The organism is Streptomyces sp. Ru73, assembly GCF_002920575.1.
GTDB lineage: Bacteria > Actinomycetota > Actinomycetes > Streptomycetales > Streptomycetaceae > Streptomyces.
The window spans coordinates 1-57671 of the sequence record NZ_PQSQ01000031.1; the positions used below are offsets into that span (position 1 = coordinate 1).

At 71.7% G+C, this 57671-nt stretch carries 52 protein-coding genes and 1 pseudogene (1 of these 53 running past the window's edge); 37 read left to right on the forward strand and 16 right to left on the reverse strand.

Annotated elements, in window-relative coordinates:
- From C3486_RS15945 to C3486_RS16010, 14 genes and pseudogenes are all read left to right on the forward strand, one after another.
- On the forward strand, window positions 1-1897 hold a 1897-nt coding region (locus tag C3486_RS15945), incomplete at its 5' end, for a penicillin-binding protein 2 (RefSeq protein ID WP_103833372.1).
- Complete coding sequence (locus C3486_RS15950) at window positions 1894-3606, forward strand: UDP-N-acetylmuramoyl-L-alanyl-D-glutamate--2,6-diaminopimelate ligase (protein ID WP_181138569.1); 1713 nt, start codon at window positions 1894-1896, stop codon at window positions 3604-3606. The genes C3486_RS15945 and C3486_RS15950, both read left to right, overlap by 4 nt.
- 62 nt (window positions 3607-3668) lie before the next feature.
- On the forward strand, window positions 3669-5090 hold the full coding sequence (murF, locus tag C3486_RS15955; protein ID WP_103833374.1) for a UDP-N-acetylmuramoyl-tripeptide--D-alanyl-D-alanine ligase: 1422 nt from the start codon (window positions 3669-3671) through the stop codon (window positions 5088-5090).
- A 5-nt stretch (window positions 5091-5095) separates the two neighbouring features.
- A complete protein-coding gene (gene mraY, locus C3486_RS15960) occupies window positions 5096-6160 on the forward strand; it encodes a phospho-N-acetylmuramoyl-pentapeptide-transferase (protein ID WP_030616760.1) in 1065 nt (354 codons plus the stop codon).
- A complete protein-coding gene (gene murD, locus C3486_RS15965) occupies window positions 6157-7572 on the forward strand; it encodes a UDP-N-acetylmuramoyl-L-alanine--D-glutamate ligase (RefSeq protein WP_103833375.1) in 1416 nt (471 codons plus the stop codon). The genes mraY and murD overlap by 4 nt, the downstream gene beginning before the upstream one ends.
- 64 nt (window positions 7573-7636) lie before the next feature.
- Complete coding sequence (gene ftsW / locus C3486_RS15970) at window positions 7637-8977, forward strand: putative lipid II flippase FtsW (RefSeq protein WP_103833376.1); 1341 nt, start codon at window positions 7637-7639, stop codon at window positions 8975-8977.
- Between the two features lie 6 nt (window positions 8978-8983).
- On the forward strand, window positions 8984-10075 hold the full coding sequence (gene murG, locus C3486_RS15975; RefSeq protein ID WP_103833377.1) for an undecaprenyldiphospho-muramoylpentapeptide beta-N-acetylglucosaminyltransferase: 1092 nt from the start codon (window positions 8984-8986) through the stop codon (window positions 10073-10075).
- A gap of 25 nt (window positions 10076-10100) precedes the next feature.
- Window positions 10101-10949, forward strand: coding sequence for a cell division protein FtsQ/DivIB (locus C3486_RS15980; RefSeq protein ID WP_103833378.1), 849 nt, complete (start codon window positions 10101-10103; stop codon window positions 10947-10949).
- 275 nt (window positions 10950-11224) lie between these two features.
- Window positions 11225-12448, forward strand: coding sequence for a cell division protein FtsZ (gene ftsZ, locus C3486_RS15985; RefSeq protein WP_030616773.1), 1224 nt, complete (start codon window positions 11225-11227; stop codon window positions 12446-12448).
- A 14-nt stretch (window positions 12449-12462) separates the two neighbouring features.
- Window positions 12463-13212, forward strand: coding sequence for a peptidoglycan editing factor PgeF (pgeF, locus tag C3486_RS15990; RefSeq protein WP_374936877.1), 750 nt, complete (start codon window positions 12463-12465; stop codon window positions 13210-13212).
- A gap of 3 nt (window positions 13213-13215) precedes the next feature.
- Entirely contained in the window at window positions 13216-13935 is a 720-nt protein-coding gene (locus C3486_RS15995; protein WP_103833380.1) for a YggS family pyridoxal phosphate-dependent enzyme, read from the forward strand.
- A 124-nt stretch (window positions 13936-14059) separates the two neighbouring features.
- Window positions 14060-14680 (forward strand): cell division protein SepF, encoded by a 621-nt coding sequence (locus C3486_RS16000; protein WP_103833381.1) that lies wholly within the window; start codon window positions 14060-14062, stop codon window positions 14678-14680.
- Window positions 14681-14742: 62 nt separating this feature from the next.
- A pseudogene (locus C3486_RS16005) lies at window positions 14743-15026 on the forward strand (YggT family protein).
- 49 nt (window positions 15027-15075) lie between these two features.
- A complete protein-coding gene (locus C3486_RS16010; RefSeq protein ID WP_103833382.1) occupies window positions 15076-16182 on the forward strand; it encodes a DivIVA domain-containing protein in 1107 nt (368 codons plus the stop codon).
- 347 nt (window positions 16183-16529) lie between these two features.
- On the opposite strand, the gene ileS is transcribed toward C3486_RS16010, so the two are convergent.
- The gene (gene ileS, locus C3486_RS16015) at window positions 16530-19673 is read right to left on the reverse strand and encodes an isoleucine--tRNA ligase (RefSeq protein ID WP_103833383.1); all 3144 of its coding nucleotides are present in this window, start codon (window positions 19671-19673) and stop codon (window positions 16530-16532) included.
- Window positions 19674-20257: 584 nt separating this feature from the next.
- The gene (locus C3486_RS38540; protein ID WP_308461244.1) at window positions 20258-20839 is read right to left on the reverse strand and encodes a hypothetical protein; all 582 of its coding nucleotides are present in this window, start codon (window positions 20837-20839) and stop codon (window positions 20258-20260) included.
- Between the two features lie 4 nt (window positions 20840-20843).
- On the opposite strand from C3486_RS38540, the gene C3486_RS38545 reads away from it, so the two are divergent.
- The 4 genes from C3486_RS38545 (at window position 20844) to C3486_RS16035 (ending at window position 24860) form a co-directional block, all read left to right on the forward strand.
- A complete protein-coding gene (locus C3486_RS38545; protein ID WP_308461245.1) occupies window positions 20844-21341 on the forward strand; it encodes a TraR/DksA C4-type zinc finger protein in 498 nt (165 codons plus the stop codon).
- Window positions 21342-21488: 147 nt separating this feature from the next.
- Window positions 21489-22091 (forward strand): signal peptidase II, encoded by a 603-nt coding sequence (gene lspA / locus C3486_RS16025; RefSeq protein WP_103833385.1) that lies wholly within the window; start codon window positions 21489-21491, stop codon window positions 22089-22091.
- Window positions 22092-22205: 114 nt separating this feature from the next.
- Entirely contained in the window at window positions 22206-23147 is a 942-nt protein-coding gene (locus tag C3486_RS16030; RefSeq protein ID WP_103833386.1) for an RluA family pseudouridine synthase, read from the forward strand.
- Between the two features lie 138 nt (window positions 23148-23285).
- Window positions 23286-24860: a Na+/H+ antiporter gene (locus tag C3486_RS16035; RefSeq protein WP_374936879.1), complete on the forward strand. Its 1575-nt coding sequence runs from the start codon at window positions 23286-23288 to the stop codon at window positions 24858-24860.
- A gap of 14 nt (window positions 24861-24874) precedes the next feature.
- On the opposite strand, the gene C3486_RS16040 is transcribed toward C3486_RS16035, so the two are convergent.
- Window positions 24875-25957: a mechanosensitive ion channel family protein gene (locus C3486_RS16040; RefSeq protein WP_103833388.1), complete on the reverse strand. Its 1083-nt coding sequence runs from the start codon at window positions 25955-25957 to the stop codon at window positions 24875-24877.
- A 54-nt stretch (window positions 25958-26011) separates the two neighbouring features.
- Here C3486_RS16040 and C3486_RS16045 point away from each other — a divergent pair, with 54 nt between their 5' ends.
- Window positions 26012-26641: a dienelactone hydrolase family protein gene (locus tag C3486_RS16045; protein WP_103833389.1), complete on the forward strand. Its 630-nt coding sequence runs from the start codon at window positions 26012-26014 to the stop codon at window positions 26639-26641.
- A gap of 46 nt (window positions 26642-26687) precedes the next feature.
- Here C3486_RS16045 and C3486_RS16050 read toward each other — a convergent pair whose 3' ends face one another.
- The 5 genes from C3486_RS16050 to C3486_RS16070 all read right to left on the reverse strand — a co-directional run bounded on the left by C3486_RS16050 (window position 26688) and on the right by C3486_RS16070 (window position 32410).
- Entirely contained in the window at window positions 26688-28328 is a 1641-nt protein-coding gene (locus C3486_RS16050) for an alkaline phosphatase (RefSeq protein ID WP_103833390.1), read from the reverse strand.
- A gap of 92 nt (window positions 28329-28420) precedes the next feature.
- Complete coding sequence (locus C3486_RS16055) at window positions 28421-29266, reverse strand: thioredoxin domain-containing protein (protein WP_103833391.1); 846 nt, start codon at window positions 29264-29266, stop codon at window positions 28421-28423.
- A 128-nt stretch (window positions 29267-29394) separates the two neighbouring features.
- Window positions 29395-30228: a thioredoxin domain-containing protein gene (locus C3486_RS16060; protein WP_103833392.1), complete on the reverse strand. Its 834-nt coding sequence runs from the start codon at window positions 30226-30228 to the stop codon at window positions 29395-29397.
- Window positions 30229-30322: 94 nt separating this feature from the next.
- Window positions 30323-30982, reverse strand: coding sequence for a hypothetical protein (locus C3486_RS16065; RefSeq protein ID WP_103833393.1), 660 nt, complete (start codon window positions 30980-30982; stop codon window positions 30323-30325).
- Between the two features lie 93 nt (window positions 30983-31075).
- A complete protein-coding gene (locus C3486_RS16070; RefSeq protein ID WP_103833394.1) occupies window positions 31076-32410 on the reverse strand; it encodes a DUF2252 domain-containing protein in 1335 nt (444 codons plus the stop codon).
- A 228-nt stretch (window positions 32411-32638) separates the two neighbouring features.
- Between C3486_RS16070 and dnaE the strand changes: the two genes are divergently transcribed.
- A complete protein-coding gene (gene dnaE, locus C3486_RS16075) occupies window positions 32639-36181 on the forward strand; it encodes a DNA polymerase III subunit alpha (RefSeq protein WP_103833395.1) in 3543 nt (1180 codons plus the stop codon).
- Between the two features lie 98 nt (window positions 36182-36279).
- Here dnaE and C3486_RS37285 read toward each other — a convergent pair whose 3' ends face one another.
- Window positions 36280-36453 carry a hypothetical protein gene (locus C3486_RS37285; RefSeq protein WP_181138570.1) on the reverse strand — a complete coding sequence of 58 codons (174 nt, stop codon included), beginning with the start codon at window positions 36451-36453 and terminating at the stop codon, window positions 36280-36282.
- A gap of 274 nt (window positions 36454-36727) precedes the next feature.
- On the opposite strand from C3486_RS37285, the gene C3486_RS16080 reads away from it, so the two are divergent.
- The 4 genes from C3486_RS16080 to C3486_RS16095 all read left to right on the forward strand — a co-directional run bounded on the left by C3486_RS16080 (window position 36728) and on the right by C3486_RS16095 (window position 40780).
- Window positions 36728-38059, forward strand: a complete 1332-nt coding sequence (locus tag C3486_RS16080) for an NYN domain-containing protein (protein WP_103833396.1) — start codon at window positions 36728-36730, stop codon at window positions 38057-38059.
- A gap of 114 nt (window positions 38060-38173) precedes the next feature.
- On the forward strand, window positions 38174-39148 hold the full coding sequence (locus tag C3486_RS16085) for an ABC transporter ATP-binding protein (protein WP_258052811.1): 975 nt from the start codon (window positions 38174-38176) through the stop codon (window positions 39146-39148).
- A gap of 151 nt (window positions 39149-39299) precedes the next feature.
- Window positions 39300-40007 (forward strand): ABC transporter permease, encoded by a 708-nt coding sequence (locus C3486_RS16090; protein ID WP_103833430.1) that lies wholly within the window; start codon window positions 39300-39302, stop codon window positions 40005-40007.
- A 77-nt stretch (window positions 40008-40084) separates the two neighbouring features.
- Window positions 40085-40780 carry a DUF2567 domain-containing protein gene (locus C3486_RS16095; protein WP_103833398.1) on the forward strand — a complete coding sequence of 232 codons (696 nt, stop codon included), beginning with the start codon at window positions 40085-40087 and terminating at the stop codon, window positions 40778-40780.
- A 200-nt stretch (window positions 40781-40980) separates the two neighbouring features.
- Here the strand turns inward: C3486_RS16095 and ybaK are convergent, their stop codons facing one another.
- The 3 genes from ybaK to C3486_RS16110 form a co-directional block, all read right to left on the reverse strand.
- The gene (gene ybaK / locus C3486_RS16100; RefSeq protein ID WP_103833399.1) at window positions 40981-41481 is read right to left on the reverse strand and encodes a Cys-tRNA(Pro) deacylase; all 501 of its coding nucleotides are present in this window, start codon (window positions 41479-41481) and stop codon (window positions 40981-40983) included.
- A 15-nt stretch (window positions 41482-41496) separates the two neighbouring features.
- On the reverse strand, window positions 41497-42270 hold the full coding sequence (locus tag C3486_RS16105; RefSeq protein ID WP_103833400.1) for an LON peptidase substrate-binding domain-containing protein: 774 nt from the start codon (window positions 42268-42270) through the stop codon (window positions 41497-41499).
- Window positions 42271-42345: 75 nt separating this feature from the next.
- Window positions 42346-43944 carry an oxidoreductase gene (locus C3486_RS16110; protein ID WP_103833401.1) on the reverse strand — a complete coding sequence of 533 codons (1599 nt, stop codon included), beginning with the start codon at window positions 43942-43944 and terminating at the stop codon, window positions 42346-42348.
- 214 nt (window positions 43945-44158) lie between these two features.
- Here C3486_RS16110 and hisD point away from each other — a divergent pair, with 214 nt between their 5' ends.
- The 11 genes from hisD to C3486_RS16160 are packed head-to-tail and all read left to right on the forward strand — an operon-like array spanning window position 44159 to window position 51115.
- Complete coding sequence (gene hisD / locus C3486_RS16115) at window positions 44159-45484, forward strand: histidinol dehydrogenase (protein WP_103833402.1); 1326 nt, start codon at window positions 44159-44161, stop codon at window positions 45482-45484.
- Window positions 45481-46587 carry a histidinol-phosphate transaminase gene (locus C3486_RS16120; protein ID WP_103833403.1) on the forward strand — a complete coding sequence of 369 codons (1107 nt, stop codon included), beginning with the start codon at window positions 45481-45483 and terminating at the stop codon, window positions 46585-46587. Before hisD ends, C3486_RS16120 begins: the two co-directional genes overlap by 4 nt.
- The gene (hisB, locus tag C3486_RS16125) at window positions 46584-47186 is read left to right on the forward strand and encodes an imidazoleglycerol-phosphate dehydratase HisB (protein WP_103833404.1); all 603 of its coding nucleotides are present in this window, start codon (window positions 46584-46586) and stop codon (window positions 47184-47186) included. The genes C3486_RS16120 and hisB overlap by 4 nt, the downstream gene beginning before the upstream one ends.
- Entirely contained in the window at window positions 47183-47347 is a 165-nt protein-coding gene (locus tag C3486_RS37290) for a hypothetical protein (RefSeq protein WP_181138571.1), read from the forward strand. Before hisB ends, C3486_RS37290 begins: the two co-directional genes overlap by 4 nt.
- A complete protein-coding gene (gene hisH / locus C3486_RS16130) occupies window positions 47338-47988 on the forward strand; it encodes an imidazole glycerol phosphate synthase subunit HisH (RefSeq protein ID WP_103833405.1) in 651 nt (216 codons plus the stop codon). Before C3486_RS37290 ends, hisH begins: the two co-directional genes overlap by 10 nt.
- Window positions 47989-48020: 32 nt before the next feature.
- Entirely contained in the window at window positions 48021-48743 is a 723-nt protein-coding gene (priA, locus tag C3486_RS16135) for a bifunctional 1-(5-phosphoribosyl)-5-((5-phosphoribosylamino)methylideneamino)imidazole-4-carboxamide isomerase/phosphoribosylanthranilate isomerase PriA (protein ID WP_103833431.1), read from the forward strand.
- A 13-nt stretch (window positions 48744-48756) separates the two neighbouring features.
- Window positions 48757-49167, forward strand: coding sequence for a Rid family hydrolase (locus C3486_RS16140; RefSeq protein ID WP_103833406.1), 411 nt, complete (start codon window positions 48757-48759; stop codon window positions 49165-49167).
- Complete coding sequence (hisF, locus tag C3486_RS16145; protein ID WP_103833407.1) at window positions 49164-49934, forward strand: imidazole glycerol phosphate synthase subunit HisF; 771 nt, start codon at window positions 49164-49166, stop codon at window positions 49932-49934. The genes C3486_RS16140 and hisF overlap by 4 nt, the downstream gene beginning before the upstream one ends.
- Before the next feature lie 50 nt (window positions 49935-49984).
- A complete protein-coding gene (locus C3486_RS38775) occupies window positions 49985-50254 on the forward strand; it encodes an SH3-like domain-containing protein (RefSeq protein WP_103833408.1) in 270 nt (89 codons plus the stop codon).
- On the forward strand, window positions 50247-50528 hold the full coding sequence (locus C3486_RS38780) for an SH3-like domain-containing protein (protein WP_103833409.1): 282 nt from the start codon (window positions 50247-50249) through the stop codon (window positions 50526-50528). The genes C3486_RS38775 and C3486_RS38780 overlap by 8 nt, the downstream gene beginning before the upstream one ends.
- Window positions 50525-51115, forward strand: coding sequence for a nitrile hydratase subunit alpha (locus C3486_RS16160; protein ID WP_103833410.1), 591 nt, complete (start codon window positions 50525-50527; stop codon window positions 51113-51115). The genes C3486_RS38780 and C3486_RS16160 overlap by 4 nt, the downstream gene beginning before the upstream one ends.
- A 186-nt stretch (window positions 51116-51301) precedes the next feature.
- Here C3486_RS16160 and C3486_RS16165 read toward each other — a convergent pair whose 3' ends face one another.
- Genes C3486_RS16165 through C3486_RS16175 form a run of 3 tightly spaced genes read right to left on the reverse strand, consistent with a single transcriptional unit; the run spans window position 51302 to window position 54694 of the window.
- Window positions 51302-52042: a succinate dehydrogenase/fumarate reductase iron-sulfur subunit gene (locus C3486_RS16165; RefSeq protein ID WP_103833411.1), complete on the reverse strand. Its 741-nt coding sequence runs from the start codon at window positions 52040-52042 to the stop codon at window positions 51302-51304.
- Window positions 52039-53985, reverse strand: a complete 1947-nt coding sequence (locus C3486_RS16170; protein ID WP_103833412.1) for a fumarate reductase/succinate dehydrogenase flavoprotein subunit — start codon at window positions 53983-53985, stop codon at window positions 52039-52041. The genes C3486_RS16165 and C3486_RS16170 overlap by 4 nt, the downstream gene beginning before the upstream one ends.
- Before the next feature lies 1 nt (window position 53986).
- The gene (locus tag C3486_RS16175; RefSeq protein WP_103833413.1) at window positions 53987-54694 is read right to left on the reverse strand and encodes a succinate dehydrogenase cytochrome b subunit; all 708 of its coding nucleotides are present in this window, start codon (window positions 54692-54694) and stop codon (window positions 53987-53989) included.
- A gap of 94 nt (window positions 54695-54788) precedes the next feature.
- On the opposite strand from C3486_RS16175, the gene C3486_RS16180 reads away from it, so the two are divergent.
- Both C3486_RS16180 and C3486_RS16185 read left to right on the forward strand, forming a co-directional pair.
- A complete protein-coding gene (locus C3486_RS16180) occupies window positions 54789-55688 on the forward strand; it encodes a LysR family transcriptional regulator (RefSeq protein WP_103833414.1) in 900 nt (299 codons plus the stop codon).
- A gap of 877 nt (window positions 55689-56565) precedes the next feature.
- Entirely contained in the window at window positions 56566-57513 is a 948-nt protein-coding gene (locus C3486_RS16185; RefSeq protein ID WP_258052807.1) for a YggS family pyridoxal phosphate-dependent enzyme, read from the forward strand.
- Here the strand turns inward: C3486_RS16185 and C3486_RS16190 are convergent, their stop codons facing one another.
- Window positions 57514-57671: the 3' portion of a TIGR03085 family metal-binding protein gene (locus C3486_RS16190; RefSeq protein WP_103833415.1), read on the reverse strand. The gene runs 475 nt beyond the window's last position; the window shows 158 of its 633 coding nt (coding positions 476-633); the start codon falls outside the window, past its right edge; the stop codon is at window positions 57514-57516.

Here is a 57671-nt window from a genome sequence, read left to right on the forward strand (position 1 = left end):
CCCCGCCGCCAAGAAGCGCGCGACCCCGCCCCGGCCGCCCCGCCCCCGTACGGCCGCGCCCGCGGCGCTCCGGCTCGGCAGCCCGCGCCCCCGGCTCCGCCTGGTGGCCGTGGCGCTGACGCTGGTCATGCTGGTCTTCGCGGTACGGCTCTTCCAGGTGCAGGCGGTGAACGCCGACGCGTACGCGGCCAAGGCCAACGTCAACCGCTACGTGCCGGTCACGCTCGCCGCCGAGCGCGGCGCGATCACCGACCGGGACGGCGTCGACCTGGCCACCAGCGTGGACGCGTACGACATCACCGCCGACCCCAGCCTGCTGGCGCCCGACAAGATCAAGATCGATGACGCGCCGCAGAAGGCGGCCGCGCTGCTCGCACCGATCCTCGGCGAGCCCCAGAAGGAACTGGCCGAAAAGCTCTCCAAGTCCCGGTCCCGGTACGTCCTCCTCGCGCGCCGCCAGAGCCCCCAGGTCTGGAAGCAGATCAAGGACCTGCGGACCGCGCTGGACGCCAAGGCGCAGGCCGCGCCCAAGAGCCGGCCGCGGCCCAACGTCCTGCTCGGGATCTTCGCCGACGAGCACAGCAAGCGGGTCTACCCGAACAAGGACCTGGCCTCCGGGGTGCTCGGCTTCATGAACTCCGACGGCAAGGGCGCCGGCGGCCTCGAAGCCATGCTGGACAAGAAGCTGGCGGGCAAGAACGGCAAGCTCGTCTACGCCCAGTCCGGCGGCCGCCGGGTGCCCACCGCCGACACCCAGGAGCACCCCGCTGTGCCCGGTACGGACGTCGAGCTCACCCTGGACCGGGACATCCAGTGGGCCGCGCAGCAGGCCATCAGCAAGCAGGTCGAGAAGTCCAAGGCGGACCGGGGCTACGTCGTCGTCCAGGACACGAAGACCGGCGAGATCCTGGCACTGGCCAACGCCCCCGCCTTCGACCCGAACGACATCACCCGGTCCGACGCCGACGCGCTCGGGAACGCCGCGCTGAGCGATGCTTTCGAGCCAGGTTCGACCAGCAAGCTGATGTCGCTGGCGGCCGTCCTGGAGGAGGGCGCGGCGACCCCCGCCACGCACGTCACCGTGCCGAACCGGCTGCACCGCGGCGACCGGCTCTTCGCCGACGACATCGACCACCCGACCTGGCACCTCACGCTCAACGGCGTGCTCGCCAAGTCCAGCAACATCGGCACCATCCTGTCGGTCGAACAGCTCGGCAAGACCCAGCGCCAGGCCAACCAGGTGCTCTACTCCTACCTGCGGAAGTTCGGCATCGGGCAGCCGACCGGGCTGGGCTTCCCCGGCGAGACGCCGGGCATCCTCGCCAAGCCGCAGGACTGGAGCACCTCGCAGCAGTACACGATCCCCTTCGGGCAGGGCCTCTCGCTCAACGCCGTGCAGGCCGCCTCCGTGTACTCCACCATCGCCAACGACGGCGAACGGATCGCCCCCACGCTCGTCCGCGGCACGAAGGGCCCCGACGGCCGGTACGTCGCCGCGCCCGAGCCGAAGAAGACCCGCGTGGTGAGCCCGAAGACCGCGAAGACGCTCGCCCGGATGCTCGAATCGGTGGTCGACGACCAGGAGGGCACCGGCACCGCCGCGAAGATCCCCGGCTACCGGGTCGGCGGCAAGACCGGCACCTCCAACCGGGTGGATCCGAAGACCGGCCGGTACCACGGGTACACGGCCTCCTTCGCCGGTTTCGCACCCGCCGACAAGCCCCGCATCACCGTCTACTGCGCCGTACAGAACCCGACCAGGGGCAGCTACTTCGGCGGCCAGGTCTGCGGCCCGATCTACAAGCAGGTCATGCAGTTCGCGCTGAAGTCGCTCCAGGTGCCGCCGACCGGTGCCGAGGCGCCGCGGCTGCCGGTCACCTTCAAGCCGGGCGAATGAGGCGGGGCGTGATGACGATCACTCCGGACGGGGGCAACCACGCACGGCCGCGTCCCTCGCTTCGCCCCGAGGCCCATGGGCCCGGTACGCTCACCGCCGTGTCACATGCTGATCAGTCCCCCAATGCCCAGCAGGACGGCCCCGGCAAACACCCCGGCCCGCCCCGCCCCGAGCGCGTCCGCCCGATTCCGCTGGCGGACCTGGCACACCAGCTGGGCACGGCCGTGCCGGCGGCGGAGGCCGCGGTCACCGGCATCACGCACGACTCCCGCGCGGTGCGTCCCGGTGACATCTACGCCGCGCTGCCCGGTGCCCGCTTCCACGGCGCCGACTTCGCCGCACAGGCCGTCGAGCTGGGCGCCGCCGCGATCCTGACCGACCCCGCGGGCACCGAGCGGGCCGCCGCGACGGGGCTGCCGGTCCTCACCGTCGACAACCCGCGGGGCCGCATGGGCGCCCTGGCGGTGTCGATCTACGGTGACCCGGGCGCCGAGCTGCTGCAGATCGGCATCACCGGCACCTCCGGCAAGACCACCACCGCGTACCTCATCGACGGCGGCCTGCGGGCCGCGGCGCAGAAGTCCGGCGGCGGGCTGACGGGCCTGATCGGCACGGTCGAGTCGCGCATCGGCGACGAGCGGCTGAAGTCGGAGCGCACCACGCCCGAGGCCACCGACCTGCAGGCGCTCTTCGCGGTGATGCGCGAGCGCGGCGTGAAGTCCGTGGCCATGGAGGTCTCCAGCCACGCCCTCGTGCTCGGCCGGGTCGACGGCTGCGTGTTCGACGTGGCGGTCTTCAACAACCTCAGCCCGGAACACATGGAGTTCCACACGGGCATGGAGGACTACTTCCAGGCCAAGGCGAAGCTGTTCACCAAGGCCCGGTCCCGGCTCGGCGTGGTGAACTTCGACGACGAGTACGGCCGCCGGCTCATCGAGGGCGAGTCCGAGGTGCCGGTCACCACGTTCTCCGCCGAGGGTCACCCGGACGCCGACTGGCGCGCCGCCGACGTCGAGGTCGGCACGCTGGGCTCGACGTTCACCGTGCACGGCCCGGACGGCGTGGTCGTGCAGGCCGCGTCCCCGATCCCGGGTCCGTTCAACGTCGCCAACTCGCTGGCCGCCATCACGGCCCTCGTGGTGGCCGGCGTCGACCCGCAGACCGCCGCCGACGGCGTGGCCGCCGTGCCCGGCGTCCCCGGCCGCCTGGAGCGGGTGGACGCGGGCCAGGGCTACCTCGCGGTGGTCGACTACGCGCACAAGACGGACGCTGTCGAATCGGTCCTGCGCGCACTGCGCAAGGTCACCGACGGCCGCCTGCACGCCGTGCTGGGCTGCGGCGGCGACCGCGACCGCAGCAAGCGCATGCCGATGGGCGCCGCGGTCGCCCGGCTCGCCGACACCGCGGTGCTCACCAGTGACAACCCCCGTTCCGAGGACCCGCTCGCGATCCTCGCCACCATGCTTGCGGGCGCCGCCGAGGTGCCGTCCCACGAGCGCGGCACCGTCCTGGTCGAGGAGGACCGGGCCGCAGCCATCGCCGCCGCGGTCGCCCGCGCTGAGCCCGGCGACACCGTCATCGTCGCCGGCAAGGGCCACGAGCAGGGCCAGGACATCGCCGGAGTGGTACGCCCCTTCGACGACCGCCAGGTGCTGCGCGAGGCCATCGAGAACTCACTGAAATCGCAGCACCACGATCACCAGGGATGACACACCGCCATGCGCGCACAACCCCCACTTCGGCATCTCCTGCCCCCGGCCGGAGGTGACCTGTGATCTCCCTGTCCGTCGCCGAGATCGCCGGCATCGTCGGCGGGCGGCCGCACGACATACCGGATGACTCGGCCCAGGTCACCGGGCCCGTCGTCATCGACTCGCGTGCCGTGACCGACGGCGCGCTGTTCGCCGCGTTCGCCGGCGAGCGCGTCGACGGGCACGACTTCGCGGCCAAGGCGGTGGAGGCAGGCGCGGCGGCCGTGCTGGCCGCCCGCCCCGTCGGCGTACCCGCGATCGTCGTCGACGACGTCGTGGCGGCGCTCGGCGCGCTGGCCCGCGAGGTCGTCCGGCGGCTGGGCGTGGACGTCGTGGCCCTCACGGGCTCGGCGGGCAAGACCAGCACCAAGGACCTCATCGCGCAGCTGCTGCAGCGCAGCGGCCCGACGGTGTGGCCCGAGGGCAACCTCAACAACGAGATCGGCCTGCCGCTGACCGCGCTGCGGGCCGAGCCCGGCACCCGGCACCTCGTCCTGGAGATGGGGGCACGCGGCGTCGGCCACATCCGCTACCTCACCCGGCTCACCCCGCCGCGCATCGGGCTCGTCCTGAACGTCGGCAGCGCGCACATCGGCGAGTTCGGCGGCCGCGAGAAGATCGCGGAGGCCAAGGGCGAGATGGTCGAGTCGCTGCCCGACGCGAGCGAGGGCGGCATCGCGATCCTCAACGCCGATGACTCGTACGTACGTGCGATGGAGTCGCGTACCAAGGCCCGTGTGGTCTTCTTCGGCGAGTCCGCCGAGGCGGACATCCGTGCCGAGAACGTCCGGCTCACCGACGACGGTCGCCCCGCCTTCACCCTTCGCACACCCTCCGGGTGCAGCGACGTGATCCTGCGGCTGTACGGTGAGCACCACGTGTCGAACGCGCTCGCCGCGGCCGCCGTCGCCCATGAGTCGGGCATGCCCGCAGACGAGATCGCGTCCGCGCTCTCCGAGGCAGGCACGCTCTCCCGCTGGCGCATGGAGGTCACCGAGCGCGCGGACGGCGTGACGGTCGTCAACGACGCCTACAACGCGAACCCCGAGTCCATGCGGGCTGCGCTGCGCGCACTCGTGGCGATGGGCAAGGGGCGGCGTACGTGGGCGGTGCTCGGGCAGATGGCCGAGCTCGGCGAGGAGTCACTCGCCGAGCACGACGCGGTCGGGCGGCTCGCCGTCCGGCTCAACGTCAGCAAGCTCGTGGCAGTAGGGGGGCGGGAAGCCGCCTGGCTGCAAATGGGCGCTTATAACGAGGGTTCGTGGGGTGAGGAGTCGGTGCACGTGTCCGACGCGCGGGCAGCGGTCGACCTGCTGCGCAGTGAACTGCAGCCGGGAGACGTCGTGCTGGTGAAGGCGTCCAGGTCGGAGGGGCTGGAGCGGGTCGCGTCCGCATTGCTGGACGAGAGCGGCGCTGCTGAGGGCGGGGCCGGCGCCCGATGAACACGATGAAGCAGATCCTCTTCTCCGGAATGATCGGGCTCTTCCTGACCCTGATCGGCACCCCGCTGCTGATCAAGCTGCTGGCCCGCAAGGGCTACGGGCAGTTCATCCGCGACGACGGACCGCGGGACCACCACAGCAAGCGCGGTACGCCCACCATGGGCGGCATCGCCTTCATCCTGGCCACGATCATCGCGTACGCGCTGACCAAGGTGATCACGAGCAGCGACCCCACCTTCTCGGGTGTGCTGGTGCTGTTCCTGATGGCCGGCATGGGCCTGGTCGGCTTCCTCGACGACTACATCAAGATCGTCAAGCAGCGTTCGCTGGGCCTGCGGGCCAAGGCCAAGATGGCCGGACAGCTGATCGTCGGCATCGCCTTCGCCGTGCTGTCCCTGCAGTTCGCCGACCTGCGGGGACAGACCCCGGCCTCGGACCGGCTCTCCTTCACCCAGGACTTCGGCTGGCAGATCGGCCCCGTGATCTTCGTGATCTGGGCGCTGTTCATGATCCTGGCGATGTCCAACGGCGTGAACCTCACCGACGGCCTCGACGGCCTGGCCACCGGCGCCTCGGTGATGGTCTTCGGCGCGTACACCTTCATCGGCATCTGGCAGTACCAGGAGTCGTGCGCCAACCAGATCACCGCGGGCCCCGGCTGCTACGAGGTACGTGACCCGCTCGACCTCGCGGTCGTGGCCTCGGCCCTGATGGGTGCCTGCTTCGGCTTCCTGTGGTGGAACACCTCGCCCGCCAAGATCTTCATGGGTGACACCGGCTCGCTCGCGCTCGGCGGCGCGCTCGCCGGCCTGGCGATCTGCTCCCGCACCGAGCTGCTGCTGGCCATCCTCGGCGGCCTCTTCGTCCTGATCACCATGTCGGTGGTCATCCAGGTCGGCTCCTTCCGGCTCACCGGCAAGCGGGTCTTCCGGATGGCGCCACTCCAGCACCACTTCGAATTGAAGGGGTGGTCCGAAGTCCTTGTCGTGGTCCGGTTCTGGATCATCCAGGGCATGTGCGTGATCGTCGGCCTCGGCATCTTCTACGGCGGCTGGCAGGCGGCCAAGTGACCGGGCAGGAGTTCGCCGGACAGCGGATCACCGTCGCCGGCCTGGGCGTGAGCGGCATCAGCGCCGCGCGCGCCCTGGCCGGGCTCGGCGCCCACGTCACCGTCGTGGACGGCGGCGACGGCGAGAAGCAGCGGGCCACGGCCGCCGAGCTGCGGACCGCGGGGATCGAGGTACGCCTCGGTGACGGCGAGACGCTGCCCGAGGGCACCGGCCTCGTCGTCACCTCGCCCGGCTGGAAGCCCACCAGCCCGCTCTTCGCGGCCGCCGCCGAAGCCGGCGTGGACGTCATCGGGGACGTGGAGGTCGCCTGGCGGCTCCGCGGCCCCGGCGCCGCGCCCTGGCTCGCCATCACCGGCACCAACGGCAAGACGACCACCACCCAGATGCTGGCGTCGATCCTGGCCGCCGAGGGGCTGCGCACCGCGGCCGTCGGCAACATCGGGACGCCGATCATCGACGTGGTCCTCCAGGGTGAGTACGACGTGCTCGCCGTCGAGCTCTCCAGCTACCAGCTGCACTGGGCGCCCTCGCTGCGCGCCCACTCGGCCGCGGTGCTGAACCTCGCGCCCGACCACCTCGACTGGCACGGCTCCATGGAGGCGTACGCCGCCGACAAGGGCCGGATCTACGAGGGCAACACCGTCGCCTGCGTCTACAACGTCGCCGACAAGGCCACCGAGGACCTGGTCCGGGAGGCCGACGTCGAGGAGGGCTGCCGGGCGATCGGCTTCACCCTCGGCACGCCGGGCCCCGGCCAGGTGGGCGTCGTGGACGACATCCTGGTGGACCGCGCGTTCGTCGAGAACCGGCAGAAGCAGGCCCAGGAGCTGGCCCAGGTCTCCGACGTGAACCCGCCGGCCCCGCACAACATCGCCAACGCGCTCGCCGCCGCCGCGCTCGCACGCGCGTTCGGTGTCCAGCCCGCCTCGGTACGCGAGGGCCTGCGCAATTTCCACCCCGACGCGCACCGCATCCAGCACGTCGCCGACATCGACGGCGTCGCGTACGTGGACGACTCCAAGGCCACCAACACCCACGCCACCGAGGCGTCGTTGGCCGCCTACGAGCACATCGTGTGGATCGCCGGCGGGCTCGCCAAGGGCGCGACCTTCGACGAGCTGGTGCAGAAGTCGGCGGAGCGGCTGCGCGGCGCCGTCCTCATCGGCCGGGACCGTGCGCTGATCCGCGAAGCGCTGGCGCGACACGCCCCGGATGTGCCGGTCGTCGACCTCGACCGGACCGACACTGGGGCGATGTCCGAGGCCGTCCGGGAGGCCACCCGGCTCGCCCGGCCGGGCGATACGGTCCTGTTGGCACCGGCCTGCGCCTCGATGGACATGTACCTGAACTACAACAAGCGGGGCGACGCCTTCGCCGACGCGGTCCGCGAGCTGGCCGCGCGGGACCAGTAGACCCCGTACGTCCCCGCCTCGCGCCGCGGGCGTACGGCGCAGCGCAGCAGTGGAGGGGACGAGCATGACGGCCCGACCGGCGAAGGAGGCACCGCCGCGCCCGGCGCGGCGGACGCCGCCGGTTCCCCGGCTGCCGCGGCCCGGCGGTCCGGCCGGTCCGCGCGGCCTGTACACCCGTCTGAAGCGGGCCTGGGACCGGCCGCTGACGGCGTACTACCTCGTCCTCGGCGGCAGCCTGCTGATCACCGTCCTGGGCCTGGTCATGGTCTACTCGGCCTCCCAGATCAAGGCCCTGCAGTCCGGGCTGGCCCCGACGTACTTCTTCCGCAAGCAGCTGCTCGCTGCGGTGCTCGGCGGCGGCCTGATGGTGCTGGCGACCCGGCTGCCCGTGCGCGCGCACCGGGCGCTGGCCTACCCGCTGCTGGCCGGCTCGGTGTTCCTGATGTGCCTGGTGCAGGTGCCGGGGATAGGCGTCGCGGTCAACGGCAACCAGAACTGGATCTCGCTGGGCGGCCCCTTCCAGCTCCAGCCCAGCGAGTTCGGCAAGCTGGCCCTGGTCCTGTGGGGCGCCGACCTGCTCGCGCGCAAGCAGGAGCGGCGGCTGCTGACGCAGTGGAAGCACCTGCTGGTGCCGCTGATCCCGGCCGCCTTCCTGCTGCTCGGGCTCATCATGCTCGGCGGCGACATGGGTACCGCGATCATTCTCACGGCGATCCTTTTCGGACTGCTCTGGCTCGCGGGGGCGCCGACGAGGCTCTTCGTCGGCGTGCTGGCCGCGGCCGGCGCGATCGGGGCGCTGCTCATCAAGACGAGCGCCAACCGGATGTCCCGGCTCGCGTGCATCGGCGCGACCGACCCGGGCCCCGGCGACCAGTGCTGGCAGGCCGTGCACGGGATATACGCGCTGGCCTCCGGCGGATTCTTCGGATCCGGCCTCGGCGCGAGTATGGAAAAATGGGGTGAACTCCCTGAACCGCACACCGACTTCATCTTCGCCATCACCGGGGAGGAACTGGGACTGGCGGGGACGCTGTCGGTGCTCGCCCTCTTCGCGGCTCTAGGCTATGCGGGTATCCGCGTGGCCGGACGCACGGAGGATCCCTTCGTACGGTACGCCGCGGGTGGCGTGACCACCTGGATCACGGCCCAGGCCGTGGTCAACATCGGTGCGGTGCTCGGCCTGCTGCCGATCGCCGGTGTCCCGCTCCCGCTGTTCTCCTACGGAGGCTCCGCCCTGCTGCCGACGATGTTCGCCGTCGGACTCCTGATCGCCTTCGCGCGTGACGAGCCCGCGGCGCGGGCGGCGCTGGCCATGCGGCAGTCGGTATTCGCGAGAATGCCGGCTGGGGTGAGACGGAAGACGATGAGACGGCGCGTCAAGAAGCGGCCGTCCGGAGAGCGGTGAATTTCGGTGCATGTCGTACTCGCCGGTGGGGGGACCGCCGGCCACATCGAGCCCGCGCTCGCCCTCGCGGATGCCCTGCGCAGGCAGGACCCGACCGTGGGGATCACGGCACTGGGCACGGAGCGCGGACTTGAGACCCGGCTGGTACCGGAGCGCGGCTACGAACTGGGGCTGATCCCGGCCGTTCCGCTGCCGCGCAAGCCCACCCCCGAGCTGATCACCGTCCCCGGGCGGCTGCGCGGCACCATCAAGGCCGCCGAGCAGATCCTGGAGCGCACGAAGGCGGACTGCGTCGTGGGCTTCGGCGGCTACGTCGCGCTGCCCGGCTACCTGGCCGCCAAGCGGCTCGGCGTGCCGATCGTGGTGCACGAGGCCAACGCGCGTCCGGGTCTGGCCAACAAGATCGGCTCGCGGTACGCGAAGTTCGTCGCCGTCTCCACTCCGGACAGCAAGCTGCGCGAGGCCCGCTACGTGGGCATCCCGCTGCGCCGTTCGATCGCGACCCTGGACCGGGCCGCGGTCCGGCCCGAGGCGCGCGCCGCCTTCGGCCTGGACCCGAACCTCCCCACGCTGCTGGTCTCCGGCGGCTCGCAGGGCGCCCGCCGGCTGAACGAGGTCATCCAGGCCGCCGTGCCCGCCTTCCAGCGCGCCGGCATCCAGGTCCTGCACGCGGTCGGCCCGAAGAACGAACTGCCGCAGGTCGACAACATGCCCGGGATGCCGCCGTACGTCCCGGTACCGTACGTGGACCGGATGGACCTCGCGTACGCGGCGGCCGACATGATGCTCTGCCGCGCGGGCGCGATGACCGTCGCGGAGCTGTCCGCCGTCGGGCTGCCCGCCGCGTACGTGCCGCTGCCCATCGGCAACGGCGAGCAGCGGCTGAACGCCCAGCCGGTGGTCAACGCCGGCGGCGGTCTGCTGGTCGACGACGCCCAGCTGACCCCCGAGTGGGTGCAGGGCAACGTCCTGCCGGTGCTCTCGGACCCGCACCGGCTGTACGAGATGTCCCGCGCGGCCTCCGAATTCGGCCGCAGAGACGCCGACGAACTGCTGGTCGGCATGGTCTACGAAGCGGTTGCCTCCCGCCGTAGCTGAGGCGGCCGGAAGGAGAGGAAGCGTGGTGGCCGGACCGAGCACCGCTCGTCGTGGTGAGCAGCATCGAGCGCCGGCCGGCCCGCCTGCCGACTCCGAGGAGCAGGGCGAGGGGCGCGGCTCCCGGCTGCGGTGGCTGCGGCTGCCGCGGCCGGGGGCGCGCCGCCCCGGCCCGCCGCGCCGCCGCACGCTCATCGCCGGCACGGTCCTGATAGCGCTGCTGGGCGGCTTCGGCACCTGGGCGCTGTACGGATCGGACTGGCTCCGCGCCGAGCACGTGCAGGTGCACGGCACCGACGTCCTGACGGCGCGTGAGGTGCGGGCGGCGGCGGACGTGCCGATGGGCGCGCCGCTGGCCTCCGTCGACACCGACGGCATCGCCGCCCGTCTGGCGGACCGGCTCGGCCGCATCAAGTCGGCCGAAGTGACGCGCTCCTGGCCCGCCACCGTTTCCGTCGGCGTGACGGAGCGCCAGCCGGTCCTGGTCGTCCAAAAGGGCCGAAAGTTCATTGAAGTGGACGACGAAGGCGTACGTTTCGCCACGGTCGGTGCCGCGCCCCGCGATGTGCCCCGGCTGGAAATGGACGCGGCCGATTCGCCGAGCCTGCGCCGTTTCGGTATCCCTGCACTGAACCGCGCGGCGGTGAAGGTTGCCACCGCGCTTCCCGATACGGTCGGCAAGGACGTGCGCGTCATCCGCGTACGTTCGTACGACTCGATCACCCTGGAGCTGACCCGGGGACGCCGGGTCGAGTGGGGCAGCGAGGAACACGGCAAGGAAAAGGCCAAAGTACTCGGCGCGCTGCTGAAAGCGGCGCGTGATGCGCACCACTTCGACGTGAGCGTCCCCAGCGCACCCGCCGCGTCCGGGAGTTGACGTACGTACGCGCAGGCCAGCACCCTGGATGGCTACCACGACGGGTGATCACATAGGGTGAAAAGAAAAACGGGAGGTTCGGCGTGTTCGTTGAACGTGCGCCGCTTGTCGACTTAGTGTCTCGTTCCAAAGAACCCAGGGAACACAGGCACTGGTAACCCTAAACTTCAACGTTAGGGTTCGGGTCGGCAATACGGACCGTCCCATCGGCATCAGTCGTTGCCCGCAGCACATGTGAGGCACCGACACGTAACTCGAGGCGAGAGGCCTTCGACGTGGCAGCACCGCAGAACTACCTCGCAGTCATCAAGGTCGTCGGCATCGGCGGCGGTGGCGTGAACGCCATCAACCGGATGATCGAGGTCGGGCTCAAGGGCGTCGAGTTCATCGCGATCAACACCGATGCGCAGGCGTTGCTGATGAGCGACGCCGACGTCAAGCTCGACGTCGGCCGTGAGATGACGCGTGGCCTCGGCGCCGGCGCCAACCCGGACGTGGGCCGCAAGGCGGCCGAAGACCACCGCGAGGAGATCGAGGAGGTCCTCAAGGGGGCCGACATGGTCTTCGTGACCGCGGGCGAGGGCGGCGGCACCGGCACGGGCGGCGCGCCCGTGGTCGCCAACATCGCGCGCTCCCTGGGCGCCCTGACGATCGGTGTGGTCACCCGGCCGTTCACCTTCGAGGGCCGCCGTCGCGCCAACCAGGCCGAGGACGGCATCGCGCAGCTGCGCGAAGAGGTCGACACGCTCATCGTGATTCCGAACGACCGCCTGCTGTCCATCTCGGACCGCCAGGTGAGCGTTCTCGACGCATTCAAGTCGGCCGACCAGGTGCTGCTCTCCGGTGTCCAGGGCATCACCGACCTGATCACCACCCCGGGCCTGATCAACCTCGACTTCGCCGATGTGAAGTCCGTGATGTCCGAGGCCGGCTCGGCCCTGATGGGCATCGGCTCGGCCCGCGGCGACGACCGCGCGGTGGCGGCGGCCGAAATGGCCATCTCCTCGCCGCTGCTGGAGGCGTCCATCGACGGCGCCCGCGGTGTCCTGCTCTCCATCTCCGGCGGCTCCGACCTCGGTCTCTTCGAGATCAACGAGGCGGCCCAGCTGGTCAGCGAGGCGGCCCACCCCGAGGCCAACATCATCTTCGGCGCGGTCATCGACGACGCGCTCGGCGACGAGGTCCGCGTGACGGTCATCGCCGCGGGCTTCGACGGCGGTCAGCCGCCGGCCCGCCGCGAGAACGTGATCAGCTCGTCCTCCTCCGGCAAGCGCGAGGAGCCGGCCGCGCCGGCGAGCCGTCCGGCCGCGCCCCCGGAGCCCCGCCCCGCCTTCGGCGGCCTCGGCTCCGTCCCGGTGCGCGAGGAGGAGCCGGCTCCGGCCGAGCCGGCGCCGGTCAGCGAGGCCCCGGCCCCGCCGGTCGCCCCGCAGGTCCCCCCGGCCCGTCCGTACACGGACACCACGGCCGAGGAGCTGGACGTCCCGGACTTCCTGAAGTAGCCGAAGATCCAGCAGTGATAGGACAGCAGCACTCTGTGCTGACGGACGATGCGAGCGGCGCGCGCTTCGCCTTCACCGACCGGTGGGGCGGGGTGAGCGCCGCTCCGTATGCCGAGCTCAATCTCGGCGGCGCCGTGGGCGACGACCCACAGGCGGTACGGACCAATCGTGAGCTGGCGGCCAAGGCCCTCGGGCTGGACCCGGCCGATGTGGTCTGGATGAACCAGGTGCACGGACGTGACGTGGCGGTCGTCGACGGACCGTGGCGGGGCGGGGCCGAGCCGCCCTGTGTCGACGCGGTCGTGACGGGCCGTCGGGGCCTCGCCCTCGCCGTCCTCACCGCCGACTGCACCCCCGTCCTCCTCGCCGACCCGGTCGCCGGGGTCGCGGGCGCCGCGCACGCGGGCCGCCCTGGCCTGGTCGCCGGAGTCGTCCCGGCCACCGTCGAGGCGATGGTCCGGCTGGGGGCCGACCCCGGGCGGATCACCGCCCGCACCGGCCCCGCGGTCTGCGGCCGGTGCTACGAAGTGCCGGAGGCGATGCGCGCCGACGTGGCCGCCGTGGTGCCCGAGGCGTACGCGACCACCGGCTGGGGGACCCCGGCGGTCGACGTGGTGGCCGGGGTGGCCGCCCAACTCGCCCGGTGCGGCGTGCGGACGCGTGAACATTCCCACATCTGCACGCTGGAGTCGGCGGATCATTTCTCCTACCGGCGCGACCGCACAACGGGGCGGCTCGCGAGTTATGTATGGCTGGACGGCTGAGCTGTGACGGACCGTAGAACGGAACTGGCCGGCAACCTGGCCCGGGTGGAGGACCGCATCTCCACCGCTTGTGCCAAAGCCGGTCGCAATCGTGACGATGTGACCCTGATTGTGGTCACAAAGACCTACCCTGCGAGCGATGTCCGTATCCTTGCAGAATTGGGTATTCGGCACGTCGCGGAGAACCGGGACCAGGACGCCGCTCCCAAGGCGGCCGAGTGTGCTGATTTGCCCCTGACTTGGCATTTCGTCGGTCAATTGCAGACAAATAAAGTCCGGTCTGTAACGAGCTACGCCGATATCGTGCAGTCTGTGGACCGGACCAAGCTCGTCACCGCCCTGTCGAAGGAAGCGGTGCGCGCCGGCCGCGAGCTGGACTGCCTGATCCAGGTGGCACTTGACGCCGAGTCGGACGCGCGCGGCGACCGTGGCGGCGTGGGTCCCGGCGGGGTCGAGGCCCTGGCCGACGCGGTGGCGGCGGCCGACGGGCTGCGGCTGCGCGGACTGATGACGGTCGCCCCGCTGGCCGGGGTGTACGCGGGCCGGCAACGTGCGGCTTTCGACCGGCTGATGGAAATCTCGTCCGGCCTGCGCGCGGCTCATCCTGCTGCGAATATGGTCTCAGCGGGAATGAGTTCGGATCTCGAGGACGCGGTGGCCGCCGGTGCGACACATGTACGCGTCGGCACTGCGGTACTCGGAGTCCGACCACGGCTCGGGTAACGTCGCGAAGCAAGTCGGACCACAGCACAAAATATGGTCATTACCGTCAAAAGACGGGCAGGCCGAGTGGATCCAAGGCGACCGGTGACGGAGCCGATCCACCACAGAGCGGAGGACGCAGAGAATGGCCGGCGCGATGCGCAAGATGGCGGTCTACCTCGGCCTCGTGGAGGACGATGGGTACGACGGCCGGGGCTTCGACCCCGACGACGACTTCGAGCCCGAACTCGACCCGGAGCCCGAGCCGGAGAGGCGGCAGCAGCACCAGCCGCCCACCGAGGCACGCCCCGAACGGGACGAACCGGCACGAGTCGTCCAGCCGCCGGCGCAGCGCGAGTCGCCGCCCTCGGGTACGGAAAACGGACGACCCGCCCGAATCGCCCCCGTGGCGTCCATCACACCCGAACGCCCGAATCTGGAGAAGAACGCACCGGTGATCATGCCCAAGGTTGTGTCCGAGCGGGAGCCCTACCGCATCACCACGCTGCACCCCCGGACCTACAACGAAGCCCGTACCATCGGGGAACACTTCCGTGAGGGCACTCCGGTGATCATGAATCTGACGGAGATGGACGACACGGACGCGAAGCGACTTGTGGACTTCGCGGCCGGGTTGGTGTTCGGTCTGCACGGCAGTATCGAGCGGGTGACACAGAAGGTGTTCCTGCTGTCTCCTGCTAACGTCGATGTCACGGCGGAGGACAAGGCCCGCATCGCAGAGGGCGGGTTCTTCAACCAGAGCTGAGACGCAACACCGGGCACACCGGGCCGTAGGGCCGCACAGGCAAGGGGAGAGGGAAGCGCGAGATGGACATCGCACTGCAGGTGATCTATATCGCGCTGTACTGCTTCCTCATTGTGCTGATCTTCCGGCTGGTGATGGACTACGTCTTCCAGTTCGCCCGTTCATGGCAACCCGGCAAGGCGATGGTGGTCGTACTGGAGGCCACTTACACTGTTACCGATCCGCCACTCAAGCTTCTGCGGCGAGTCATACCGCCGCTGCGTCTCGGGGGCTGGCGCTCGACCTGTCCTTCTTCGTACTGATGATCATCGTCTACATCCTGATCACCGTCGTGAGCCGGCTGTGAACGATACGGTCTTGCCGATTGCCGACGACTACGTTGAGGTGAAGAAGAGATGCCGTTGACCCCCGAGGACGTGCGGAACAAGCAGTTCACGACCGTCCGCCTCCGAGAAGGCTATGACGAGGACGAGGTCGATGCCTTCCTCGATGAGGTCGAAGCAGAACTGACCCGTCTGCTCCGGGAGAACGAGGACCTGCGCGCCAAGCTGGCCGCGGCCACCCGTGCCGCCGCGCAGAACCAGCAGCAGCGCAAGCAGCAGGAACAGGACGGCCCGCCGCAGCAGCAGCAGCGGCCCGGTGCCCCCGTGCCCGCCGCCATATCAGGGCCGCAGCCGGTCCCGCCCGGCCAGCAGCAGGGGATGGGCGGACCGCCCCAGCTGCCCGGCGGTGCACCGCAGCTGCCCGCAGGTCCCGGGGGCCACGGCCCCGGTCCGCAGGGTCCGCACGGTGGCCAGATGGGCCCCGGCGGTCCCATGGGCGGCCCGATGGGCGGCCCCGGCGGTGGCCCGCAGCTGCCGCAGCCGGGCCAGGGCGGCCCGGGCGGTGACAGCGCCGCTCGCGTGCTGTCGCTGGCGCAGCAGACCGCCGACCAGGCGATCGCGGAGGCCCGTTCCGAGGCCAACAAGATCGTCGGCGAGGCGCGCAGCCGCGCCGAGGGCCTGGAGCGGGACGCCCGCGCCAAGGCCGACGCGCTGGAGCGGGACGCGCAGGAGAAGCACCGTGTCGCGATGGGCTCCCTGGAGTCCGCCCGCGCCACGCTGGAGCGCAAGGTCGAGGACCTGCGCGGCTTCGAGCGCGAGTACCGCACGCGTCTGAAGTCGTACCTGGAGAGCCAGCTGCGCCAGCTGGAGAACCAGTCCGACGACTCGCTCGCCCCGCCGCGTACCCCGGCGACGGCCTCGCTGCCGGCGTCCCCGTCGATGGCCTCGGCCGGTGCCGGCTCCATGGGCGGCGGCTCCAGCCACACCATGGGCGGCAACCAGTCCATGGGCGGCCACGGCGGCTCCAACGGCAGCAACGCCCCGTCGTACGGCGGTCAGCAGCAGATGTCGCCCGCCATGACGCAGCCGATGGCACCGGTGCGGCCGCAGGGCCAGCAGCAGATGCAGCAGGCGCCTTCGCCGATGCGTGGGTTCCTCATCGACGAGGACGACAACTAAGCGCTGTCGCGCGGGTGGCCGACCCACGCGGTGGGTTGCGCCTCGGCGCGGTGGGCGTAGTCGGCAATCAGGGCCGGGCCCCTGGGGACTTTCCCCGGGGGCCCGGCCCTTTCGCCGTTCGGAGTGGGCCGACGGGTTCGCCTTCGGTGGGGGCCGATGTGCGCCGTGGGCGGGACGGTCGTCGGCGGGCTGCGGCGCCGTGGTGGTTGCTCACGCCCGCGCGGCGGAGCCGCATATCGAAACGCCCCGCGCCCCTTACGGGGCGCATGCCGAGGCCCCCGGTACGGGACTCACTCGTACCGGGGGCCTCGGTGTGTCGTTCGTAGGGGCCGGGGCGGCCCGTACGGTTACGCCTTGCGCAGGCGGAAGGTGAGCGCCAGGGCCTCGTCGGTGAACGGTTCGCCGTACGCCTCGTCCGCGTCACCCGTGGCGAAGTCCGTCGCCAGGACCTCGTCGGCGATCAGGGCCGCGTGGTCGGCGAGGGCCGTGCGGACCTCCTCGTCGGTGGACTGCCAGCGCAGGGCGATCCGGTCCGCGACGTCCAGGCCGCTGTTCTTGCGGGCCTCCTGGATGAGGCGGATGGCGTCGCGGGCCAGGCCGGCGCGGCGCAGCTCCGGGGTGATCTCCAGGTCCAGGGCGACCGTGGCACCCGAGTCGGACGCCACGGACCAGCCCTCGCGCGGGGTCTCGGTGATGATCACCTCGTCCGGGGCCAGGGTGACGGTCTCGCCCTCGACCTCGACCGAGGCCGTGCCCTCGCGCAGTGCCAGCGACAGGGCCGCGGCGTCGGCGTTCGCGATGGCCTTGGCGACCGCCTGGACGCCCTTGCCGAACCGCTTGCCCAGGGCACGGAAGTTGGCCTTGGCCGTGGTGTCGACCAGCGAGCCGCCCACCTCGGACAGCGAGGCCAGCGAGCTGACGTTCAGCTCCTCGGTGATCTGCGTCCGCAGGTCGTCGGAGAGGTTCTCGAAGCCGGCGGCGGCGACCAGCGCGCGGGACAGCGGCTGGCGGGTCTTCACGCCGGATTCCGCGCGCGTGGCGCGGCCCAGCTCGACCAGCCGGCGGACCAGGGCCATCTGCGCGGAGAGCGCCGGGTCGATGGCGTCCTTGTCGGCGACCGGCCAGCTCGACAGGTGGACCGAGTCCGGCGCGCCCGGGGTGACCGGCACGACCAGGTCCTGCCAGACCCGCTCGGTGATGAACGGGGTGAGCGGCGCCATCAGGCGGGTGACCGTCTCGATGACCTCGTGCAGGGTGCGCAGCGCGGCCGCGTCGCCCTGCCAGAAGCGGCGGCGCGAGCGGCGCACGTACCAGTTGGAGAGGTCGTCGACGAAGGCGGAGAGCGCCTTGCCGGCGCGCTGGGTGTCGTACGACTCCAGCGCCGTGGTGACCTCCTCGACCAGCGCGTTCAGCTCGCCGATCAGCCAGCGGTCCAGGACCGGGCGGTCGGCCGGCGCCGGGTCGGACGCGCTCGGCGCCCAGCCGGCCGTACGGGCGTACAGCGCCTGGAACGCGACGGTGTTCCAGTAGGTGAGAAGGGTCTTGCGGACCACTTCCTGGATCGTGCCGTGGCCGACGCGGCGCGCCGCCCACGGGGAGCCGCCGGCCGCCATGAACCAGCGGACCGCGTCGGCACCGTGCTGGTCCATCAGCGGGATCGGCTGGAGGATGTTGCCCAGGTGCTTGGACATCTTCCGGCCGTCCTCGGCCAGGATGTGGCCCAGGCAGACGACGTTCTCGTACGAGGACTTGTCGAAGACGAGGGTGCCGACCGCCATCAGCGTGTAGAACCAGCCGCGGGTCTGGTCGATGGCCTCGGAGATGAACTGCGCCGGGTACCGCTTCTCGAAGAGCTCCTTGTTGCGGTACGGGTAGCCCCACTGCGCGAAGGGCATGGAGCCCGAGTCGTACCAGGCGTCGATGACCTCGGGGACGCGTACGGCCTCCGCCGAGCAGCCCTCGTGGGAGCAGGTGAAGGTGACGTCGTCGATGAACGGGCGGTGCGGGTCCAGGCCGGTCTGGTCGGTGCCGGTCAGCTCCGACAGCTCGGCGAGCGAGCCGACGCAGGTGAGGTGGTCCTCCGCGCAGCGCCAGATGGGCAGCGGGGTGCCCCAGTAGCGGTTCCGGGAGAGGGCCCAGTCGATGTTGTTGTTCAGCCAGTCGCCGAAGCGGCCGTGCTTGACCGACTCCGGGTACCAGTTGGTGTTCTCGTTCTCGCGGAGCAGCGCGTCCTTGATCGCGGTCGTACGGATGTACCAGGACGGCTGGGCGTAGTAGAGGAGCGCGGTGTGGCAGCGCCAGCAGTGCGGGTAGCTGTGCTCGTACGCGACGTGGCGGAAGAGCAGGCCGCGCGCGTCCAGGTCGGCGACCAGCGCCTCGTCGGCCTTCTTGAAGAACTGCCCGCCGACCAGCGCGAGGTCCTCCTCGAAGGTGCCGTCGGGGCGGACGGGGTTGATGACCGGGAGGCCGTAGCCCTTGCAGGTCTTGAGGTCGTCCTCACCGAAGGCGGGCGCCTGGTGGACCAGGCCGGTGCCGTCCTCGGTGGTGACGTACTCGGCGTTGACGACGAAGTTGGCGCCTTCGAGCTCGACCAGGTCGAACGGGCGCTCGTACGCCCAGCGCTCCATCTCGCGGCCGGTGAAGGTCTGGCCCGTGGCCGTCCAGCCCTCGCCGAGCGCCTTCTCGACCAGCTGCTCCGCGACGACCAGCTTCTCGGTGCCGTCGGTGGCGACGACGTACGTGACGTCGGGGTGCGCGGCGACGGCGGTGTTGGAGACCAGCGTCCAGGGTGTGGTCGTCCAGATCAGCAGCTTGGCCTCGCCGGCCAGCGGGCCGGAGGTCAGCGGCAGGCGGACGTAGACCGAGGGGTCGACGACCGTCTCGTAGCCCTGGGCCAGCTCGTGGTCCGAGAGGCCGGTGCCGCAGCGGGGGCACCAGGGGGCGACGCGGTGGTCCTGGACCAGCAGGCCCTTCTTGAAGATCTCCTTCAGCGACCACCACACCGACTCGATGTACTCGGGGTTCATCGTGCGGTAGGCGTCGTCGAGGTCGACCCAGTAGCCCATCCGGGTGGTGAGCTCGGCGAAGGCGTCGGTGTGCCGGGTCACGGACTCGCGGCACTTGGCGTTGAACTCGGCGATGCCGTACGCCTCGATGTCCTTCTTGCCGTTGAAGCCCAGCTCCTTCTCCACGGCCAGCTCCACGGGCAGGCCGTGGCAGTCCCAGCCGGCCTTCCGGCCGACGTGATAGCCCTGCATGGTGCGGAAGCGGGGGAAGACGTCCTTGAAGACGCGGGCCTCGATGTGGTGCGCGCCGGGCATGCCGTTGGCCGTGGGCGGGCCCTCGTAGAACACCCACTCGGGGCGGCCCTCGGACTGCTCCAGGCTGCGCGCGAAGACCTTCTGCTCTTCCCAGAAGTCGAGCACGGCGTGCTCCAGCGCGGGCAGGTCCACCTGCGCGGGCACCTGGTTGTACTGGGGTGTGGGACTCATCGGGGGCTTCCTCCGGCGGACACCGCTTGCGTTCTCCGACCGGAGGGACGAGAGCGCGCTGCTCCCGCGGTACCACCCTCCTTGGCCGAAGCGGATCTCCTCGGCCCCCTCATTGGGATCGCGATGCCGGGTCTACTGGCACCCAGGGGCCTCCTGGGGCGTTCTTCCGGCGGCTCCGGGGTGATCTTCACGACGCGCACACCTCCGGGCTCCCACCGTCCCCGGATCGCTCTGGGCTGCGTGCGGCGCTACTCGTCCCATCCACGCCTTTCGCTCTGCCCCACAGTGTACGGGTCGCGCGCCGCGGTGGCCGACCGCTTTTCCGGCTGCGCCGACTGAGGTACCGGCGGCGCGGGCCCTTGACCCGAATGCCGCTACGCAACGCGGTGGAACCCGGCAGGCGCAGGACGGCGCGGCCGGACCCGTGGTCCGGCCCGTGACGGCCGGATTACCGGCCGGGGAGCGGGGCACAACGGTTGCAGACCGGACTCCCGGGGTGGGAGGCCGGACGGTGGAGGGCGGTGCGTCCCGTTGCCGCGTGCTGTGAGTCGATTTATCGTTCCGGTCACGATTCGCGAGCATGATCACATACGTGAAGGGATCGCGGCCATGGTGGCGAAAGAGACCGCCGCGCACGAGAGCACGGCGGCGACCGGACGGTCCACGCCGGACGGCGGGGAACCCGCCGGGGAGGCCGCGGCGGACGGGACGCCGGAGAACACGGCGACCGGCAACCCTCCCGCGGGGGAGGACGCGGTGGAGGAGCCCGGTACCGGGCCCCCGCCGGTGAGAGCGGCCGCGGCGAGGAGAACCGCGACCGGGAACCCGCCCCCGGAGGGGAGCGCGCCCGGCGACGAGCCCGCGAAGAAGACGGCCGCCGGGAAGACCGCGAAGAAGGCCGCGAAGAAGACCGCGAGGAAAACCGCGAGGAAAACCGCGGCCGGGAGCGAACCCGCCGGGAAGACCGTTGAGAAGACGGTGAAGAAGAGCACGGCGGGCGGCGCGCCCGCGAAGAAGACCGCCGCGCGGAAGACCGCGGCGGAGCCGACAGCGGCAGCGGAGACCGCGGCGCAGGAGGCCGCGGCCGACACGACCGCCGGCAGGAGCACGGCCAGGAAGGCTGCACCGCCGCAGGAGGCGGTGCCCGCGAAGAAGACGGGAGCCAAGACGGTGGCGAAGAAGACTCCGGGCGGGGCACCGGCCGCTGCGGTGGACGACAGCGAGCAGACGGCCGGCGGGACGGCCCTGCCCAAGGCGCGTACCGGCCCGGCCGCCGCGCACGAACTGCCCGTACGGCCGGGCGAGGACCCGTGGTCCGAGGCCGAGGCCGACGAGGCCCGGTCGATGCTGCGGGACGAGGAGGACCGGCTGCGCAACGAGATCCGCTCCTCCGAGGACGCCATCGCGGGGCTGATGCGGGACTCGGGCGACGGGGCCGGCGACGAGGCCGACACCGGCACGAAGAACATCACCCGTGAGCACGAGATGGCGCTGGCCTCCAACGCGCGCGAGATGCTGCTGCAGACCGAGCGCGCGCTGGAGCGGCTGGACGCCGGCACGTACGGGCTCTGCGAGAACTGCGGCAAGCCGATCGGCAAGGCGCGGATGCAGGCGTTCCCCAGGGCCACGCTCTGCGTGGAGTGCAAGCAGAAGACCGAGCGCCGCTAGCCGCCGGGCCGGGGCCCGCGCCCCGGCCCGCGCCCGTACCTGCCGGGGGTACCCCGTGCGCGCCTGCGCCCGGGGCCCGTGCCGTACCCTCGAACCTCAGCCAGGCGCGGCCTGGCCGGGGAAACGACGGGCCGAGGGACTCACAACGTGGCAGAGGCGGAGCGCATCACCGGTACGCCGGGAACCGGGCCGGAGCCCGGACAGGGGGACGGCGGGGAGGCCGAGCAGGGCGCGGCGGAGCCGGGCGCGACGGCGGCGCCGCGCGGACGGCGGCGGATCACCGCGCTGCTCGTCGTCGCGCTGATCGTGTACCTGCTGGACCTCGGCAGCAAGCTGCTGGTCGTGGCCAAGCTGGAGCACCACGCGCCGGTCCGGGTGATCGGGGACCTGCTGCAGTTCGAGGTGATCCGCAACCGCGGCGCCGCCTTCAGCATGGGCGAGGCGCTGACCATCTTCCTCACGCTGATCGCGGTCGCGGTGATCGTGGTGATCTTCCGGGTGGCCCGCAAGCTCTACAGCCTGCCCTGGGCCATCGCGCTCGGCCTGCTGCTCGGCGGCGCCTTCGGCAACCTCACCGACCGGCTCTTCCGCTCGCCGGGCGTCTTCCAGGGCGCGGTGGTCGACTTCATCGCGCCCGCGCACTTCGCGGTCTTCAACCTCGCCGACTCCGGGATCGTGTGCGGCGGCGTCCTGATCGTGCTGCTGTCCTTCCGCGGCCTGGACCCGGACGGCACGCTCCACAAGGACTGATCCGGGAGCCGGACATGCGCTGATCCGGGGCCCGGCGCCGGGTCCCGGAGGGAGTTGTCCACAGGCGGGGGCGGGGCCGACGGGAGCGTCCCCGGGGACTGCCATACTCGTGGGGTGAGCACGATTCCCGAGATCCGCACCCTGCCCGTACCGGACGGCCTGGAGGGCGAGCGCGTCGACGCCGCGCTGGCCCGCATGTTCGGCTTCTCCCGTACGAAGGCGGCCGAGCTGGCCGCCGCCGGAAAGGTCCGGGTGGACGGGGCCGAGGTGATGAAGTCCGAGCGGGTGCACGGCGGCGCCTGGCTCGAAGTGGAGATGCCGCAGGCCCCGGCCCCGGTGGAGATCGTCGCCGAGCCCGTGGAGGGCATGGAGATCGTCCACGACGACGACGACATCGTCGTGATCATGAAGCCGGTCGGCGTGGCCGCGCACCCCAGCCCCGGCTGGACCGGCACCACGGTCATCGGCGGCCTCGCCGCCGCGGGGTACCGCATCTCGACCTCCGGCGCCGCCGAGCGCCAGGGCATCGTGCACCGCCTGGACGTCGGCACCTCGGGCCTGATGGTCGTGGCCAAGTCCGAGCGGGCCTACACCTCCCTGAAGCGCCAGTTCAAGGAGCGCGTCCCGGAGAAGAAGTACAACGCGCTGGTCCAGGGCCACCCCGACCCGCTGAGCGGCACGATCGACGCCCCCATCGGCCGCCACCCGCAGCACGACTACAAGTGGGCGGTGACCGCCGACGGCAAGCCGTCCGTGACGCACTACGACCTCATCGAGGCGTTCCGCGCGGCCAGCCTGCTGGACATCAAGCTGGAGACCGGCCGCACGCACCAGATCCGCGTGCACATGTCCGCGCACCGCCACCCCTGCGTCGGCGACCTGACGTACGGCGCCGACCCCACCCTCGCCAAGCGCCTCGGCATCTCCCGGCAGTGGCTGCACGCCGTGCGGCTGGGCTTCCAGCACCCCGCGGACGGCCGCTGGGTGGAGTTCGAGAGCGACTATCCGGAGGACCTGCAGCGGGCCCTGGACCGGGTGCGGGCCGAGAGCGCCTGACGCCGCCGTACGGGCGCCCGTACGGCCGCTTCCCGCGGTCCCGTCGACGGGCGTTTCCCGGACTTCGTGGCAGGCTTGATCAGTGATCGACTGATTCCGAAGCTCCGGAGCGTGCCTGCCGTGGACCAGCTGGCCCTGATGTTCGTCCTGCTGCTGGGGGCCGTGCTCATGGTCCCCCTCGGCGACCGGCTGGGACTGCCGTCACCGGTGCTGATGACCCTCGCGGGCGCGGTGCTGGCCCTGCTGCCGTTCGTGCCGAACGTCCACGTGCCGCCGGAGTTCATCCTCCCGCTGCTGCTGCCACCGCTGCTGTACGCGGCGGTGCAGCGCACGTCCTGGCGGCAGTTCACCGCCAACATCCGGCCGATCTTCCTGCTCGCGGTGGCGCTGGTCTTCGCCACCACGGCCGCCGTCGCGGCCGTCGCGCACAGCGTCGTCCCCGGGCTGCCGGTGGCCGCCGCCGTGGCGCTCGGCGCGCTGGTGGCGCCGCCGGACCCGGTCGCCGCGACCGCGGTCGCCGGCAAGCTCGGACTGCCCCGCCGGCTGGTGTCGATCCTGGAGGGCGAGGGGCTGTTCAACGACGTCACCGCGATCGTGCTGTACCACGTGGCGCTGGCCGCCGCGGTCTCCGGGGAGTTCTCCGCGCCGGCCGCGGTCGGCCAGCTGCTGCTCTCGGCCGTGGTGGCCATAGCGGTCGGCGTGGTGCTCGGCTGGCTGGCCAACAAGCTGATGAACGTGGTCGACGACGCGACCCTCCAGGTCGGCCTGACGCTGCTGGTGCCGTTCGTGGCGTACGTGCTCGCCGAGGAGCTGCACGGCTCGGGCGTGCTCGCGGTGCTCACCGCGGCGCTCTTCCTCGCGCACTACGCCGCCGACGCCGACGACGTGATGGGGCGGCTGGCCGGCCACACCTTCTGGGAGGTCGTCGACACCCTCGTCACCGGCGTCGCCTTCGGCCTGATCGGCCTGGAGCTGCACAACATCTTCGGCACAGCGGCCGGCCACTGGAAGCAGCTGCTGGGCGCCTGCGGCGCGGTCATCGGCGTCGTGGTGGGCCTGCGGCTGCTGTGGCTGCTGCCCGCCGCGTGGCTGGCCCAGCGGCTGCACCGGCACCGGATCGCGGAGGAGATCCCCACCAGCTGGCGGGAGACCATCGTCATGTGGTGGTCGGGGATGCGCGGGGTGGCGTCGGTGGCGCTGGCGCTGGCCATTCCGTTCGAGGTCGACGGCGGCGGCCCCTTCCCGGCGCGCGACGAGATCCTCTTCATCGCCTTCGCGGTCGTGCTGGCCACCCTCGTGGTGCAGGGTCTGACGCTGCCCTTCCTGGTCAAGAAGCTGGGGGTGCGGGCCGACACGGACGCCGAGGACGCGCTGGAGCGCGAGCTGGCGGTCCGCGTGGTCAAGGCTGCCCGCAAGCGGCTGAAGGAGATCACGTCCGAGGAGGAGCTGTCCGACGAGGTCGTCGAGCGGCTGTCCCGGAGCACGTACGAGATGGGCGCCCGCATCTCGCCGGACATCGTGGACGACGAGCGGCGCGAGGGCTACGACAAGCGCATCGCGCGCGTGAAGAAGGTCCAGCGCATCCAGGGCGAGCTGCTGTCCGCCGCGCGCCACGAGGTGCTCTCGGCGCGCAGCGAGCCGGGTTCGGACCCGGAGGTCGTCGACCGGGTCCTGCGCCACCTGGACGTGCGCAGCCTGCGCGCCCACCCCTGACGTCCGGCGAAACGCTACTTCTCCAGGACGGGCCGGCCGGCCCGCTCGTCGCCGGGCTCCAGGACCGCGGCGGGCGCCGTGGCGATCCGCGGCAGCGCGTACGGATGCGCGTCCCGCAGCCAGGTGATCATCTGCTCGCGCACCTCGCAGCGGACGGCCCAGATCGCGTCCGCATCCCGCGCGGTCACCAGCGCCCGCACCTCGATCGTGCTGGGGGTGGTGTCGGTGACCACCAGGGTCTGCGCCCGGCCGTCCCAGGCGTCGGAGTTCTTCAGGATCTCCTGCAGCTTCTCGCGCATCTCCTCGATGGGCGCGCGGTGGTCGAGCTGGAAGAAGACCGTGCCGGTCATCTGCGCCCCGCCGCGTGACCAGTTCTCGAACGGCTTGCTGGTGAAGTACGAGACCGGCATGGTGATCCGGCGCTCGTCCCAGGTCCGTACGGTCAGGAAGGTCAGGGTGATCTCCTCGACCGTGCCCCACTCGCCGTCGACCACGACCGTGTCGCCGATCCGGACCATGTCGCCGAAGGCGATCTGCAGGCCGGCGAAGAGGTTGCCGAGCGTCGACTGGGCGGCGACACCGGCGACGATGCCCAGCACACCGGCCGAGGCCAGCATCGACGTGCCCACCGTCCGCATGCCGGGGAAGGTCAGCAGCATCGCGGCCACGGCCACGACCGTGACCACCGCGGTGACCACCCGCTGGATGAGCGTGACCTGCGTGCGGACCCGCCGCAGCCGGGCGGTGTCCCGGGCGCCCGCCGCGTACCGGGAGTACGAGGACTCGACGATGGCGGCCGAGACCCGGATGGCCAGCCAGGCGGCAGCGGCGATGAGGATCAGGGACAGCAGCTGCCCGATGCCCGCGCTGTGATCGTCGATGATCCGGAGCTTGGTGCGGTCGAACGACCCGCGCAGCAGCGCCGACAGGAGCACCACTTGCAGCGGTATGCGGCAGCGCCGCAGCAGGCCCCACAACGGGGTGTCCGGGCGCGCGGCGTCGGCCCGGCGCATCGCCAGGTCGGCCGCCCAGCCCAGGGCGAACGTGAGGGCGACCGAACCGCCCACGACGATCAGCGGACGCAGTACGTCCTCCATGGACACGTGATCCCTCCTGGTCGGGTCCGCTTCCTGTCGACCGTAGCTGGCACGATGGGAGGAGTGCGATCCATCGACAGGGAAGTGAATCCAGTGACCGGCTCCGCGGCTTCTCAAACCGTTGTTCTGTTCCATTCTGTGTACGGGCTGCGGCCGGCTGTACAGGCGGGCGCCGAGCGACTGCGCGCCGCCGGCCATGAAGTGATCGTTCCCGACCTGTTCGACGGGCGCACCGCGGACACCATCGAGGACGGCATCGAGATCAAGGACGAGATCGGCAAGGACGAGCTGCTGCGGCGCGCCGTGACGGCGGTGGCGCCGTACTCCGAGCGCGGCCTGGTCTACGCCGGCCTGTCCTTCGGCGGCTCCGTCGCGCAGAACCTCGCGCTGGCCGACGAGAAGGCGCGCGGCCTGCTGCTGCTCCACGGCACCTCCGACATCGCCGAGGACGCGGCCGTGGACGACCTGCCGGTGCAGCTGCACGTGGCCGATCCCGACCCCTTCGAGCCGCACGACTGGCTGAACGCCTGGTACCTCCGCATGCAGCGGGCCGGCGCCGACGTGGAGGTCTACCGCTACCCCGGCGCCGGGCACCTCTTCACCGACGACGGGCTGCCGGACTACGACAAGGAGGCCGCCGAGAGCGCCTGGCAGGTGGGACTGGGCTTCCTGGCGAGCCTGTGAGTCCCGGGCGCTCCCGGCGGCCGTCAGCGGCCGCCGGGAGCGCCGCTCAGACCACCGGCCCGTCGGCCCGCTCCACGCGCTGGGTGCCGCTGAGCGTGCGGTACGAGCGCTGCCACGACGCCGTGGCGTCCGGGTCCGCCTTGTCCGAGACGGCGTAGTAGTCCATCTGGGTCCGCTCGGCGGTGACGTCCACGACGCCGTAGCCGTGGCTGTCCATGTCCAGCCACTTCACGTGGCGGTTGGCGGTCCGGATCGCCGCGGCGGCGGGCAGCGACAGCGTGTGCGGGGCGACGTGCAGGGTGTCGTCGAGGTTGTCGGAGGTGACCGAGGTGACGACGAACTCGGTGGCCACCGGTGCCTGCCCCGGGTACGTCGCGGCCTTGAGCGGCACGTCGTTGGCCCACGCCATGTGGATGTCGCCGGTCAGGAAGACGGTGTTGCCGATGGACCGGTCGCTGAGGTGCGCCAGCAGCTCGTGCCGGTCGTCGGTGTAGCCGTCCCACTGGTCGGTGTTGACCGCCAGGCCCTCCTTGGGCAGCCCCAGCACCTCGGCGAGCGGTCCCAGCAGGTGCGCCGGCACGGAGCCGAACGCCACCGGCGAGATCATCACCGAGGTGCCGACCAGCCGCCAGGCCGCCGCCGACCGCTCCAGCCCTGCCTTCAGCCATTCCAGCTGGGCCCGTCCGGTGATCGTGCGGCCGGGGTCGTCGGCCTGGCCGCTGCCGATCGGCGGCTGCTCGTCGCGGAAGCTGCGCAGGTCCAGCAGGTGCAGATCGGCGAGGGTGCCGAACTGGAGCCGACGGTAGGTGGTGCCGGCGGTGGAGGGGCGCACCGGCATCCACTCGAAGTACGCCTGCTTGGCAGCGGCCATCCGGGCCGCCCAGTCGCCCTCGGCGCCCGGCGTGTGGTTCTCCGCGCCGCCCTTCCAGGCGTTGTCGGCGAACTCGTGGTCGTCCCACATCGCGATGACCGGGTGCGTGGCGTGCATCGCCTGCGCGTCGGGGTCGGTCTTGTGGACGCCGTGCCGGACGCGGTAGTCGGCCAGGGTGAGCAGCTCGTGGCCGGGGGAGTGCGGCCGGACCACGTACTTCAGTGCCGGGTACTCGCCGGTCCTGTACTCGTAGAGGTAGTCCCCGAGGTGCAGCACCGCGTCCAGCTCGGTGCGGGCCGCGAGGTGGCGGTACGGCGAGAAGTAGCCGGACTCCCAGTTGGCGCAGGAGACCACGCCGAAGCGGACGTTGCCGGCCGCGGTGCCGGCGGCCGGCGCGGTGCGGGTGCGGCCCGTGGGGGAGTGGACGCCGAGCGCGGTGAAGCGGAACCAGTAGGTGGTGGCGGGCGAGAGTCCCCGTACGTCCGCCTTGACGGTGTGGTCGGCGGCCGCCGAGGCGGTCGCGGTTCCCCGCGCGACCACGTGGCGGAAGCCCTTGTCGGTGGACACCTGCCAGCTCACCTCGGTGGCCGGCCCCTTTCCGGAGCCGGGCACCGCGTCGGCGGTGGGGGTGACGCGGGTCCACAGCAGGACGCCGTCGGGCAGCGGGTCACCGGAGGCGACGCCGTGCTGGAAGGGGGCCGGGCCGGCGGGCTCGGCGGCCCGCGCGGTGGCGGCGGCGCCGAAGGGCAGCAGGGCGGCGGTCGCGGCTACGGCCGTGACGGCGGTACGGCGCGAGATCTGGTCATGATCGGTCACGGCCGATCACCCTACTGTCTGGTAAGTAGCTCCGGGAGTACGGATTCTTTCGAATCGAGGAATCCGCGCCCCCGGTCAGCGAGGGTGCGCCGTCACTTCTGCGCCGGGCCGAACTCCTTGTCGATCATCTTCTTGAAGTTGGCCTGCGCGATCTTGTTGTACTGCTCCCGGGTCATCTGCTGCTGCGGCACCGGCGCCAGCTCCAGCTTCTTGTCCCCGTGCATGAAGGTCGGGGTGCCCTTGACGCCCTTGCGGCCGAACAGCCCGGCCATCTCCATCGCCCAGCGGTCGTACGTGCCGTCCTTCACCGCCTGCTGGAACTTCTTGTCACCCTTGAGCTCCGGCACCTGATCGGCGACCTTCAGCAGCGCCGAGTCCTTGGCGTAGGTGTCGACGCTCTCCTCGGGGTGGTTCTTCAGCGAGTACAGCGCCTCCTTGTAGTGGAGGAACGCCTCGGGGCTCTTGTTCAGCGCGGCGCCCAGCGCGCTCAGCGCGTTCTTGGAGCCCTCGCCGCCGCCCATGTCGTCGATGAACGCGTACATCGTGTAACGGACCTTGTAGCGGCCGTCGTCGATGTCCTTCAGGAGGACCTTGCCGGTGGACTGCTCGAAGGCCGCGCACGCCGGGCAGCGGACGTCCTCGAACACCTCCAGCGTCTCCTTGGCGTTCTTGTCGCCGATGAGGATCTCGGTGCCGTTCTTGCCCTGCGTGTGCGCGGGCTCGACCAGCTTCGCCTCTTTCGCGGCCTCCCAGCCGGTGGGCTCGTTCGCCTTCATCACGCCGTAGCCGATGCCGCCGGCGATCACCAGGACGCCGAGTACGCCGCCGGCCACGACGAGCTGGCGGCGGAGTCTGGCGCGCTTCTTCTCCCGCTCCCGTTCCGCGCGTATGCGCTCACGGGCTGCGGACTTGGCGGCCTGGCTGTTGCGGTTGCTCATGCGGTCCCCTCCATGGCGGGGAGTCTGCCACGGGGGCCGGCCGGCGCGAGGTCAAGATTCTGCAACGGCCGGCGGGCGTACCGGACGAATGCCGCCCGGCCGCGCGCCGGCCGCTCCACGGGCTCCCGCTACTTCTTCAGGCCCTTGTCCACGAGGGAGTTGAAGACGCCGACCGTGGACGGCGCGCTCTGCCCGTCGGCGGAGAGCAGCTTGTCGTTCAGCTTGATCGTCGGCGTGCTGCGGACGTCCTTCGCCTTGTTGAACGCGTCCGACATCGCCAGCGCCCAGCGGTCGTACGTGCCGTCCTTCAGGGCCTTCTGGAACGTCTTGTCGCCCTTGAGCTCGGGCACCGTGTCCGCCACCTTGATCAGGTACGCGTCGTCGGCGAACTTGTCCGGGCCGGTCTCCTCCGGGTGGTACTTCTTCGAGTACAGCGCGTACTTGTACTTCAGGAACGCCTCGGGGCTCTTGTTCAGCGCGGCGCCCAGGGCGCTCACCGCGTTCTTCGAGCCGGTGCCCTGGAGGTTGTCGTCCAGGAACGTGCCCAGGTGGAACGTGGCCTTGTACTTGCCGTCCGCGATGTCCTTCTCGACCGTCGCGCCGACGTTCTGCTCGAAGTTGGCGCAGCCGGGGCAGCGCGGGTCCTCGTACAGGGACAGCGTGTTCTTGGCGTTCTTGTCGCCGATCTCGATGCCGGTGCCGTCGCTGCCGGTGGTGTGCGCGGGCTTGACCAGCTTGGCGTCCTTGGCCTTGGCCCAGGTGTCCTCGGGGCTGCCGTCGCCGCCGCTGCCGGACTTGGCCACGGCCAGCCCGATGCCGCCGGCGATGGCCAGCACCACGACGATGGCGCCGCCCACCGTCAGCTGACGGCGCAGCTTGTCCTTCTTGGCCTGCCGTTCGCGCTCGGCGCGCAGCCGCTCGCGGGCCGCCTGCTTGTTCGCCTGGCTGTTGCGGTTGCTCATGATCGTTTTGCTCCTGGGGTCTGCGGTGCCGGGGCGGCGCCGGAGGACGGCGTGCCGCGCCCGTGCGGAGGGAAGGGGACCGGTGGCTCGCGGATCAGGCCGCGAGGGAGCAGGGCGGTCCCCGGCGTACGACGCAGTGCACCAGCAGTGCCGCGGAGCGCGGCGGCGCGGCGGCCGCCTCGGACCGGCCGGCCGGCCGGCGCGGGGCACGGCCCGCGGTCAGCACCGCGACCGCGATCAGCAGCGGCCGCAGCGCGAAGACGGCCAGCGCGCCCAGCAGCCGGACCAGCGCCGCCTCGCCGCGCCGCAGCCAGGCAGCGGTCAGCAGCCCGACCGCGACGTGCACGGCGAGCAGGAGCAGCCAGGTGGCGGCGGGGGCCGGCTGGTGCCCGGCGGCCCGGGCCAGCGGCGTGCCGACGTCGCCGCCGCGGCACAGCAGATCCACGCCCAGGGAGCGGAGCGGCCCGGTGACCGGGCCGCCGGCCGCGCCGTAACAGACGTGCTGGCCGATGCTGAAGACGGTGTCGGCGGCCAGCTCCAGCGGCACCAGCAGGGCGGCGATCGGACCGAAGCGCCGCTCCCGGCCGGCCAGCGCGTACGCGATCACGAAGACGGCCGCGGCCAGCGCCGCCACCGTCGTCAGCGGCAGCGGCATCCGGGAGAGCAGCACGTGGGAGGCGGCGGACAGCGTCACGCACAGCGCCGTGAAGAGCGCCGCGCGCGTTGCCCGCAGGTGTGCCGCCGAGATGTCCATCGAAATCGAGTCTGCCATGGGCCGGGATAAGCGTCGCTTAAGGGGTTTCTGTGCACCGCGGGCCCGGGGCCGGGACCGCGGTGCACAGGGTGGCTACAGGCCGGGGATGCGGCCGTTGCGGAAGAGGTCGACGAAGATCTGGTGGTCGCGGCGGGCCCGGGAGCCGTAGCCGTGCGCGAAGTCCACCAGCAGCTCGGGGAAGCCCTCCTCGTCGGCGGCGATGGCCGCGTCGATCGCGCGCTCGGTGGAGAACGGCACGAGGGAGTGGCCGCTCTCGTCGTCCGCCGCCGCGTGCATCGCGGCCGTCGCCCGGCCCAGGTCGGCCACCACCGCCGTGATCTCCTCGATCTCGTCGATGTCCGACCAGTCCAGGTCGACGGCGTACGGCGAGACCTCGGCGACCAGCTGGCCGCTGCCGTCCAGCTCGGTCCAGCCGAGCCACGGGTCGGCGTGCGCCTGCAGGGCCCGCTGGGAGATCACCGTGCGGTGCCCCTCGTGGTGGAAGTAGCCGCGCACCTCGGGGTCGGTGATGTGCCGGGAGACCGCCGGGGTCTGCGCCTGCTTCATGTAGATGACGACGTCGTTCTCCAAGGCGTCGCTGTTGCCCTCCAGCAGGATGTTGTACGAGGGCAGGCCGGCGGAGCCGATGCCGATGCCGCGCCGCCCGACCACGTCCTTGACGCGGTAGGAGTCCGGGCGGGCCAGGCTGGACTCCGGCAGCGTCTCCAGATAGCCGTCGAACGCCGCGAGGACCTTGTAGCGCGTCGCCGCGTCCAGCTCGATGGCGCCGCCGCCGGGCGCGAAGCGCCGCTCGAAGTCACGGATCTCGGTCATGGAGTCCAGCAGCCCGAAGCGGGTGCGCGCACGGGCGTCGCGCAGCGCGTCCAGCAGCGGGCCCTGCGCGGTGTCCAGGGTGAAGGGCTGCACCTCGTCGTTCTTCGCGCCGGTGGCCAGCGCGTGGATGCGCTCCCGGTAGGCGGCGGCGTAGGTGCGCACCAGCGCGGTGATCTGTTCGTCACTGAGCGCCTTGGCGTACCCGATCAGCGCCACGGAGGCGGCGAAGCGCTTGAGGTCCCAGGTGAAGGGGCCGACGTACGCCTCGTCGAAGTCGTTGACGTTGAAGATCAGCCGGCCGGTGGAGTCCATGTACGTGCCGAAGTTCTCCGCGTGCAGATCGCCGTGGATCCACACCCGGCCGGTCCGGTCGTCCAGGTACGGGCCGGTGTCCTTGCCCGCCTCCAGGTCCTTGTAGAACAGGCAGGCGGTGCCGCGGTAGAAGGCGAAGGCGGAGGCGGCCATCTTGCGGAACTTCACGCGGAAGGCCGCGGGGTCGGCGGCGAGCAGCTCCCCGAAGGCGGTGTCGAAGACGGCGAGTATCTCCTCGCCGCGCCGGTCGGCGTCCTGGGCGGGGACGTGCTGGGTCGACATCGCTGGCTGCCTCCTGGGGCCCGTGCGGGGGCCATCTGTTTTCGGACGGATGTTCCGTGACTGACAACGCGCGAGGCTACCTGCGCGTGCCCGGGCAGGGCCTCGATTGTCGGTCCGGAGTCGTAGACTTCCAGACCGTCTCCCGTTCTTGTCACACGTCCGTCCGTCGCCCGACCACCGCCCCTGGCGGCGCAGGGCGCCACACTTCTCAGCCGGAGGTCTCCCGCCGTGGCCAAGCCGCCGTTCACGCACCTGCACGTTCACACCCAGTACTCGCTGCTGGACGGTGCCGCGCGGCTCTCGGACATGTTCAAGGCCGCCAAGGAGATGGGCATGACGCACGTCGCCATGTCCGACCACGGCAACCTGCACGGCGCGTATGACTTCTTCCACAGCGCGCAGAAGGCCGGAATCACCCCGATCATCGGGATCGAGGCATATGTCGCACCTGAGTCCCGGCGCCTGAAGCGCAAGGTCCAGTGGGGCCAGCCGCACCAGAAGCGCGACGACGTCTCCGGTTCGGGTGGTTACACCCACAAGACCATCTGGGCGGCGAACAAGACCGGCCTGCACAACCTCTTCAAGCTCTCCTCCGACGCGTACGCCGAGGGCTGGCTGCAGAAGTGGCCCCGGATGGACAAGGAGACCATCTCCCAGTGGTCCGAGGGCCTGGTCGCGTCCACCGGCTGCCCCTCCGGCGAACTGCAGACCCGGCTGCGCCTCGGGCAGTACGAGGAGGCCCGCAAGGCAGCGGGTGAGTACCAGGACATCTTCGGCAAGGACCGGTACTTCCTGGAGCTGATGGACCACGGCATCGAGATCGAGCGCCGGGTCCGCGACGACCTGCTGAAGATCGGCAAGGAGCTGGGGATCCCCCCGCTCGTCACGAACGACTCGCACTACACCTACGCGCACGAGGCGTCCGCGCACGACGCGCTGCTGTGCATCCAGACCGGCAAGAACCTCTCGGACCCGGACCGCTTCAAGTTCGACGGCACGGGCTACTACATGAAGTCCACGGAGGAGATGTACGCCATCGACTCCTCCGACGCCTGGCAGCAGGGCTGCGACAACACCCGGCTGATCGCCGACATGATCGACACCACCGGGATGTTCGAGAAGCGCGACCTGATGCCGAAGTTCGACATCCCGGAGGGCTACACCGAGGTCACCTGGTTCCAGGAGGAGGTCCGCCGGGGCATGGCGCGCCGCTTCCCCGGCGGCATCCCCGAGGACCGGCAGCGGCAGGCCGAGTACGAGATGGACATCATCATCCAGATGGGGTTCCCGGGGTACTTCCTGGTCGTCGCCGACTTCATCATGTGGGCGAAGAACAACGGCATCGCGGTGGGCCCGGGCCGAGGCTCCGCGGCCGGCTCGATCGTCGCGTACGCCATGGGCATCACCGACCTCGACCCCATCGAGCACGGGCTGATCTTCGAGCGGTTCCTCAACCCCGAGCGCGTCTCCATGCCCGATGTCGACATCGACTTCGACGAGCGCAGGCGCGTCGAGGTGATCCGGTACGTGACGGAGAAGTACGGCGCCGACAAGGTCGCCATGATCGGCACGTACGGCAAGATCAAGGCGAAGAACGCGATCAAGGACTCCGCCCGCGTCCTGGGCTACCCGTACGCGATGGGTGACCGGATCACCAAGGCGATGCCCGCCGACGTCCTCGGCAAGGGCATCGACCTGGACGGCATCACCAACCCGGAGCACCCGCGCTACAGCGAGGCCGGCGAGGTCCGCTCGATGTACGAGAACGAGCCGGACGTCAAGAAGGTCATCGACACCGCCAAGGGCGTGGAGGGCCTGGTCCGGCAGATGGGCGTGCACGCGGCCGGCGTGATCATGTCCAGCGAGCCGATCGTCGACCACGCCCCGCTCTGGACCCGGCACACCGACGGCGTGACCATCACGCAGTGGGACTACCCCCAGTGCGAGTCGCTCGGCCTGCTGAAGATGGACTTCCTGGGCCTGCGCAACCTCACCATCATGGACGACGCCCGCAAGATGGTGGAGGCCAACAAGGGCGTCAAGCTGGACCTCCTGGAGATCCCGCTCGACGACCCGAAGACCTACCAGCTGCTCTGCCGGGGTGACACGCTCGGCGTCTTCCAGTTCGACGGCGGCCCGATGCGTTCGCTGCTGCGCCAGATGCAGCCCGACAACTTCGAGGACATTTCCGCCGTCTCGGCCCTGTACCGGCCGGGCCCGATGGGCATGAACTCGCACATCAACTACGCGGAGCGGAAGAACGGCCGCCAGGAGATCACGCCGATCCACCCGGAGCTGGAGGAGCCGCTCAAGGAGGTCCTGGGCCTCACCTACGGCCTGATCGTCTACCAGGAGCAGGTCCAGAAGGCCGCCCAGATCGTCGCCGGGTACTCCCTCGGCGAGGCGGACGTCCTCCGCCGCGTGATGGGCAAGAAGAAGCCCGAGGAGCTGGAGAAGAACTTCGTCCTCTTCCAGGCCGGTGCCCGGAAGAACGGCTTCTCGGACGAGGCCATCCAGGCGCTGTGGGACGTGCTGGTCCCGTTCGCCGGCTACGCGTTCAACAAGGCGCACTCCTCCGCGTACGGCCTGGTCACCTACTGGACCGCGTACCTGAAGGCGAACTACCCCGCCGAGTACATGTCCGCGCTGCTCACCTCGGTCCGCGACGACAAGGACAAGTCCGCGGTCTACCTGAACGAGTGCCGCAAGATGGGCATCAAGGTGCTCCCGCCGAACGTCAACGAGTCCGAGGCGAACTTCGCGGCCCAGGGCGACGACGTGATCCTCTTCGGTCTCTCCGCGGTCCGCAACGTCGGCACGAACGTCGTCGAGGCGATCATCCGGGCCCGCAAGTCCAAGGGGAAGTTCTCCTCCTTCCCCGACTACCTCGACAAGGTCGAGGCGGTCGTCTGCAACAAGCGCACCACCGAATCGCTGATCAAGGCCGGTGCCTTCGACGAGATGGGCCACACCCGCAAGGGCCTGATGCAGCACTACGAGACGATGATCGACAACGTCGTCCAGGTGAAGCGCAAGGAGGCCGAGGGGCAGTTCGACCTCTTCGGCGGCATGGGTGACGACACCGACGACGGCGGGCCCGGCTTCGGCCTGGACGTGGAGTTCTCCGACGTCGAGTGGGACAAGACCTACCTGCTCGCGCAGGAGCGCGAGATGCTCGGTCTGTACGTCTCCGACCATCCGCTCTTCGGCCTGGAGCACGTCCTGTCCGACAAGGCGGACGCCGGTATCTCCCAGCTCACCGGCGGCGACTACTCCGACGGCTCGATCGTCACGATCGGCGGCATCATCTCGGGCCTGCAGCGCAAGATGACCAAGCAGGGCAACGCCTGGGCCATCGCCACCGTCGAGGACCTCGCGGGCTCCATCGACTGCATGTTCTTCCCGGCCACCTACCAGCTGGTCTCCACCCAGCTGGTCGAGGACGCGATCGTCTTCGTGAAGGGCCGGCTGGACAAGCGCGAGGACATCCCCCGGCTGGTCGCCATGGAGATGATGATCCCCGACCTCTCGGACGCCGGGACGAACGCCCCGCTGACGATCACCATCCCGACGCTCAAGGTCACCCCGCCGCTGGTCGAGAAGCTGGGCGACGTGCTGAACCAGCACCGTGGCAACACCGAGGTGCGGATCAAGCTGCAGGGCACCCGGAAGACGACCGTGCTGCGGCTGGACAAGCACCGGGTCACCGCCGACCCGGCGCTCTTCGGCGACCTGAAGGTGCTGCTCGGCGCCTCCTGCCTGGCGGGCTGAGCGGCCGGCGGACCGCATGCACGGAGGGGCGCGCCCGGGGTCTTCCCGGGCGCGCCCCTCATGCTGTTCCGGCGCGCTGCCGCCGTGGTGCCGCCGCGTCAGTTGTGGCCGAAGCGGCGCTCCCGGTGCTTGCGGGCGACGTCGCCCGGTGTCGCCTGGGCCGCCGACTTCGACTGCGCCTCCATCGACGACTGCTCCGCCTGCTGCTGTCCGCGCTCGGCCTGAGTGGCGGCCGTCTTCTGACTGCGGTCACGGTTCTTGTTCTTGGCCATGATCGTGCCTCCTGAAGGGGAATCCTGGGATCGGGGCCGAAGCCAGAGTTACACGCCGGGCAAAAGGCTGCATTCCGGGCAATTCTCTTGGGTGATCCGGAGTGTCGGGGGCGGGATCGGGCCGCGGCGGCGTAAAGCGCCACGCCGATGATCGAGTTCCGGCAGATAACCCCCGCCCGGTCGGGCAGACTCGAGGAAAGCCGAAGACACCTCAGCCAACAGGCCGAGCCGGGGGGCGACCGGACTGCAGGACCTTAAGGGAAGAGGGTGCAACGTGGATCGCTGCGTCGTCCTGGTGGACGCCGGGTACTTGCTCGGCGCCGCCGCGAGCCTGCTCGCCGGAGAGCCCGCCCGGTCCCGGATCACGGTCGACCACGCCGCCCTCATCCAGGCCCTGCGGGACCGCGCGGAGGCCGACACCGAACGGCAGCTGCTGCGCATCTACTGGTTCGACGGCGCCCCCGACCGGGTGCCGCAGCCCGAGCACCGCAGGCTGCGGGTGATGCCCCGGGTCACCGTACGGCTGGGCGCCCTCACCCGTACCGACGGCCGCTGGGCCCAGAAGGGCGTGGACGCGGCCATGCACGCCGAGCTGACCGAGCTGGCCCGCAACCGCGCCTGCTCCGACATCGTCCTGGTCACCGGCGACGGCGACCTGCTGCCCGGGCTGATGTCGGCCAAGGAGCACGGCGTCGCCGTGCACCTGTGGGCCGTCCAGGCCGCCGACGGCGACTACAACCAGTCCGAGGACCTGGTCGCCGAGGCCGACGAGCGCCGGGTACTGGACCGCGCCTGGATCACCCGGGCAGTCCGCGCCAAGGACATCAGCGGGGTCTGCACGCCCGCCTCCGTGCCGCGCACCGAGATCGCCGCCATCCTCTCCGCGCCGCTCCCGGAGTCCGCCGTCGCCGCTGCCGCCGCCGCGACGACGGCCCAGGACCCCGCCGACCGCCACGAACGCAACGGCACCACCCGCCCCGGCCCCGTCCCGCGCTCCGGCGCGCCCGACGGCACGGCGGCGGCAGCCCCGGCAGCTGCGGACGGCGCCTGCCCGGCGGACCGGGACGGGGAGAGCGCGGGGCCCGGGACGGCCGGCGGCAAGGGCGTGCCCACACCCAAGGACCTCGCGGGCCTCGGCAGGAACCATTCGACACCGCCCGCAGGACAGGCCGTGCCCGCCGCCGCGACCCTGCGCTGGTCCTCCGACAAGGGCTGGATGGAGCGGGCCGGCGGACCGGTCGGCGAGCCCCCGGAGACCGCCTCGCTGCCCACCCTCGCCCAGCTCACCAGCGCCGAACAGCGCTGGGCCGACCGCGAGGAGGACATCACCGCGGTCGGCGGCGACCCCTTCGAGGTCGGCCAGGTCTTCGCCCGCCGCTGGACCGAACGGCTCACCGACACGGCCCACCTCCAGCAGCTCTCCACGGAGTACCCGCGCATCCCGCACCGCATCGACGGCGAGCTGCTGCGCTACGCCGCCAGGTTCGGGCTGCTCGCCCACAAGGACGACCAGATCGACGAGCACGACCGGTACGCCATCCGGGCCGGGTTCTGGCGCGAGGTGGACCTGCGGACGGCCGCCGAGCACGCGCCGGCGGCCGACTGACCGCACCGCCCGCCGGCGCCCCGGGAGCCGCGGGCCCCGGGCGGGCGCGTACCCTCGTTCCTCGTGAGGACGGGCACGAATACGGGCACACCACGGGACGCCGGCGGCGGGACCGTGGTGGCCGTGCGGGATCTGGTCAAGACGTATCCCGCGGTGCGCGGGCGCCGCGGCGCCGCTGACCAGCCCGCCGTACGCGCCAGCGACGGCATCGCCCTGGACATCCGGCGCGGCGAGATCTTCGGCCTGCTGGGGCCCAACGGCGCCGGCAAGTCCACCCTGGTGCGCCAGCTCACCGGGCTGCTGCGGCCGGACTCCGGCAGCGTGACCGTGCTCGGCCACGACATCGTGCGCCACCCGGAGCGCGCCGCCCGGCTGCTGGGCTACCTCGGCCAGGAATCCACCGCACTGGACGAGATGACCGTCGCGCTGGCCGTGGAGACCACCGGGCGGCTGCGCGGGCTGGACACCGGCGCCGCGCGCCGCGAGCGGGACGCCGTCCTCGACGAGCTGGGCCTCACCGGCATCGCCGGCCGCCCGCTGAAGAAGCTGTCCGGCGGCCAGCGGCGGCTGGCCTGCTTCGCCACCGTGCTGGTGGGCGAGCGCCCGCTGCTGGTCCTGGACGAGCCGACCACCGGCATGGACCCCGTGGCGCGGCGCGCCGTGTGGTCCGCCGTGGACCGGCGGCGCGCCGAGCGCGGTGCCACCGTCCTGCTCGTCACCCACAACGTCATCGAGGCGGAGACCGTGCTGGACCGGGTCGCGGTGATCGACCGCGGCCGGGTCATCGCGTGCGACACGCCCGGCGGACTGAAGGAAATGGTGGGCGAGGAGGTGCGCGTGGAGCTGGTCTGGCGCGACAGCGCGCCCCTGGACGTGCCCGAGGTCGCCCGGCTCGGCGAGCAGGCGCGCAAGGGCGGCCGCCGCTGGACGCTGCGGCTGGCGCCGGACGAGGCGCGCGCCGCGGTGGCCGCGGTCACCGGCGGCCCCGCGTTCGCCGCACTGGACGATTTCACCCTCGCCACGCCCAGCCTGGAGGATGTCTACCTCGCGCTCGGCGGGCGGACCGAGGAAGGCTTGGTGAAGGCGTGAGGGCGGCCCGGCCGGAACGGAAGAGGAGCGGCGCGGCGTGACTGTGGTACCTGCGGACACGGTGACCGGCGAGCGGGCCGGCACCGGGGCCCCCGACGCACCGGCGGCCGAACTGGCGCCGCGGGCCCGGCTCCGGCCCGCGCTGGGCGCCATGTACCGGGCGCAGCTCTCCCGGGCCCGGGTGGCCCGCATCCCGCTGCTCTTCGTCGCCACCTTCCAGTCCGTCGGGATCATGGTCCTGATGCGCGGCGTGGCGGACGGCCCGGACGAGGCGCGTGCCGTGGTGGCCGGGTCCAGCGTGCTGGTCGTGGCCTTCGTGGCGCTGAACCTGCTCGCGCAGTACTTCGGCCAGCTGCGGGCCGGCGGCGGCCTGGACCATTACGCCACGCTGCCGGTCCCGCCGGCCGCCGTGGTGCTGGGCGCCGCGGCCGCCTACGCCTCCTTCACCGTGCCCGGTGCCGTGGTCACCGCGGTGGCCGGCAGCCTGCTCTTCCAGCTGCCGCTGGCCAACCTCTGGGTGCTGGTCGCCGTCATCCCGCTGTCCGGCGCCGCCCTGTCGGGCCTGGGCGCCGCGCTCGGGCTGCTCGCACCGCGCCAGGAGCTGGCCACGCTCCTCGGCCAGCTGGGCATGTCGGCGGCGCTGCTGCTCGGCGTGCTGCCGGCCGACCGGCTGCCCACCGTCATCGACTGGGCACGCGACCTGCTGCCGTCCACGTACGGCGTGGAGGCGCTCGCGCACAGCTTCGACGCGCACCCCGACTGGCTGCTGATCTGCGCCGACCTGGGCGTCTGCGCCGCGGTCGGGGTGCTCTCGCTGGCCGTGGCCACCTGGGCGTACCGCCGGGCGGCCGTACGGTGACCGGGCGGCGCGGGGCGACCGGCCCTGAGGAGCGTCCTGCCGCCGGTGAGGCGGCCGGGACCTGGCACGATGGCGGGGTGAGTGCACCGCTGACACCGCCCGACCGTCCGTCGAACCAGCAGCCGGGGGACGCCCGCGAACCGTGGGCCCGGCCCGCGACCGAGGAGGACCACGTGCCGACGCCCCCGCAGGAGTACGGCGGGTCAGGCGCCCGCCCCCTTGACGGGGACGGCGGCGCCGGCCTGCGCGGCGAGCTGCGCGAGGCCGTGCTGATCGTGCTGGTCACGACGGTGTGCGGGGCGCTGCTCGGCGTGCTGTGGGCATGGCTGGCGCCGCACGTCCCGCTGATCTCGGACGGCAAGGCGGTCTATCTGAAGAACCCCGAGGGCGAGGAGTCGATCGGCGCCGACGGCACGTTCATGCTGCTCGGCCTGGGGCTGGGCGTGCTGAGCGCCGCCGTGGTCTTCCTGTGGCGGCGGCGCGGCGGCGTGCCGCTGGTGGTGGCGCTGGTCCTCGGCGGCCTGCTGGCCTCGGTGCTCGCCTGGCGGCTCGGGATGCTGCTGGGCCCCGAGCAGGACGTGGTCGCGCAGGCCAAGGCGGCCGGCAAGGGCGTCGCCTTCGACGCGCCGCTGCGGCTGCAGGCCAAGGGCGCGCTGCTGGCCTGGCCCATCGGGGCCGCGCTGGCGAACCTCCTGCTGACCGGGATGTTCGGGCCGCGCGACCCCGAGCCGTTCGTACCGGACTGGCACGCGCCGCAGCCGCCGCGGGACTGAGGCCCCGGGCGGCCGGGCGCGGAACGGGCCGGGCGGCCGGCGCGCTTCCCGGCTAGGCCGGGCGGCGGCCGTGGTTGGCGCGGCCCTTCTTGATGCGCCACTTCCGCTTGCGGGTCTTCTTGGACACGAGGGACCTCCTCCGTGAGCGGTCCCTGGTGGTACTAGTCGGGGCCGCCCGTGCCGTAAAGGGGTCCCGTCGGTCAGGCCCGGCCGATCGGGGCGAACACCGCGCCGGTGAGCGCCGCCAGGTCCTTCGGGGACAGCTCGACCTCCAGGCCGCGGCGGCCCGCCGACACGCAGACCGTCGCCAGGGCCTCGGCGGAGGCGTCCACCACCGTGCGCAGCTTCTTGCGCTGGCCGAGCGGGGAGATGCCGCCGCGTACGTAGCCGGTGGTGCGCTCGGCGAGCGCGGGGTCGGCCATCGCGGCGCGCTTGCCGCCCACCGCAGCGGCCAGCGCCTTCAGGTCCAGCGAGCCGGAGACCGGGACGACGGCCACGGTGAGCGTGCCGTCCACGTCCGCCAGCAGGGTCTTGAACACCTGGTCGGGGGAGACGCCCAGCGCCTCGGCCGCCTCCTCGCCGTACGACGGCGCCGCCGGGTCGTGCTCGTAGGAGTGCGTGGTGAAGGCGACGCCGGCCTGCGTCAGGGCCACCGTCGCCGGGGTGCCGCCCTGCTTGCCGCCCTTGGACTTCTTCGCCAACGCTCCGTCCTCGCGTCAGTTCGGGTGGGTCTGCTGCCGGGTGAGGTCCACGGCCGGCAGCGACGGGAGCTTACCGATCACCGCGGTCTCCTGGCGCAGCATTTTCAGCTCCTGCGAGAGGCGCGCCGCGGTGCTGGGGGCCTCCAGGAGCTGCTGCTTGCGCGGCACGTCCAGGACGGTCGCCGCCGCCACCAGGTACGACAGGACGGCCGGGTCGTCCGGCAGCTCCTGGGAGCTGGTCACGGTGCGCTCGTTCGCCCACGCCAGCTTCTTCTGGTACGTCCGGAACGCGCGCTCCACACCGGCGGCCAGCGCCCCCGCGCCGTCCCCTTCGTCCTCCTCCAGCGGCTCGACCTCGCCGGTGAGGTAGGGGCCCGAGGCGTCGACCGAGAGCAGCCGGAAGCGGGTGGTGCCGGTGGTCAGCACCTCGAAGGCGGTGTTCTCGTCGCTGCCCTCGGGGGCCGGGCCCGCCGCGGTGCTCTTCTCCTGGATCGTCGCCGCGTCCGCGATGCAGCCGACGGGGTGGAAGGCGCGCATCGGGTCGTCGCCGAAGCCGGCCGCCGCGCCCTTGTCGGGCAGGGCGGTCGTGTCCGGCATGCCAGGGGCGGTCGGCGCGACCTCCCGGCCGTCGCGGATCGCGACGACCCCGAAGCGACGCTCGTCCTCCGGGAGGCCGAGCAGGTCCCGCATGAGCGCTCGGTACCGCGCTTCGAAGACGTTCAGCGGGAGCACGAGTCCCGGGAACAGCACCGAGTTCAGCGGGAAGAGCGGTAGGCGCACGGAGGTCACAGCCCGTAAGCCTAAATGGTCGGCGGCGTCCCGCGAGGGGCCGGGCGTCACAGGAGTGTTTCCCGGCCCCGCGCTTCACGAGCGCCGGAGCAGCCGCGAGGCACCGGCGGCGACCGTGGTGGCCAGCATCCAGCCCGCCAGGATCATGATCGCGGCGACCCACTGCGAGCCGCCCTCCGGCCGCCAGTAACTGTCCTGGTTCAGGTCGATGACCGGCAGAAGCAGGTCCAGCGAGTACAGGTACGGGTTCCACAGCGGGGTCTCGCCGGGCTTCAGCGCGTGCGGCGGGTTCTGCGAGAAGAAGACCGTGCCCACCGCCCACAGGACGGCCATCCAGACGGCGGCGCGGCCGGGCCGGTACCCGTAGGCCACCGTCCAGTCCTGCAGGTAGCCCCAGGCCTTCCCGGCGAGCGGCAGCGTCTCGCGGCGTCTGCGCTGCTTGGCGAGGAGGACCTCACGGGCGTCCGCGTCCTCACCGCTGCGCCGCAGGGCCGCGGCCAGCATCTCGTACGGCTCGGGCGCGTACTCCGGCGTGGCCGCCGCGACCCACTGCAGGCGCAGCGAGAGCGGGAAGTGGCCGCGGGGGATCAGCGTCTCGTAGGCGAAGCCGGCCATCCACAGGCCGCCGAGCCCCGGCCAGCTGGTCGACTTGTCGACAAGGTTGACCACTCTGGCGCCGGAGAGGATGACCCGGCCGCGCTGCGGGCGCTCGCCCAGGAACCGCAGCTCGGGCGTCTGTATCCGGCGCATGGACAGTTCCTGGTCGGACTCCAGGATGAAGCGGGCCTGGTCCAGGTCGACCGCGTCGCCGAAGCGGCCGTCGTCCAGCCGCATGCCGCCCTCGCACTCGAAGCGCTGCATACGGGTGCCGCGCGCCGGTGTGGCCGTGATGCCGTACGGGGGCGTGGCGCTGCCGGCGACCGCGCCGGAGAGGCCCGCCGCCGTGAGGTACAGCGTGCGCTCGACGGTGAGCTGCGGGGCGTTCAGCGCCCGACGGCCGTAGGGATTGCTCAGCCGGCTGCCGCGCAGGCTCAGCGACACGCCGATCGTGGCGCCGCGCAGCGTCAGCTCGCCGTAGGACTCCAGCATCTCGGCCTGGAGGTCCTGGGCCACGGTCAGGCCGTCGGCGGTGATGGACCGGCCACGCCGGTCCTTGTGCACCACGGCCTGGTTGAGCATGAGGTCCGTGCCGATGTGCGCGTCGGTGAGCCGGATGCCGTTCTGGACGACACAGCGCGGCAGGTGCAGGTCACCCTCGGTGTGCAGACGGGCGGCCTCCAGCCGCGGAATGGCGCAGTTGACCATCCGCAGCGTCGAGAAGCGGCTCTCCGGCAGCAGGATCTCGTTCTCGAAGCGGCAGTCGCGCAGCTCCACAAATGGCGTGATCGTGCCCCCCGCGACGTCGAGGGGACCGGTGATGTAGGCGCCGGTCAGCTTCAGGGCCGAGACCCGGCCGGGCTGCGCCGGCGGACCGTTCAGCAGCAGGAGCGCGACGACCCTGGCGCGAACCGTGCGCTCGGGACCCCACTCGTGGCGGCCGTGCGGATCGTTGCGCGCCGGGTCGTCGGTGCGCAGATCACACGTGCTGCCGTTGCGGAACGCCTGCCAGAGGCTCCATTCCGCCGAGGTCAGCTCCAGCTCGGGCGGCGCGTCGCCGTCGGTGGGGTCACTCACCGCGGCCTCCCCCTCTCGTTCCGGCCGCGCCGTCCGGGCGCCGCCGTCTCTCCGTGCGTACCGGGCGTCCCACCCGTACCGGCGCGGCCCCCTCGGCACCCCATTCCCACTGAGTGACCGGGTGAACGCCAGTGGTCAGAATCACCCCGGGGAGTGCGTATCACCGATTGATACGGGCGGCGGACACCGGCAGTGCGTCTGAGACACTGGAGGGGTGATCTCCCGAATCGATCTGCGCGGTGACGCCCTCCCCGAGGGCGGCGCACTGCGCGACCTGCTGCCCCGTGCCGAGTTCGACGTGGAAGCCGCCCTGGAGAAGGTGCGGCCCATCTGCGAGGACGTGCGCCATCGTGGCACGGCTGCGCTGATCGAGTACGCCCATCGGTTCGACCGGGTGGAGATCGAGCGGGTACGGGTGCCCGCCGAGGCACTGCGGACCGCGCTGGCCGAGCTGGACCCGGAGGTCCGGGCCGCGCTGGAGGAGTCCATCAAGCGGGCCCGCACCGTCCACCGTGAGCAGCGGCGTACGGACGTGACGACGAAGGTCGTGCCCGGCGGCACGGTCACCGAGCGGTGGGTGCCGGTCGAGCGCGTCGGTCTGTATGTGCCCGGTGGCCGCTCGGTCTACCCCTCGTCCGTGGTGATGAACGTCGTCCCGGCCCAGGAGGCCGGCGTCGAGTCCCTCGCCATCGCCTCGCCGCCGCAGGCCGAGTTCGGCGGCCTGCCGCACCCCACCATCCTGGCCACCTGCGCCCTGCTGGGCGTGGACGAGGTCTACGCGGCCGGCGGTGCCCAGGCCGTCGCGATGTTCGCGTACGGCACCGAGGACTGCCTGCCGGTGAACCTCGTCACGGGCCCCGGCAACATCTACGTCGCCGCCGCCAAGCGCCTGCTCAAGGGCCGCATCGGCATCGACTCCGAGGCCGGCCCCACCGAGATCGCCATCCTCGCTGACGACACCGCTGACCCGGCGCACGTGGCCGCCGACCTGATCAGCCAGGCCGAGCACGACCCGATGGCCGCCGCCGTCCTGGTCACCGCCTCCGAGGAGCTGGCCGAGAAGGTCGAGAAGGAGCTGGAGCCGCAGGTCCGCGCGACCCGGCACGTCGAGGACCGGATCATCCCGGCGCTGGCCGGCAGGCAGTCGGCGATCGTCCTGGTCGACGGCCTGGACGAGGGTCTGAAGGTGGTGGACGCCTACGGCGCCGAGCACCTGGAGATCCAGACCGCGGACGCCGCGGCGGTGGCCGCGCGGGTCCGCAACGCCGGCGCGATCTTCGTCGGCCCGTACGCGCCCGTCTCGCTCGGCGACTACTGCGCGGGCTCCAACCACGTCCTGCCCACCGGCGGCTGCGCGTGCCACTCCTCGGGGCTGTCCGTGCAGTCCTTCCTGCGCGGCATCCATGTCGTGGACTACACCCGCGACGCACTGGCCGAGGTCGCCCACCACGTGGTGACCCTCGCCGAGGCCGAGGACCTCCCGGCACACGGCGCGGCCATCAAGGCAAGGTTCGACTGGAAGGTCCCGCAGGGCAAGTGACCAGGATCGACGATCTCCCCATCCGGGACGAGCTGCGCGGCAAGTCCCCGTACGGCGCCCCCCAGCTGGACGTGCCGGTACGCCTGAACACCAACGAGAACCCCTACCCGCTCCCCGAGGCGCTCGTGCAGCGGATCGCCGAGCGGGTCACCGAGGCGGCCCGCGACCTCAACCGCTACCCGGACCGGGACGCGGTCGAGCTGCGCACGGAGCTGGCCCGGTACCTCTCCCGCACCGGTGGCCACGAGGTCACCAAGGACCAGGTCTGGGCGGCCAACGGCTCCAACGAGGTCATCCAGCAGCTGCTGCAGACCTTCGGCGGCCCGGGGCGCTGCGCCATCGGCTTCGAGCCCTCGTACTCCATGCACGGCCTGATCTCGCGCGGCACGGGCACGGAGTGGATCTCGGGCCCGCGCAACGACGACTTCACCATCGACGTCGAGGCGGCCAAGAAGGCCATCGCCGAGCGCAAGCCCGACGTGGTCTTCATCTGCTCGCCGAACAACCCGACCGGCACGGCGGTGGAAGCCGGGACGGTGCTGGCGCTGTACGAGGCGGCGCAGGCCGCCAAGCCCTCGCTGGTGGTGATCGACGAGGCGTACGGCGAGTTCAGCCACCGCCCCTCGCTGCTGCCGCTGATCGAGAACCGGCCGAACCTGGTCGTCTCCCGGACGATGTCCAAGGCGTTCGGCGCGGCCGGACTGCGCCTGGGCTACCTCGCCGCCGACCCGGCCGTGGTCGACGCCGTGCAGCTGGTGCGCCTGCCGTACCACCTCTCCTCGGTCACCCAGGCCACCGCGCTGGCGGCCCTGGAGCACACCGATACGCTGCTGAAGTACGTCGAGCAGCTGAAGACCGAGCGGGACCGCATCGTCGAGGAGCTGCGCGCGATCGGCTGTGAGGTCGTCGACTCCGACGCCAACTTCGTCCAGTTCGGCCGGTTCGACGACCAGCACGCCGCCTGGCAGGCCATCCTCGACCGGGGCGTCCTGGTCCGAGACAACGGAGTGCCGGGCTGGCTGCGGGTATCCGCCGGCACCCCGGCCGAGAACGACGCGTTCCTCGATGCGGTGCGCGCGATCATGAAGGAGACAGGCGCATGACTCGCGAGGGTCGCATTGGGCGCATTGAGCGCAAGACCAAGGAGACCTCCGTCCTCGTCGAGATCGACCTCGACGGCACCGGACAGGTCGACGTCTCGACCGGCGTGGGCTTCTACGACCACATGCTCGACCAGCTCGGCCGGCACGGACTCTTCGACCTCACCGTGAAGACCGACGGCGACCTGCACATCGACACCCACCACACCATCGAGGACACAGCCCTCGCGCTGGGCGCCGCCTTCAAGCAGGCCCTCGGCGACAAGGTGGGCATCTACCGCTTCGGCAACTGCACCGTCCCGCTGGACGAGTCGCTCGCCCAGGTCACCGTGGACCTCTCGGGCCGTCCCTACCTGGTCCACACCGAGCCCGAGAACATCGCGCCGATGATCGGCACCTACGACACGACGATGACCCGGCACATCCTGGAGTCCTTCGTCGCGCAGGCGCAGATCGCGCTGCACGTCCACGTGCCGTACGGGCGCAACGCCCACCACATCGTCGAGTGCCAGTTCAAGGCGCTGGCCCGGGCGCTGCGGTACGCCTCCGAGCGGGACCCGCGCGCGGCCGGCATCCTGCCCTCGACGAAGGGCGCGCTGTGAACGGCCTCTCCACGGTCTTCCTCCTCGTCGGCCTCTTCCTGCTCGGCGGGGTCTACTCCTTCTGGAAGCAGAAGCTGCCCAAGAGCGTGATCGTGCTGCTCGCCATCGGCTCGGTGCTGTGCCTGGCCGCCGGCATCGTGCGGCTGGAGGTATGGAATTGAGCACGCCTCGTAAGAAGGTCGTCGTCTTCGACTACGGCTTCGGCAACATCCGGTCGGCCGAGCGGGCGCTGGCCCACGTCGGCGCCGAGGTCGAGGTGACCCGCGACTACGACACCGCCATGAACGCCGACGGGCTGCTGGTCCCCGGCGTCGGCGCCTTCGCGGCCTGCATGAAGGGCCTGCGCGCTGCGCGCGGCGACTGGGTCGTGGGCCGCCGGCTGGCCGGCGGGCGCCCCGTCATGGGCATCTGCGTCGGCATGCAGATCCTCTTCGGCCGCGGCATCGAGCACGGCGAGGAGACCGAGGGCCTGGACGAGTGGCCCGGCACGGTCGGCCCGCTCAAGGCCGACATCGTGCCGCACATGGGCTGGAACACCGTCGACGCGCCGGAGGACTCGCAGCTCTTCGCGGGCCTGGACGCCGACGCGCGCTTCTACTTCGTGCACTCCTACGCCGTGCACGACTGGGAGCTGGAGACCACCAACCCCGGCATGCGGCCCCCCAAGGTCACCTGGGCCACGCACGGCGCGCCCTTCGTGGCCGCCGTGGAGAACGGCCCGCTCTGGGCCACCCAGTTCCACCCCGAGAAGTCCGGTGACGCGGGAGCGCAGCTCCTGACCAACTGGATCGAGTCCCTGTGAGCCCCGAGAGTTCTGTGAGTCCTGTGAGTTCCGTGAACAAGCTCGAACTGCTGCCCGCCGTCGACGTCCGGGACGGCCAGGCCGTCCGCCTGGTGCACGGCGAGTCCGGCTCCGAGACCTCCTACGGCGACCCGCTGCAGGCCGCGCTGGCCTGGCAGCAGGCGGGTGCCGAGTGGCTGCACCTGGTCGACCTGGACGCCGCATTCGGCACCGGCGACAACCGCGCGCAGATCGCCGAGGTCGCCCGCTCCATGGACATCAAGGTCGAGCTCTCCGGCGGCATCCGCGACGACGACTCGCTGGCCGCGGCGCTCGCCACCGGCTGCGAGCGGGTCAACATCGGCACCGCGGCGCTGGAGAACCCCGAGTGGGTCGCCAAGATCATCGCCGAGCACGGTGACAAGATCGCGGTGGGCCTGGACGTCCGCGGCACGACGCTGCGCGGCCGCGGCTGGACCCGCGACGGCGGCGACCTCTACGAGACGCTGGCCCGGCTGGACTCCGAGGGCTGCGCCCGGTACGTCGTCACCGACATCAACAAGGACGGCACCCTCCAGGGTCCCAACCTGGAGCTGCTGAAGAACGTCTGCGCCGCCACCGACCGGCCCGTCGTGGCCTCCGGCGGCGTCTCCTCCCTGGACGACCTGCGGGCCATCGCCACGCTGGTGCCGGAGGGTGTGGAGGGCGCCATCGTCGGAAAGGCCCTGTACGCCAAGGCGTTCACCCTGGAAGAGGCCCTGGAGGCCACTCGCTGACGGAGGCAGTGCGATGAGCGGTGTACGGCGTGTACCTGGTGAGGGCCCCTGGGAAGAGGCCTTCGGCGCGGCACGCGCCGTCGCCGCCGGGGACCTGGTGCTGGTCTCCGGTACAACCCCGTTCGACGGCACGGTGCTGTACGGCGAGGGCGACCCGTACGAACAGACACGGGTGGCCTTCACCCGTGCCGTCGACGCCCTCGCGGAGTTCGGCCTCGGCGCCGGCTCCGTCGTCCGCACCCGTCTCTTCCTCGCCCACACCCGCGACATCGACGAGGCGGCGCGGGCCCACCAGGAGCTGTTCGGCGCGATCCGGCCCGCCACCACCGTCGTGGTGGTCTCGGGCTTCGTCGACCCGCGCATCCTGGTCCAAGTAGAACTCGAAGCCTGCAAGGCACCCAGCGAAGGAGCCCGACCCACATGACCCTGGCGGTCCGAGTCATCCCCTGCCTGGACGTGGACAACGGCCGGGTCGTCAAGGGCGTGAACTTCCAGAACCTCCGCGACGCCGGCGACCCCGTCGAGATGGCCAAGATCTACGGCGAGGAGGGCGCCGACGAGCTGACCTTCCTCGACATCACCGCCTCCTCCGGCAACCGCGAGACGACGTACGACGTGGTCCGCCGCACCGCCGAGCAGGTCTTCATCCCGCTCACCGTCGGCGGCGGCGTGCGCACCCCCGAGGACGTCGACAAGCTGCTGCGCGCGGGCGCCGACAAGGTCGGCGTCAACACCGCGGCGATCGCCCGCCCCGAGCTGATCCGCGAGATCGCCGAACGCTTCGGCCGCCAGGTCCTGGTCCTCTCCGTCGACGCCCGCCGCACCCCCGAGGGCACCACCACCCCCTCCGGCTACGAGGTCACCACGCACGGCGGCCGCCGCGGCACCGGCATCGACGCGGTCGAGTGGGCGCACCGCGCCGCCGACCTCGGCGCCGGCGAGATCCTCCTCAACTCCATGGACGCCGACGGCACCAAGGACGGCTACGACACCGAGATGATCGCCGCCGTCCGCAAGCACGTCACCATCCCGGTGATCGCCTCCGGCGGCGCGGGCAGGCTCACCGACTTCCCCCCGGCCATCGAAGCGGGCGCCGACGCGGTCCTCGCCGCCTCCGTCTTCCACTTCGGCGACCTCCGCATCAACGAGGTCAAGCACACCCTCCGCGAGGCGGGCCACCCGGTCCGCTGAACCGCCGGTACCTCCTGGCCGGTCGCCCCGCCCCCTCGTAGGCTCGCCGCATGAGCCGAGTCAATGACGTGGGCGGGCAGGCCGGGTTCGGGGCGCTGGAGATCGAGGCGGGGGAGCCGGCGTTTCACGCCGACTGGGAGGCGCGGGTGTTCGCGCTGAACACGGCGCTGGTGCGGAGCGGGGTCTACACGCTGGACGAGTTCCGGGACGCGGTGGAGCGGATGGCGCCCGCCGAGTACCTGGCGGCTTCGTACTACGAGCGGTGGCTGCACGCCATCGAGACGCTGGTCGCCGAGCGGAAGGTGCTCGGCGATGAGTGAGTACGCGGCGGGGCAGCGGGTGCGGGTGCGGGCGGTCGATCCCGACGGGCACACCCGGGCGCCGCGGTACGTGCGCGGGCACACCGGCCGTGTCGTGGAGGCGCAGGGCCGCTGGCCGCTGGCCGACGAGCGGGCCGCTGGGCTCGCCGAGCCGCGCGTGGAGACCGTCTACACCGTCGCCTTCGCGGCCCGTGACCTGTGGGGCGCCGGCACGCACGAGGTGACGGTGGACCTGTGGCAGTCGTATCTGGAACCGGCGGAGGAGCGGGCGTGAGCGGGGAACATGCGAGCAGCACGGTGGCGGTGCGGGTCCGGCGCCTGGAGGAGCGGCTGATCGCGGCCGGCGTGGTCGGGGACGACCAGCTGGACGCGATCCTGACCGGCGTGCTGAACGGGGCCTCGCCGGTCAACGGGGCGCGGATCGTGGCGCGGGCCTGGACCGATCCGGGGTTCAGGGAGCGGCTGCTGGCGGATGCCAATGCCGCGCTGCCCGAGGTCGGGCTGTCGATGGCCGGCGGCATCCAGGAGCAGCGGCTGAAGGTCGTGGAGAACACCGCGGAGCATCACAACGTCCTGGTGTGCACGCTGTGTTCGTGCTACCCGATCGGGCTGCTGGGGCCCTCGCCGTCCTGGTACAAGAGCGAGGCGTACCGGTCCCGGGTGGTGCGCGACCCGCGGTCGGTGCTCCAGGAATTCGGGCTGACGCTCGGCGACGACGTACGCATCACCGTGTGGGACTCCAGCGCGGAGAGCCGGTACATGGTGCTGCCGCGGCGGCCCGAGGGCACGGACGGGCTGGACGAGGAGGCACTCGCCCGGCTGGTCACCCGGGAGGGTCTCATCGGGACCGCCGCGGTCTGAGCACCGGCGCCGGGGCACCGGCTCCGGAGGGGCAGGCCACCGCACGGCCCGGCCCCGCGAGGGAGGCGGGCGCCGCACGTGCCCACCGCCTCGGAGGCGCCGCGGCTGCGGAGCGTCGGTTGCCGCCGCGGCGCCGGTCCGTCGGGTCCGGTCTCCCGGAGGCCGGGGAGACCGGACCCGGGCCTGTCACCGCTTGCGTGCCGCCCGCACGAACTCGCGGTTCATCTTCGTGATGCTGAACAGCGGGATGCCCTTCGGGCAGGCCGTCGCGCACTCCCCGGTGTTCGTGCAGCCGCCGAAACCCTCGTCGTCCATCTGCCCGACCATGTCCAGCACCCGCGACTCGCGCTCCGGGGCGCCCTGCGGCAGGGAGTTGAGGTGGACGACCTTGGCGGAGGTGAAGAGCATCGCCGAGCCGTTCGGGCAGGCCGCGACGCACGCGCCGCAGCCGATGCACTCGGCGTGCTCGAAGGCGGTGTCGGCGGCCGGCTTCGGGACGGGCGTGGCGTGCGCCTCGGGCGCGCTGCCGGTCGGCGCCGTGATGTAGCCGCCGGAGCCGATGATCCGGTCGAACGCCGAGCGGTCCACGACCAGGTCCTTGACGACGGGGAACGCCGAGGCGCGCCACGGCTCGATGTCGATCGTGTCGCCGTCGTCGAAGTGCCGCATGTGCAGCTGGCAGGTGGTGGTCCGCTCCGGCCCGTGCGCCTGGCCGTTGATGACCATGCCGCACGCGCCGCAGATCCCCTCGCGGCAGTCGTGGTCGAAGGCGACCGGCTCCTCACCGCGCAGGATCAGCTCTTCGTTGAGGGTGTCGAGCATCTCGAGGAAGGACATCTCGGGGGAGATGTCCCGCACGTCGTACTCGGTCATGCGGCCCGCGTCGTCGGGGCCGGACTGGCGCCAGATGCGCAGGGTGAGGTTCACGCGTAGCTCCGCTGGGTGGGGTGGACGTACTCGAAGTCGAGCTGCTCCTTGTGGAGCACGGGCGCCTCGCCGGTACCGGTGAACTCCCAGGCCGCGGCGTAGGAGAACTCCTCGTCCCGGCGCTCGGCCTCGCCGCCCCCGGTCTGGCTCTCCTCGCGGAAGTGGCCGCCGCAGGACTCGGACCTGTGCAGCGCGTCCAGGCACATCAGCTCGGCGAGCTCGAAGTAGTCGGCGATCCGGTTGGCCTTCTCCAGCGACTGGTTGAGGTCCTGGCCGGAGCCCGGCACCTTGATCCGGCGCCAGAACTCCTCGCGGAGTTCGGGGATGCGGTCCAGCGCCTTGCGCAGCCCGGCCTCGGTACGGGCCATGCCGCACTCCTCCCACAGCAGCTCGCCCAGCTCCCGGTGGAAGGAGTCCGGGGTGCGGTCGCCGTTGTTGGAGAGCAGCCGGTAGAGCCGGTCGGTGACCGAGGTGACGGCCTCGGTGACCGCCGGGTGGTCGTGCGGTACCTCGTCGTGGGGGTGGCGGGCGAGGTAGTCGTTGATGGTGGCCGGCAGCACGAAGTAGCCGTCGGAGAGGCCCTGCATCAGCGCCGAGGCGCCGAGGCGGTTCGCGCCGTGGTCGGAGAAGTTGGCCTCGCCGATGGCGAAGAGGCCCGGCACGGTGGTCTGCAGGTCGTAGTCGACCCAGAGGCCGCCCATCGTGTAGTGGATCGCGGGGTAGATCCGCATCGGCACCTCGTACGGATCCTCGTCGGTGATCCGCTGGTACATGTCGAAGAGGTTGCCGTACTTGGCCTCGACGGCCTTGCGGCCCATCCGCCGGATGGCGTCCGCGAAGTCCAGGTAGACGCCCTGGCCGCCGGGGCCCACGCCGCGGCCCTCGTCGCAGACGTTCTTCGCGGCGCGGGAGGCGATGTCACGGGGGACGAGGTTGCCGAAGGCGGGGTAGATGCGCTCCAGGTAGTAGTCGCGCTCGTCCTCGGGGATCTCGTTCGGCGGCCGGTCGTCACCCTTGGCCTTGGGCACCCAGATGCGGCCGTCGTTGCGCAGCGACTCGCTCATCAGCGTCAGCTTGGACTGGTGGTCGCCGGAGCGCGGGATGCAGGTGGGGTGGATCTGGGTGAAGCAGGGGTTGGCGAAGTACGCGCCGCGCCGGTGCGCCCGCCAGATCGCCGTGGCGTTGGAGTTCTTGGCGTTCGTCGAGAGGTAGAAGACGTTGCCGTAGCCGCCGCTCGCCAGCACCACCGCGTCCGCGAAGTAGGTGTCGATCCGGCCGGTGAGCAGGTCGCGCGCGACGATGCCGCGGGCCCGCCCGTCGACCACGATCAGGTCCAGCATCTCGGTGCGCGGGTGCATCTCCACCGTCCCGGCCGCGATCTGCCGGGACAGCGCCTGGTACGCGCCGAGCAGCAGCTGCTGGCCCGTCTGGCCGCGGGCGTAGAAGGTGCGGGAGACCTGGACGCCACCGAAGGAGCGGGTGTCGAGCAGGCCGCCGTACTCGCGGGCGAAGGGCACGCCCTGGGCCACGCACTGGTCGATGATCTCCACGGAGATCTGCGCGAGCCGGTGCACGTTGGACTCGCGTGCCCGGAAGTCGCCGCCCTTGACCGTGTCGTAGAAGAGGCGGTGGATGGAGTCGCCGTCGTTGCGGTAGTTCTTGGCCGCGTTGATGCCGCCCTGCGCGGCGATGGAGTGGGCCCGGCGCGGCGAGTCCTGGTAGCAGAACTGCACGACGTGGTAGCCCTGTTCGGCCAGGGTGGCGCCGGCCGCGCCGCCGGCCAGCCCGGTGCCGACGACGATGACGGTGTGCTTGCGCCGGTTGGCGGGGTTGACCAGCTTCGCCTCGAAGCGGCGGCGGTCCCAGCGCTCGTTGATCGGGCCTTCGGGGGCCTTGGTGTCGACGACGGGCTCGCCGACCGCGTAGTCCGTGTACGTGCTCATCTCAGCTCACTACTCCGGTCATCACGGATACGGGGACGGCGATGAAGCCGACGGTGAGGACCAGCGCCAGGACGTTGGCGGCGGCCTTCAGGACCCGGTCGCGGGTGGGCCGGTTGGCGCCCAGGGTCTGCGCCGCGCTCCAGAAGCCGTGCCGGACGTGCAGGCCGAGCGCGAGCATCGCGACGATGTAGATGACGTTGCCGTACCAGGTGGAGAAGGTGGCGACGACATTGGCGTACGGGTGTCCGGCAGCGGCGTGCGGGTTCACCGTCAGGGTCGTCAGGTCCAGGATGTGCCAGACGATGAAGAGGCCCAGGATGACGCCGCCCCAGCGCATGGTGCGGGTGGCGTAGCTGGCGCGCTTCTTCTTATGCACGTACTTCGCCGGGCGCGCTGCGATGTCGCGGCGGCTCAGCTGGTAGGCGGCGACCGCGTGCACGATCACCGCGGCCAGCAGCACCACCCGGGCGATCCACAGGAACCACTCGTGGTGCAGGAAGGGCTCGCCGATGGTGCGCAGCCAGTGGGCGTAACCGTCGAACTCGGCGGCTCCGAAGAAGATCTTGAGGTTCCCCAGCATGTGGGCGACCAGGTACAGCAGCATCACGATGCCGCTGACGGCCATCGCGGTCTTCTTGCCGACGGTCGAGTGCCACAGGATGCCCGCATAGGAGGACGGCCGTCGGTCCGTCCGGGTGTCCACTGCCATGGGCACGACGGTAGGGACGCCGTAAGTCATCAGTCCAAGACATGGTGCGGCTCATCTCCATAGGCAATGCCTATTCACGCACTATCGTGGCCGCATGCAGCTGCAGCAGCTCCGGTATTTCGCGGCCGTCGCCGACACCCGGCACTTCACCCGCGCCGCCGAGCGGGAACACGTCGCCCAGCCCTCCCTCTCCCAGCAGATCCGCTCGCTGGAGCGGGAGCTGGGCGCCGAGCTGTTCCACCGGGCGCGCGGCCACATCACGCTCACCGACGCCGGCGAGACGCTGCTGCCGTTCGCCCGCCGGATCCTCGCCGACGCCGACACCGCGCGCCGCGAGGTCCAGGAGGTCGCCGGGCTGCGCCGCGGCCGGCTCCGGCTCGGCGCCCCGCCCAGCCTCTGCGCCTCCGTCGTCCCCGACGTGCTGCGCGCCTTCCACGACCGTTACCCGGGCGTGGACCTCCAGGTGCACGAGTCCGGGTCCCAGGACCTGGTGCGCGTACTGGCCGCGGGCGAGCTGGACCTCGCCCTGGTCATCACCCCGCTCCCGGTGCAGGCCCCCGCGCTGACCACCGCCGAGCTGCTGCGCGAGGAACTCGTCGTCATCTCGGCGCCGGACGGCCCGCCCCCGGTACGCCGCACGCACATCCGCGTCGACGACCTCCGCGACCACCCGCTGGTGATGTTCCGGCGCGGCTACGACCTGCGCGAATTCACCGTCGCCGCGTGCCGCGCCGCGGGCTTCGAGCCGCTGTTCACGGTGGAGGGCGGCGAGATGGACGCGGTCCTCGGCTTCGTACGGGCCGGGCTCGGCATCGCCGTCGTCCCCAGCATGGTCGCCGCGCGCGCCGGGCTGCGCGCCACCCCGTTCGCCGCGCCGGGCCTGCACCGCAACATCTCCGTCGCGCACCGCGCCGACGTCTCGCCGCCCCGCGCGGCCCGTGAACTGCAGCGCATCCTCGTCCGCCACCTGGCGCCGGGCGCGTCGGAGGACTAGCCACGCCTCCCTGGGCACTGCCGCACAGGGCGGTTTTCGGCCGTGCGTCGCGATATTGCCGTACGGCGGCAGGCGCGGACCTGCCTGGTGACGGGCGGCCGGACGGTGTCCGGCGCACACCCGCGCCCGCCGCTTACGGTGTTTTCCACGCACAATGCCGCTTTCCCGTTGCCGGTCGCGCGGCCATCGCGGTACCAATGCCTCACTTGCCGTCCGGTCTCCTCGGACGGCAAACGGGGGAAATGAACGGGGGACATCGTCATGCTGCGCGAAGCCGTACCGCGCGACGTCATCTCACGCGGGGTCATGCCGCGGGAAAAGGCCGACGCGAGCGCGCATCACGTCTGTGACCTGCGCATCTCCGCCTGACCAGCACGTTCCGAACCGGGCACGGAAGCGCGCTGATTCGCGCCCGAAGGCACAGGATCGCGCGGGAGCGCGCGGAATTCCACGGACTGCCGTACCGGAACGTCCGGCGTTATCCGCCGCGCGCGGATAACGCCTTCCCACCGGTATCCGGCAGCACCCGGAGCCCGTCAGCACCCAGAACCCGGAAAGGCACGGCGGCCGGTGCGTGGGTCACCGCCGGAATCCGCCGTGCCCGTCCTGACTGCGCGACGCCGCCCGGCACCGCTTCGGCGTCCGGGCCGCCGGTACCGCAGTACGCCACCGACGACGCGCCGTACGAGACCGAAGGGGCGGACCGACCGCCATGACCGAGCACCGCACCGACCAGCGCACGACGACCGACCGCATCGTGCGCGACAGCACCACGACCGATCGCACCACGACCGATCGCACCGCACCCGGGAGCACCGCTCCTGTAGGCACTGCACCTGACCGCACTGCACCCGACCGCACTGCTCCCGTAGGCACCGTGCCCGACCGCACCGCACCCGACAGCCCCGTGCCGGAGCACACCGTGCCGGACCGGCCCGTGTCCGACGGCACGCCGCCGGACAGCCACCGGCCCGATGCCCCGCCGCCGGCAGCCGAGGCACCGGACAGCCACCGTCCGGACGCGCCCCGGCCGGACGCCGTGCCCGGTCCGGGCGCCGTGCCCCGGCCGGACGTCGCGGCGCGCCTCGCCGTCCTCACCCGGCGGCTGGACGAGGCGTGCGGGCGCGCCGGCCGGGTGCCCGGCTCCGTGACGCTCGTCGCGGTCAGCAAGTACCGCTCGCGGGAGGCCGTGGCCGTCGCGCTGGACGCGGGCCAGCGCGACTTCGCCGAGAGCCGGGTCCAGGAGGCCCGCGCCAAGTGGCCGCCGCTCCGCGCCCGCCACGCGGGCGTCCGGCTCCACCTCGTCGGCCCCGTGCGGACCGGCAAGGCCACCGAGGCCGTCCTCGGCTTCGACGTCCTGCACAGCGTGGACCGCCCGGCGCTGGCCGCGGCGCTCGCCGCCGCGATGGCCCGTACCGGCCGCAGGCCCGACTGCTACGTCCAGGTCGACACCGGCGGCGGAGCGCGGCAGAGCGGCGTGCCCCTGGACGCCGCCGACGCCTTCCTCAAGGAGTGCCGGGAGGTGCACCGGCTGCCGGTCGTGGGCCTGATGTGCCAGCCGCCGTCCGGCCGCGACCCGCGCCCGCACTTCCGGCTGCTGCGCGCGCTCGCCGCCGCGCACGGCCTGGCCGGGCTGAGCATGGGCACGAGCGAGGACTTCGAGGCGGCGGTGGGGGAGGGCGCCACGGTGATCAGGACGGGCCGGGCGCTGTTCGGCCCCCGGCCCCGGCGCACAGCGAACCCGCCCGAGGCCGGCCCGGGCGGCCGGCCGGACCCCCGCGGGGAACGCCGTGACCCGCCCGGCACCCGCCCCGGCGCCCCGTAGCTACAGCCCCAGCTTCGCCTCCTGGAGCCGGGCCACCGCCTCCTTGTCACCGTCCAGCTCGACCTTGGCGGCACCCTGCCGCCCGAACAGGAACAGCGTCAGCTCGCCCGGCTCGCCGGTGACGGTGACCACCGGCGTGCCGCGGTGGGCCACCGCCG

Bases quoted from the DNA above. Each gene is read 5' to 3' on its own strand.
- C3486_RS15950 (WP_181138569.1), top strand. From the start codon at position 1,894: ATGAGGCGGGGCGTGATGACGATCACTCCGGACGGGGGCAACCACGCA.
- mraY (WP_030616760.1), top strand. From the start codon at position 5,096: ATGAAGCAGATCCTCTTCTCCGGAATGATCGGGCTCTTCCTGACCCTG.
- ftsW (WP_103833376.1), top strand. From the start codon at position 7,637: ATGACGGCCCGACCGGCGAAGGAGGCACCGCCGCGCCCGGCGCGGCGG.
- C3486_RS16000 (WP_103833381.1), top strand. From the start codon at position 14,060: ATGGCCGGCGCGATGCGCAAGATGGCGGTCTACCTCGGCCTCGTGGAG.
- C3486_RS16010 (WP_103833382.1), top strand. From the start codon at position 15,076: ATGCCGTTGACCCCCGAGGACGTGCGGAACAAGCAGTTCACGACCGTC.
- ileS (WP_103833383.1), bottom strand. From the start codon at position 19,673: ATGAGTCCCACACCCCAGTACAACCAGGTGCCCGCGCAGGTGGACCTG.
- C3486_RS16035 (WP_374936879.1), top strand. From the start codon at position 23,286: ATGTTCGTCCTGCTGCTGGGGGCCGTGCTCATGGTCCCCCTCGGCGAC.
- C3486_RS16040 (WP_103833388.1), bottom strand. From the start codon at position 25,957: ATGGAGGACGTACTGCGTCCGCTGATCGTCGTGGGCGGTTCGGTCGCC.
- C3486_RS16045 (WP_103833389.1), top strand. From the start codon at position 26,012: ATGGGAGGAGTGCGATCCATCGACAGGGAAGTGAATCCAGTGACCGGC.
- C3486_RS16055 (WP_103833391.1), bottom strand. From the start codon at position 29,266: ATGAGCAACCGCAACAGCCAGGCCGCCAAGTCCGCAGCCCGTGAGCGC.
- C3486_RS16060 (WP_103833392.1), bottom strand. From the start codon at position 30,228: ATGAGCAACCGCAACAGCCAGGCGAACAAGCAGGCGGCCCGCGAGCGG.
- C3486_RS16065 (WP_103833393.1), bottom strand. From the start codon at position 30,982: ATGGACATCTCGGCGGCACACCTGCGGGCAACGCGCGCGGCGCTCTTC.
- C3486_RS16070 (WP_103833394.1), bottom strand. From the start codon at position 32,410: ATGTCGACCCAGCACGTCCCCGCCCAGGACGCCGACCGGCGCGGCGAG.
- C3486_RS37285 (WP_181138570.1), bottom strand. From the start codon at position 36,453: ATGGCCAAGAACAAGAACCGTGACCGCAGTCAGAAGACGGCCGCCACT.
- C3486_RS16090 (WP_103833430.1), top strand. From the start codon at position 39,300: ATGTACCGGGCGCAGCTCTCCCGGGCCCGGGTGGCCCGCATCCCGCTG.
- hisB (WP_103833404.1), top strand. From the start codon at position 46,584: ATGACTCGCGAGGGTCGCATTGGGCGCATTGAGCGCAAGACCAAGGAG.
- hisH (WP_103833405.1), top strand. From the start codon at position 47,338: ATGGAATTGAGCACGCCTCGTAAGAAGGTCGTCGTCTTCGACTACGGC.
- C3486_RS16140 (WP_103833406.1), top strand. From the start codon at position 48,757: ATGAGCGGTGTACGGCGTGTACCTGGTGAGGGCCCCTGGGAAGAGGCC.
- hisF (WP_103833407.1), top strand. From the start codon at position 49,164: ATGACCCTGGCGGTCCGAGTCATCCCCTGCCTGGACGTGGACAACGGC.
- C3486_RS38775 (WP_103833408.1), top strand. From the start codon at position 49,985: ATGAGCCGAGTCAATGACGTGGGCGGGCAGGCCGGGTTCGGGGCGCTG.
- C3486_RS38780 (WP_103833409.1), top strand. From the start codon at position 50,247: ATGAGTGAGTACGCGGCGGGGCAGCGGGTGCGGGTGCGGGCGGTCGAT.
- C3486_RS16170 (WP_103833412.1), bottom strand. From the start codon at position 53,985: ATGAGCACGTACACGGACTACGCGGTCGGCGAGCCCGTCGTCGACACC.
- C3486_RS16175 (WP_103833413.1), bottom strand. From the start codon at position 54,694: ATGGCAGTGGACACCCGGACGGACCGACGGCCGTCCTCCTATGCGGGC.
- C3486_RS16180 (WP_103833414.1), top strand. From the start codon at position 54,789: ATGCAGCTGCAGCAGCTCCGGTATTTCGCGGCCGTCGCCGACACCCGG.